Source organism: Pseudomonas sp. UBA6315, assembly GCF_002438125.1.
In the GTDB taxonomy this organism is placed as follows: domain Bacteria; phylum Pseudomonadota; class Gammaproteobacteria; order Pseudomonadales; family Pseudomonadaceae; genus Aquipseudomonas; species Aquipseudomonas faucium.
Genome location: NZ_DJTF01000051.1, coordinates 1 through 47861, shown reverse-complemented (window position 1 = coordinate 47861; position 47861 = coordinate 1). Strand labels below are relative to the sequence as shown.

Here is a 47861-nt window from a genome sequence, read left to right as displayed (position 1 = left end):
TCGAGGTTTTGACATGAAAGTTTTGATCATCGGCAGCGGCGGCCGTGAGCACGCCCTGGCCTGGAAAGTCGCCCAGGACCCACGCGTCGAGAAAGTCTTCGTTGCCCCGGGCAACGCCGGCACCGCCATCGAAGCCAAGTGCGAGAACGTCGCCATCGACGTCACCGCCCTCGAGCAACTGGCCGATTTCGCCGAGAAGAACGTCGACCTGACCATCGTCGGCCCAGAAGCGCCACTGGTCATCGGCGTCGTCGACCTGTTCCGCAGCCGCGGCCTGGACTGCTTCGGCCCGACCAAGGGCGCGGCCCAGCTGGAAGGTTCCAAGGCCTTTACCAAGGACTTCCTGGCACGCCACAAGATCCCGACCGCCGACTACCAGAACTTCACCGAGATCGAGCCAGCCCTGGCCTACCTGAAGGAAAAGGGCGCGCCGATCGTGATCAAGGCTGACGGCCTGGCCGCAGGCAAGGGCGTGATCGTCGCCATGACCCTGCAGGAAGCCGAAGACGCCGTGCGTGACATGCTCGCCGGCAACGCCTTCGGTGACGCAGGTTCGCGGGTGGTGATCGAAGAGTTCCTCGACGGCGAGGAAGCCAGCTTCATCGTCATGGTCGACGGCCACAACGTGCTGCCCATGGCCACCAGCCAGGACCACAAGCGCGTCGGCGACCAGGACACCGGCCCCAACACCGGCGGCATGGGTGCCTACTCCCCGGCGCCGGTGGTCACCGCCGACGTGCACCAGCGCGTGATGGACCAGGTGATCTGGCCGACCGTGCGCGGCATGGCCGAGGAAGGCAACGTGTACACCGGCTTCCTGTATGCCGGCCTGATGATCGACAAGGCGGGCAACCCCAAGGTCATCGAGTTCAACTGCCGCTTCGGCGACCCTGAAACCCAGCCGGTCATGCTGCGCCTGGAATCGAGCCTGGTGCTGCTGATCGAAGCCGCCTTCGCCAAGGCCCTGGACAAGGTCGAGGCCCAGTGGGACCCGCGCCCGAGCCTGGGCGTGGTGCTGGCCGCCGGTGGCTACCCGGGCGACTACGCCAAGGGCGAGGTGATCAACGGCCTGGATGCAGCCGCCAAGATCGAAGGCAAGGTGTTCCACGCCGGCACTTCGCTCAAGGATGGCCAAGTGGTCAGCAACGGCGGCCGCGTGCTCTGCGCCACCGCCATGGGCGCCAGCGTAGCCGACGCCCAGCAGCAGGCCTACCGCCTGGCCAAGGAAGTGTCCTGGAGCGGTAGCTTCTACCGCACCGACATCGGCTACCGGGCCATCGCCCGCGAGCGCGGTGAACACCAGCAGTAAGTTTTACCGAATGGCCGCTGCGCCTAGCGCATGCGGCATTCGGCTCGTCGACGAGGCCCCACTGGGGCCTTGCCTTCGACTTGGCGCGCCGCGCATAGTTAATACCCGGCACATCGGCTAGGAAGGGATCTCGTAGTGCGTCGGCTTCGGATTGCCACAGCTCTGATCGTCAGCTTGCTGACCTTGCTCTGCCTGCTCCCGGCTTCGGCCGAGCAAGGCGGTGGCTGGTCCGTTCTGCTCGACGAACAGGCCAACCTGCAATTGAGCGATGTGCGTTCCGATCGCTATCGCAGCCAGTTCAGCCCCACCACCCTCGGCGAACTCGATGCCGCCCCTGCCGAACAGGCACTGTGGCTGCATTACCGCCTGGAACCGGGTGACCAGGAGCAGCTGCTGCGGGTATTCGCCCCCGACCTTTCCCACCTGGACCTGTACGCCCTCGATGGCGACAAGTTGCTGCGCCAGCTGCGCCATGGCCGCCAGGCCGGCAACGCCAGCCCGACCCTGCGCGGCAGCGACCATGTACTGCCACTGCCCAACAGCACGCACCCGCTGGATATCTACCTGCGCCTGGTCTCCGAGCACCAGCTGCGCCCGGCCATCAGCCTCGAGCCTGCGGCCGTGGCCGCCTCCGACCATAGCCTGCCGTTGCTGTTCGGCATGCTCTTCGGCGGTTTGCTGATGCTGATCCTGCACAACCTGATCCGCTTCCTCTACACCCGCTCCAGCACCACCCTGATTCTTGCCCTGTACCACGGCCTGATGCTGCTCAGCGGCCTGATCCTGCTCAACCTCAGCGGCCCCTGGTGGCACCTGTGGCACAGCGCACAAACCCCTGCCGCCTACCTCACACTCGTGCTGGCGGGCCTGGCGGGGTTGTATTTCACCCAGCACTTCTTCGCCCCCTGCCGCTCGCCGCGGCTCGACCGCCTGCTGCAGGGCGAAATGCTGGTCACCGCGGTCAGCGGGCTGATCCTGCTGTTCGTCGACACCCTGCCGCTCAACCTGATGACCTATGCCCTGCTGGCCCTGGGCAGCCTGACCATGCTGCTGGTCAGCAGCTACCACTGGTACAAGGGCTACACGCCGGCACGGCTGTTCAGCCTGGCCATGCTGGTGTTCAACCTCGGTGGCCTGGTACTGCTGCCGGCCCTGCTGGGCCTCACCCGCACCTCCACGCCATGGCTGCTGTGCATCCTCATGGGCCTGACGGTGGTGTGCGGGCTGCTGCTCAACCTGGCCGTCAGCGAGCGCCTGCGGCGCATGAGCGAAGAGCGTTTCAGCGCCAGCCGAGCGCTGGCCGCCAGCGATGCCGAAATCAATGCCAAGGCCGAGTTCCTGGCCAAGATCAGCCACGAAATCCGCACCCCGATGAACGGCGTGCTGGGCATGACCGAGCTGCTGCTGGGCACGCCGCTGTCGGTCAAGCAGCGCGACTACGTGCAGACCATCCACAGCGCCGGCAACGAACTGCTCACGCTGATCAACGAGATTCTCGACATTTCCAAGCTCGAATCGCGGCAGATCGAACTGGACGACGTGCAGTTCGACCTCAACGCCCTGATCGAGGATTGCCTGAACATCTTCCGGGCCAAGGCCGAGCAGCAGAACATCGAGCTGATCAGCTTCACCCAGCCGCAGGTACCGCGGGTGATCAGCGGCGACCCGACGCGCCTGCGCCAGGCCCTGTCGAGCCTGCTGGAAAACGCCCTGAAGAACACCGACCAGGGCGAGATCCTGCTGGTGGTGGCGCTGGACCAGCGCGGCGAAGTGCCACGCCTGCGCATCGCCGTGCAGGACAGCGGCGAGCCGCTGCCGGCCGCCGAGCGCGAAGCCTTGCTGCAGGCCGAACTGCACAGCCACCACTTCCTTTCCAGCAACAAGCTCGGTGGCCACCTGGGCCTGGTGATCGCCAAGCAGCTCATCGGCCTGATGCAGGGCGAGTTCGGCATCAAGAGCAGCACCAGCATGGGCAACACCCTGTGGCTGACCCTGCCGCTCGACCCCTCGCGCCTGGAGCAGCCGCCGGCCGACCTCGACGGCCCGCTGCGCGACGCCCGGGTGCTGGTGGTGGACGACAACGACACCTGCCGCAAGGTGCTGGTGCAACAGTGCAGCGCCTGGGGCATGAATGTCAGCGCGGTGCCGTCCGGCAAGGAAGCGCTGGCCCTGCTGCGAACCAAGGCGCACCTGCGCGACTACTTCGACGCGGTGCTGCTCGACCAGAACATGCCTGGCATGACCGGCATGCAGCTGGCGGCCAAGATCAAGGAAGACCCGAGCCTGAACCACGACATCCTGGTGGTGATGCTCACCGGCATCAGCAACGCGCCGAGCAAGGTCATCGCCCGCAACGCCGGGGTCAAGCGCATCCTCGCCAAGCCGGTGGCCGGCTACACCCTGAAGACCACCCTGGCCGAAGAACTGGCCCAGCGCGGCCGCGAGCAGGCGGTGCCGAGCAGCGTGGCGAACACGCCATCGGCGCCGGAGCTTCCGGGGGACTTCCGCGTGCTGGTGGCCGAAGACAACAGCATCTCGACCAAGGTGATCCGCGGCATGCTGGGCAAGCTGAACCTGGAGCCTGACACCGCCAGCAACGGCGAAGAAGCCCTGCAGGCGATGAAGGCCCAGCGCTATGACCTGGTGTTGATGGACTGCGAAATGCCGATTCTCGATGGTTTCTCCGCGACCCAGCAGCTGCGCGACTGGGAGCTGGCCAACCAGCGCCGGCGCACGCCGGTCGTGGCCCTGACCGCGCACATCCTGGCCGAGCACAAGGAGCGCGCGCGCCTGGCCGGCATGGATGGGCACATGGCCAAGCCGGTGGAGCTTTCGCAGCTGCGCGAGCTGATCCAGTACTGGGCCAGGCAGCGCGAAGCCAAGGCTGACGATCCGCTGCATACCTCCTGAACTATAGTGGCTGCATCCCCCGCGTCACGGGTAAGCCCTGCCCTCGACGGCCCTGCCAGGAATCGCGCTCATGCTCCATGAGTTGTTCAGTGTCTACCTCAAGATGCTCGTGCTCTACAGCCCGTTCTTCGTGCTGTCGTGCTTCATCAGCCTGACCCGCGGCCACTCCAGCAAGGAGCGCAAGCAGCTGGCCTGGAAGGTGGCCTTTGCGGCGCTGGTTGCCAGCGTGCTGTTGTATCTGTTCGGCCGGGTGATCTTCGGTATCTTCGGCATCACCGCCGACGCCTTTCGCATCGGCGCCGGCAGCGTGCTGTTCATCTCGGCCCTGAGCATGGCCCAGGGCAAGCCGGCCGTTCAGGCCGACAACGTGCAGCAGGATGTGACCATCGTGCCGCTGACCATCCCGCTCACGGTAGGCCCCGGCACCATCGGTGCACTGCTGGTGATGGGCGTGGGGCAACCGCATTGGGACGACAAGCTGCTGGCAATCATCAGCATTGCCCTGGCCAGCTTCACCGTGGGCCTGGTGCTGTACCTCTCGCATGGCATCGAGCGCATTCTCGGCGACCAGGGCCTGCAGATCGTCAGCCGGCTGATGGGCTTGTTCGTCTGCGCGCTGGCGGCGCAGATCATCTTTACCGGGATCAAGGGCTACCTGCTGCCCTAGACCTGCATCTCATGGATGTCCTTGAGCGACATCACGTGCAGCCCTCGTTCGACCTTGCTGCGCCAAAGCAGGTCGAACTGCAGGGTATTGAAGCGCACCAGCTCGGCGTTGACCCGCATGTTGCGCCGCTCGCGGAACAGAAAGCCCGCCGTGAAAGCCGATCCCTCCCCCGCTTCGTGATACAGGACGATGTCAACGTAGTTGCTGCTCGAAGGCGCGCATGACAACAGCTGAAATTGCGCGCGCTGATGGCTTTGCGACTCGAAATGCAGCAATGGCTGGCCGTTTCTTTTCAGCGCTTCGAACGTCAGTGACATGTGGCTGGCGTGCGCTTGCCCGGCGACGGCACCGATCCTGGCCAGCACCTGCTCGACCTTTATCGCACGCTGTGGATCAGGCCAGTGGACCTGTTCTGCCGACTTCGCGTCCGTGCCCAGGTGCATCAGCTTTCTCAGGTAATAGCGGTACTGCGCTTCGGCCGATTCGTGCGGCACGTCACTCATGGTCGCATCCTCGGCCCACAACGACGCCAGCTTCACCGCCTCGCGCTGACGCGCGTTGGTGCCAGGGAGCAAGGACACCAGGCTGCCACCCACCACGGCGGCTTCATGTCGGTCCATGGCTAGCCTCCTGTTCGAGCAGGCCCAGCTGCCTGATGTGTTTGCCATGCTCGCTGGACTCGAGCACGGCGTGCAGCTTGCGGTGATCAGATTCAGACACGTAGTCGCTCAGTATCACAACGCTTTCGCGCAGGTCGATCCCTTTGGCCAAACCGTCGTGGGCCAGCCCGCAGAGATCGATCGATGGGCCCGGTAACAGAACGCCCAACTCATGGACGACGCCGCTTCTGGCAACGGTGAATGAACTCAGGCACTGCTGCGCCGGATTCTGGGTCAGCTGGGTAACGGCCGCTTGCAGATAGCCGGATAGGCCGGGGTGGCGTGCCTGCAACCTGTCCCTGAGCAAATTCAGCGGCAAGGCGACGGCACTCTCCTGGTAATCGCTGTGACTGCGGGTGAGAACCCAGCCACGCTCCTCCAGTGCCGTGCGGTAGCCGCTGTACCAAGGCGCATAGTTGGCAAAACGTGAGCCATTGAGTTTGTCTGAGCGCAGCTGGGCGTACAGCAGAGAGTCCAGCGCGTACTGCCTTTGTGGCAGCGCTGCTTGCGCGACCAGCAAGGCCGTGCCGCCAGCGAGCCACAGGGAATAGCTTTCCTTACTCATCGAAATACCTCGAGTTTCAAGCGCAGAAAAAGAAAACGGGGCCATGAGGCCCCGCTGCAGATCAGATCTCGAATTCGCTGACGGCCTGCACCGCCTTTTCGATGAGCTTGCCTTCGATCGACGCCCGCACCTCGTCGGTGTACACCACCTCGTTGAAGCTCAGCACGACCGAACCGCTGTACCGCTCCGTGCTCGAGCTCTTCCACTCGAACACCACGGTATCCAGGTCGTTTTCGCTCGGCGAAGCACTGAAGGCGTTCACCAGCATGAACAGTTCACCCTCGGGGGTTTCGATGCAAGCCGCCAGGCCCGTGGTCGAGACCGGGTGGCCCTTGATGTTCTGCTTGTAGATTTCCTGCGCTTCGGTGATACCGCCCAGCGCCTCCAGGCCCTTGCCGATCAACTGGGTGATGGCCTCGCCCAGCGGGCCGCCGAGCAAGGCCTGGCCGGCAGCACTGGCGACCTTGAAGGCCACCGGCCCCAGGGTCAGCGAGCGGCTTTGGTCGTAGTCACGCTCGTACGAGCGTTTGCCCACCACCCAGCCGCAGGTGCGCATCACTTCCAGGAACTTGTTGAACCAGGCCTCGGATTCGCCATCGCGATCATGCTGCTTGGAAGCCACGCGAGAGGCGAATTGAAAAGTGGTTTTGGCATCGCGGCGGTTTTGCGCGGAAATGCCAGCGCTCAGCGCCAGGAGGGATTGTTCGACGACGGCGATGCTATCGCCACTGACGGGGGTTTGATCGGTCATGTGCAGAGTACCTTGAAGGCCCCGACGGGGATCGTCGAGGGGCCTTCACCCTATGCTGCAAACGACGGGGGAGCAGGCATGACCCGTTTCCCTTGGTGCTCAGCCTGCGCTGGGGTACCAGCGCGGCGTGTACACCCACTGGGTGCCATCGGCCTTGGGGAACTGGCAGGTGGTGGAGGAGCCCAGCAGCACCATGGTGCGCATGTCGACCATCTCCGGCACCAGCTCGGCCAGCGACACCACCTTGAGCGTCTGCCCAGGCCTGCCGATGTCACGGCCAAGCACTACCGGTGTACTCCCCTCACGGTGCCGACGCACAACCTCCAGCGCCCGCCCAAGCTGGTGCGGCCTGGATTTGGAAATCGGGTTGTAGAAGGCCAGTACCAGGTCGGCCTGGGCCGCCAGGTCCAGGCGTTTTTCGATGATTGACCAGGGCTTGAGGTTATCCGACAGCGACATCACGCAGAAGTCATGCCCCAGCGGCGCGCCGGCCTGGGCAGCGGTGGCCAGCGACGCTGAAACCCCCGGCAGCATTTGCAGGTCGACACGGTGCCAGGCCGGGTCGTCGGATTCGTGCAGCGCTTCGAGCACTGCGGCAGCCATGGCGAACACGCCTGGGTCGCCCGACGACACCACCACCACCGAACGGCCTTGGGCGGCGAGCTCGAACGCATGCCTGGCGCGCTGCATTTCTTCACGGTTGTCGGTGCAGTGCAGCACCTGGTCGTCGCGGAACGGGTCAGCCATGCGCACATAGGTTTCATAGCCCAGCACGTCTTCGGCGCGCGCCAGCTCGGCCTTCACCGCAGGCACCATCAGTTCGGCGGCGCCCGGGCCAAGGCCGATCACTGCCAGGCGGCCACGGCGGCGACCGACCTGGGCCACATCGACAGGCGCCGGGGCGATGGCGATGACCATGTCTGCCTGCTCCACCAGCGTGGCGCCAGGTACTTCGTCGGCCAGCAGGTTGGCCAGGCTGGCGGAATGCGGCGCAAAGCGCAGGCCCACGCCAAGCGCCGCGGCCGCTTCATGCAGCGCGGGCTCGGCCATTAAGGTATCGACGGCCAGCAGGCAAGCCAGTGCCTGCTCCGCCAGGCCTGCCTCACGCAGAGCGTCGCGAATCCGCGCCAGCAAATCTGGCCCGGCTTCGGCAAGCGCCACCACCAGCGAGCGGCGGTGGATCAGCAACTCGTCACGGCTGGCCGGGCGTGCATCGCAGCCCACATGAATGGTGCGCTGGGCACTGTCGCTGGCCGGCAACTGTGCCTGCTGCAACCAGGGCGCGTCGCCTTCGACACGCACCGCTTCGCCTGCCAGCAGGTCGGAGACGAAACGCTTGCCCTGCTCGATATCCGCCAAGGCATAGCCTTCGGGCGGGTTCAGCAGGCAGGTGCCAAAGCGCAGCTCGCCACTGGTGGTGATGGCTGCCGCCACGCCCAGCGCGTCGCCCAGCTCGCGGGCCATGACGTTGACGCCACTCAGCCCGCCAAGCAGCGGCACCACGGCGCTGCCGTCCTCGGCCACTGCCAGCACCGGCGGCTCCTCGCCCTTCTCGCCAAGCAGGCTGGCAAGGCTGCGGATGACGATGCCTGCCGCGCACAAGGCGACGATCGGCGTGCCCTGCAGGTACAGCGCGCGCAGCGTGTCGCCGAACGCCTGGTAGTACGCATCGGCGCCTTCGACCCGGCCACTGAGGCCGTGAATCGTCGCCGCCGGATAACGCTGCTGGATCCGTTGCGCCGTGGCCAGGCTGCCCGGGCCGAGGACGAGGATTGCCGGGGCGCTGTGCATGCTCATCCCTGCCATTTTTCACCCGGCACGATGATCAGCGAGAAGTAAGGCGAGGATTGCGGGTCGACCTCGTCCAGCGGCACGATCTTCTGGTTGGCCATGGTGGCGCGCTCGACGTACAGCGCACGCCCGTCCAGGCCCAGTTCCACCAGCACCTCACGTACCTTGGGGAAATTGCGCCCAAGCTTCATGATCACCGCCGCATCGGCGTCGGCCAGGCGCCGCTTGAGCTCCTCGGCAGGCAGCACGCCCGACAGCACCGACAAGCTCTGGTTGCGATACACCAGCGGTGCGCCCAGCACCGAAGCGCCGCCGAGCATCGAGCAGACGCCCGGGATCACTTCGGCCTCGAAGCGCTGCGCCAGGCGGTCATGCAGGTACATGTAGGAGCCGTAGAAGAACGGGTCGCCCTCGCAGATCACCGCCACGTCGCGCCCGGCCTCCAGGTGTTCGGCCACCTGCACGCTGGCTTCATCGTAGAAGTCGCTGATCACCTGCTCGTAGGACAGCGGCGCCGGCAGCGCCTCGGTGGTCACCGGGTACACCAGCGGCAACAGGGCCTGTTCGCCTTGCAGGTGCGCCTCGATGATGCCGAAGGCATTGCCACGCTTGCCCTTGGCCACGAAGTAGGCGACCACCGGGGCCTCGCGCAACAGGCGCAGGGCTTTGACGGTGATCAGTTCAGGGTCGCCCGGGCCTACGCCCAGGCCCAGCAGACGTCCGCGCGGCGCCATCATTCCACCTCCGTGGCCAGGGCGTTGACTGCGGCGGCAGCCATCGCGCTGCCGCCCAGGCGGCCCTGCATGATCACGAACGGCACGCCGCGGCTGTCGGCGGCGAGCATCGCCTTGGACTCTGCCGCGCCGACGAAGCCGACCGGGAAGCCGAGGATCAACGCAGGCTTGGGTGCGCCGGCGTCGAGCATTTCCAGCAGGTAGAACAGCGCGGTCGGCGCGTTGCCGATCACCACCACGCTGCCTTCCAGGTGCGGCCGCCACAGCTCCAGCGCCACCGCCGAGCGGGTGTTGCCAGCGTCTTTGGCAAGGCCCGGGACGCTGGGGTCGCGCAGGGTGCAGATGACCTGGTTGTTGGCCGGCAGGCGCGCACGGGTGATGCCTTCGGCCACCATGTGCGCATCGCAGAGGATCGGCGCGCCGTTGGCCAGGGCTTCACGCCCGGCACGGCCGGCACCTTCGGAGAACTGCAGGCCGTCGATCGCCTCGACCATGCCGCAGGCGTGGATCACCCGCACGGCCAGCTTTTCCAGGTCGGCGGGAATCCGCTCGAGCCGGGCTTCCTCGCGGATGATCCGGAAGGAATTGCGATAGATCTCCTGACCATCGCGGATGTAGTCAATCATCAAGGTGCTCCGTCGGCAGGGCGAGCATGGCGCCTGCTTCATTCAAGGTGAGGTCGGTGGCGCGCAGGGCACCGAAGCCCGGTTGGCGCGCGTCACGCAAATAGAGGTCGTAGCGGCCCGGGGCACGGGCCAGCAGGGTGGCCGGGGCGACATGGGCCATGGCACAGGAGCGGGCGCAGCCCGACAGGTGCACGCTGGCCGGGGCACCTGCGGGCAGCAGCGCCGACAACGCCAGCGCGTCGGCCTTGGTCTGCCCGAGCGCCTTGGCGCAGCCGCTGGCACCGGTGCAGGCGACGATGCGCGCCAGGGGTTCGTGGGCGTGACACAGCAGGCCCAGGGCCGACAGCGTGCGCTGGGCCTGCGCCAGGCCGGCGGGGTCGATGTTGGTCAGCACCAGGCTCTGCCAAGGGCTCAGGCGCACGCTGGCGTCGCCTTGCTCGCGAGCGACCTGGGCGATGCCTCGCAGCATGGCGGGAGTGAACCTGCCCAGCGGTGGCGCCACGCCCAGGGCCAGGCCCTGCTGCTGGTCGATGGCGCCGAGCCATGGGCTTTGAGCCGCCTCACGGCGCCAGCCGAGCACGGCCGCATCGCGGCGCACCTGCAGGCCAAGGCCATCGACGAACTGTTCGGCCGGGCACGCCTGCAGCAGCTGGCGCATGCGCGCCTGCTCGGGGGTCGCCAGGTCGAGGAAGCGTTCGAGCACCGCCCGCACCAGCGCCAGGCCCTGCGCCAGCGGTACGGCGCCGAGCGCGCGACTGCTGGCCGGGCTGCCGGCAAGGCCGAATGCCAGCCAGGTCTGCTGTTCGAGGCGCAGGGCGCAGAGCCACAGGTCGTGGGGGTGTTCGAGCATGGCCAGGCCTTCGCCGCCGTCCAGCTGCACGGCAAACTTGGCCGACAGCTGGTGAAAGCGTGGCGTACCTTGCAGCAGGTCGAGAATCTGCCCGGCCAGCGGCCGCACATCCAGCAGCATCGCCGGGTCATGCCCGGCCAAGGGGCTGAGCATCAGGTTGCGCACATCATCGCTGGCCGCATCCCGTGGGCCGAGCCCGGCTGCCAGCAGGCTGTCGAGCAACCCTGCGTGGTCGTTGCCGATGCCGCGAATCTGCAGGTTGCCGCGGTTGGTCGCCTCGATCACCCCCGAGGCATAGCGCTCGGCCGCCCCCGCCACCGCCTCGGCCTGCTCGGCCAGCAGCAGGCCGCCGGGCAGCTTGATGCGGCAGATGCCGCCGTCACGGGCACTGACGATGCGCCACAACCCCGGGCAGGCCGAGGGACGGGGCGAAACGGTAGGGGTATGGACCTGCTTCAAAGGGGCGTCCGGCAATCGCTGAAAATGCGCTTGAGTGTAGAAGGCGCGGTATTATGCCTGCTTTGTCCGGCGGCATGAAAAGCCGGTGGTCGCGGATGATGGGCGGATTGGATCGAATGGCACCCTGGCTGACAGTAATAGGCATTGGCGAAGACGGTTTCAGCGGCCTGGGCAAGCAGGCCCGGCGCGCCCTGCTGGGCGCTTCGCGGATCATCGGCAGCCCTCGCCAGCTGGCCTTGCTGCCGCGCTGCATCAGTGGCGCGCGGCAGGACTGGCCAAGCCCGTTTTCCCTGGCCCCGGTGCTGGCACTGCGCGGCGAGCCGGTGTGCGTGCTGGCCAGCGGCGACCCGATGTTCTACGGCGTGGGCGCCAGCCTTGCGCGGCAGGTCGCGGCCGAAGAAATGCAGGTGCTGTCGATGCCCTCCTCCTGTGCCCTGGCCGCCGCGCGCCTTGGCTGGCCACTGCAGGAGGTGCAGGTGGTGTCGGTGGTGGCGCGCCCGCTGGCTGCGCTCAATGCCCACCTGTACAGCGGCATGCGCCTGCTGGTGCTGAGCAATGATGGCGATAGCCCCGCGGCCATCGCGGCGTTGCTGCGCGAGCGCGGCTTCGGGCCGAGCCGCCTGCAGGTATTCGAACACCTGGGTGGGCCGGCCGAGCGCGAGCTTTCGGGCAGTGCCGACGATTGGCCCTATCCGGCGGCGGCCGCGCTCAATCTGGTCGCCATCGAATGCCAGGCCACGGCGGATGCACCGCGCCTGTCGCGCCTGGCCGGCTTGCCAGACTCCGCGTTCCGCCACGACGGCCAGCTGACCAAGCGCGATGTGCGCGCAATCACCCTCGCCCGCCTGGCGCCACAGCCGGGCGAACTGCTGTGGGACGTGGGCGCCGGCTGCGGCTCGATCGGCATCGAATGGATGCGCGCCCATCCCGCCTGCCGGGCAGTGGCGATCGAGGCCGATGAAGGCCGCCAGGGTTTCATCGAACACAATCGCGACGCCCTGGGCGTGCCCGGGCTGCAACTGGTGCGGGGCAAGGCGCCGGATGCGCTGAGCGCGCTGGAGCGCCCGGATGCGACCTTCATCGGCGGCGGCGTCACCCGCGAAGGCGTACTGGCGCTGTGCTGGGAGCGACTGCGCCCGGGCGGGCGCCTGGTGGCCAATGCCGTGACCTTGCAAAGCGAACTGGCCCTGGCGCATTTTCGCGAACGGCACGGCGGCGAACTGACCCGCATCCATGTTGCCCAGGCCCAGCCCCTGGGCGCCTTCGATACCTGGCGCCAGGCCTTGCCGATCACCTTGCTCGAGGTGGTGAAACCCGTCGATGCGTGAAGAAACCCGCGAACAACCGGCCCCGCTGCGCAGTGGCCTGACCACCGGCAGTTGCGCCACCGCCACCAGCCTGGCGGCGGCGCGCCTGCTGCTCACCGGCCAGGTGGATGACGCCGTGAGCATCACCCTGCCCAAGGGCAAGGTGGTGCAGATGCGCCTGGAGTTCTGCCGCCGCGACGGCGAGCGTGCCGAAGCCGGCACACTCAAGGATGCCGGGGACGACCCGGATGTCACCCACGGCGCGCTGCTCTACAGCCAGGTGCGCCTGGTGGCTGAGCCGGGCGTGCGTTTCGTCGCCGGGCTTGGCGTTGGCACGGTCACGCGCCCAGGCCTGGTGCTGGCCGTGGGTGAGCCTGCGATCAACCCGGTGCCCCGGCGGATGATCGGCGAGCACCTGCAGCAGCTGGCCCAGGACTGCGCCTACCCGGGCGGTTTCGAAGTTACGGTAAACGTGCAAGACGGCGAAGCGCTGGCCCTCAAGACCATGAACCCGCGCCTGGGCATTCTCGGCGGGCTGTCGATCCTCGGCACCAGCGGCATCGTGCGGCCGTTCTCGTGCTCGGCGTACATCGCCTCGATCCACCAGGGCATCGACGTGGCCCACACCAATGGCTACCGCCACATCGCCGCCTGCACCGGCAACGCCAGCGAAGACACCATGCGCCGGGTCTACGGCCTGCCGGAAATCGCCCTGATCGAGATGGGCGACTTCGTCGGCGCGGTGCTCAAGCACCTGCGCAAGGTGCCGGTGCCACGCCTGAGCCTGTGCGGCGGCTTCGGCAAGATCAGCAAGCTGGCCGCCGGGCACATGGACCTGCACAGCCGCCATTCGAGCATCGACCTGCCGCAGCTGGCCGGCTGGGCAGCGGATGTGGGCGCCGATGCGCACTTGCAGGCGGCGATCATCGCCGCCAACACCAGCCAGCAGGCCCTGGCCCTGGCGCACGCGGCCGGAGTCGCCCTGGGCGATGCGGTGTGCGCCCACGCCCTGGCCTTCGCCCGCAGCGTGGTGCCGGCGCAGGTGCAGGTGGAAGTGTTCGCCATCGACCGCCAGGGCGGCATCGTCGGCAAGGCGGGTGTGCAATGAGCCGGCGCATCCTGTTGCTCGGTGGCGTCACCGAAGCTATGGCCATCGCCCGCCAGCTTGGGCCGGAACATGTCTACAGCCTGGCCGGAATCGGCCGGGTGCCGCAGGACCTCACCTGCCAGGTGCGGGTCGGCGGCTACGGCGGCGCCGAGGGCCTGGCCCACTACCTGCGCGAGGCGGGCATCACCTTGCTGATCGATGCCACCCACCCCTACGCCGCGCAGATCAGCCGCAATGCTGCCAGCGCCGCCCGCGCCGTCGGTATCCCCTGCTGGGCCTTGCGCCGCCCGGCCTGGCAGGCCCAGCCCGGTGATGACTGGCGTGAAGTGGCGGACTGGGCGGGGCTGATCGAAGCACTCAAGCCCTTCCACAGGCCGTTGTTCACCTTGGGGCGAGAGCCGTTGCAGCATCTCGACGAGATACCCCCGGAGCAGTTCTGGACCCTGCGGGCGCTGGAGGCCTGCCCCGGCAATGAACGCTGCGAGGTGATCGGCGCGCGGGGGCCGTTTCAGCTCGATGACGAGCGGGCCTTGTTTGCCCGCAGGGGGATCGATGTGCTGGTCAGCAAGAACAGCGGCAGCGTGGCGACCGAACCGAAGCTCGAGGTGGCGAGGGAGCTTGGCGTGCCTGTGTTGATACTGCAGCGCCCGACGCTGCCCGAAGTCGACTTGACGTTCGCCCGTGCTGATCTGCTGCTGGCCAGGCTCGAGCCCTGAACGCTCAGGCAGCTAGCACTCCCATATTTCCTACAGCTTATGTGACCGTTGCCCACCATTTACCCAGACAGATCTGAGTGGCCATTGGCTTCTGGACGGCATTAGACTCTAGCCCCCTCCCCGGAAGGCGTCACTCATATGGAAATGCAATGGTGGATCTGGCTGGTGTTCGGCATCGGCCTGATTCTGCTCGAACTGGTCCTGCCCACGTTCTTCATCATCTGGTTCGGCATCGGTGCCGTGCTGGTTTCCCTCATCGCCCTGGCCGCCCCCAGCCTGCAGCTGGATATGCAGGTGCTGCTGTGGGTGCTGTTCTCCTCGGCCACCACGTTGCTCTGGTTCAAGCTGTTCAAGCGCAAGCAGCCTGACGTGCGCTGGACCGCCGACAGCGTGATCGGCGAGGTCGGGTTGCTGACCAGTGCCGTTTCGCAATTCCAGAAGGGCCGGGTGCGCTTCCAGAAGCCGCTGCTGGGCAACGAGGAGTGGGTGTGCATCGCCGACAGCGACATCCCCGCCGGCGAGCGTGTGCGGCTCGTCGCCATCGAAGGTAATACCGCCCGGGTCATTCGGGCCTGATCTCGCAATTAAAAGGAAGTTTGCATAATGACCAGCCTCATCGTCGTAGCCGTCATAGCCCTGTTCGTCCTGGTCACCGTGTTCAAGGGGGTGCGCATCGTGCCCCAGGGCGAGGAGTGGATCGTCGAGCGCCTGGGCCGCTACCACAGCACCCTCAAGCCGGGCCTCAACATCGTCATCCCGTACATGGACGTGGTCGCCTACCGCCTGCCGACCAAGGACATCATCCTCGATGTGCAGGAGCAGGAAATCATCACCCGCGACAACGCCGTGATCGTCGCCAACGCCCTGTGCTTCGCCAAGGTGGTCGACCCGCAGAAAGCGTCCTATGGCGTGCAGAACTTCTCGTTCGCCGTCACCAGCCTGACCATGACCTCGCTGCGCGCCATCGTCGGCGCCATGGACCTGGACGAAGCGCTGTCGAGCCGCGAGCAGATCAAGGCGCGCCTGCGCGAGGCGATGTCCGAGCAGACCGAAGACTGGGGCGTGACCGTGCGCTCGGTGGAAATCCAGGACATCAAGCCGTCCGAGAACATGCAGCTGGCCATGGAGCGCCAGGCCGCCGCCGAGCGTGAGCGCAAGGCCGACGTGACCCGTGCCGAAGGCGCCAAGCAGGCCGCAATCCTCGAAGCCGAGGCACGCCTGCAGTCGGCCAAGCTCGATGCCGAAGCGCAGATCAACCTGGCCGAAGCCTCGGCGCGCGCGATCTCGCTGGTCAAGGAAGCGGTGGGCAACGAGACGGTGCCGGCCATGTACCTGCTGGGCGAGCGCTATGTGGGGGCCATGGAGAACTTGGCCAGCAGCAGCAATGCCAAGGTCGTGGTGCTGCCTGCGGACCTGCAGGAGACCGTGCGTGGCTTGATGGGGCGTAACAAGGCTTGATGGCTGTATCGGCCCTATCGCCGGCAAGCCGGCTCCCACATGGCACTCAAAGCCTGTGGAGCACCTGTGGGAGCCGGCGTGCCGGCGATCAGGGCTGCGCAGCAGCCCCACACACAGGCCAGCCTGCGTCACTTCACCGCACCCCGGCATTTTTACCTATACTCCGCCGTACAATAGCCACCACGATTCCTGACCGGATCTCTCCATGCCCCCACGTCGGCACATAGCCTGGATAGCCTGCCTCGCAGTGCTGTTCAACCTGCTGGCCATGCCGCTGTCTTCTGCCGCGCCCAAGGGCCCGGCCGAGCAGCTGCTGTGGGGGGCTTTCTGTTCCAGCGTGGCCGGCAAGGCCAAGGTCGACGTACAGGCCCTGGCCAAGATCGACCTCGGCTCGCAGAGCGACGACCATTCCAACATGCAGCACTGCTGGTGCTGCTCTGGCGCCGCACCGCTGCTGGCATTGCCAGGCTACCCGCCGCAATTGCACAACCCGCCCACGCTGCTGGCCGGGTTCACCCCGCCGCCCTCCCGCTATCAGCCCACGCCGCGCCAGTTATGGCCTGCGCTCAATCCCCGCGCCTCTCCACTGGCCTGAGTTCATCACGCTGTCTGCCTGAACCTGAACAGAACGGAGATCCACCCATGCTCAAGCAAGCTCTCGTAGTGGCCGCATTGCTGCTGCCCGGCGCCTTCGCCAATGCCCACGAATACACCGTTGGCGACCTGCACATCGCCCACCCCTGGTCGCTGGAACTGCCACCCAATGCGCCCAATGTCGCGGCGTACTTCATCGTGCACAACAACGGCAAGGCCGATGACCGCCTGCTGAGCGTCGACAGCCCCATCACCGCCGACGCGCAGTTGCACGAGCATGTCATGAGCAGCAACGGCGCCATGAAGATGCAGCAGGTCCAGAGCGTGGTGGTGCCCGCCGGCAAGGACCTGGTCTTCGCCCCCAGCGCCTACCACGTGATGCTCATGCAGCCCAAGGACCGCAGCCTGCTCAGCGACGGCAAGCGCTTCCCGCTGACCCTGCACTTCGAGAAGGCCGGCAACGTCACCGTCGATGTCGCCGTGCAGAAGCAGCCGCCGGCCGACCAGCCGCAAGGTCATGAACACGCACACTGACCGCTAGCTGACAGGCGCTCGCACCATGAGCCTGCCGCGCAACCGTCTCAGCCGTACCCCCCGCCCTGACCGCAGGCGCGTCGGGGGCGGCTGGCTGAGCCTGTTCGCCATGTGGATGATCTTCATCGGCCCGCTGGTTTCCCAGTCGATGCCAATGGGCCACCACGCCGGCATGAACATGCCGATGGAGATGCCCATGGCCGCTGGCCATGAGCATGCCAGCGACGCACATCATGGCCACGGCAACGATGGCCAGCTGCATGTGATGTGGGAAAAGTGCGGCTACTGCAGCCTGTTGTTCAACTGCCCGGCATTACCGCAAACCCTCAGCCCGCTCAGCGCGGCCAGCGTCACCCCGGCCACCCTCGGCCCCACCGCGACACACCAGGGCCACGCCCGGCAGGCCGTGTTCCCCGGTGCGCGCAGCCGCGCGCCACCCGCCTCGATCAACGTCTGAAAAACCCACATTTGCTGCACGGAGCCAGGAGGCTTCGCGCCTCCTCATGACTGATCGACGGAATTCCTATGTCCGGTTGTACCCCTGCTTTTGCCTATGCATTCAAAGGCACCCTCGCCGCCTTGTGCGGCTCGCTGCTCGCGCCCATGGCCCTGGCCGCCGACCCTGGCCACGAAGGCCATGAACATGACCTGGCCGAGCTGAGCCCGACAGTGATCACCGCCATCGCGCCCAGCTCGCCGCTGACCGTGGTCACCAACCCGAAGGACCCACGCCAGCCAGTGCCGGCCAGCGACGGCGCCGACTACCTCAAGACCATCCCCGGCTTCTCGGCGATCCGCGCCGGTGGCACCAACGGCGACCCGGTGTTGCGCGGCATGTTCGGCTCGCGCCTGAACATCCTCACCAACGGCGGGATGATGCTCGGTGCCTGCCCTAACCGCATGGACGCGCCAACGTCCTACATCTCGCCGGAAACCTACGACCGCCTCACCGTGATCAAAGGCCCGCAAAGCGTCATCTGGGGCCCAGGTGGCTCGGCCGGGACCATCCTCTTCGAACGTGAACCGGAGAAGTTCGGCGCCCTCGGCAGCCGCGTCAACGCCAGCCTCCTGGCCGGTTCCAACGGCCGCTTCGACAAGCTGATCGACGTCGCCGCCGGCAACAGCCAAGCCTACGCGCGCTTCGTCGGCAACCAGTCGCATTCCGATGACTACCAGGACGGCAGCGGCGATACCGTGCCCTCGCGCTGGGACAAGTGGAACGGCGACGTGACCCTGGGCTGGACCCCCGACCAGGACACCTTGCTGGAACTCACCGCCGGCAAGGGCGACGGCGAGGCGCGCTATGCCGGGCGTGGCATGGACGGTGCGCAGTTCAAGCGCGAAAGCCTGGGCCTGCGCTTCGAGAAGTCCAACCTCGGCGAAGTGCTCGACAAGATCGAGGCGCAGGTCTACTACAACTACGCCGACCACGTGATGGACAACTACACCCTGCGCACCCCATCGGGCATGGGCATGATGGCGGGGCCAATGGCCGCCGCCGTCGACCGCCGCACCCTGGGCGCACGCATCAAGGCCACCTGGCGCTGGGCCGATGTGCAACTGATCAGCGGCATCGACGCGCAGACCAACGAGCACCGCGGGCGCAGCGCCATGGGCGTTGACGCCTACAAGGACAAGCCCTGGGAAAAGGACGCCGACTTCCACAACTACGGCGCCTTCGGCGAGCTCACCTGGTACGCCACCGGCCAAGACCGCCTGATCACCGGCGCCCGCCTGGACCGCGCCTCGGCCCGGGATTTTCGCGATGACAGCGCCACCAACGGCAACACCCGCGCCGACACCCTGCCCAGCGGCTTCGTGCGCTACGAGCACGACCTGGCGGCAGTGCCTGCCACCACCTATATCGGCCTGGGCCATGCCCAGCGCTTCCCCGACTACTGGGAGCTGTTCTCCCCCGACCAGGGCCCTGCCGGCTCCACCAATGCCTTCGACAGCATCAAGCCGGAGAAGACCACCCAGCTCGACTTCGGCATCCAGTACCGCGACGAGCGCCTGGACGCCTGGGCCTCGGGCTATGTCGGGCAGGTGCGCGACTACATCCTGTTCGACTACCGCAGCGCCATGATGGGCATGAGCAGCACCCAGGCGCAGAACATCGACGCGCGCATCATGGGCGGCGAACTGGGCGCGGCCTACAAGCTGACCGAGAGCTGGAAGGCCGATGCCACCCTGGCCTACGCCTGGGGCAAGAACAGCAGCGACGGCAAGGCACTGCCGCAGATGCCGCCGCTGGAAAGCCGCCTGGGCCTGACCTACAGCCGCGACACCTGGAGCGCCGGCGCGCTCTGGCGACTGGTGGCGGCGCAGAACCGCATTGCCGAGAACCAGGGCAACGTGGTCGGCAAGGACTACGAGAAGAGCGCAGGTTTCGGCGTGTTCTCGCTCAACGGCGCCTACAAGGTGAACAACAACCTCAAGCTCAGCGCCGGCGTCGACAACCTGTTCGACAAGACCTACGCCGAACACCTGAACCTGGCCGGCAACGCCGGCTTCGGTTACCCGGCCATGGACCCACAACCTTTGAACGAGCCAGGCAGGACCTTCTGGACCAAGGTCGACCTGAGCTTCTGACGCTAACCAAAGGCGCGGCCCCGGGCCGCGCCCCTTGCGGGTAAAAACTGGAGGTTCCCATGAGAGGAACACGCGTGTCCTTCTACAACCTGGCCTGGCGCTGGCACTTCTATGCCGGGCTGTTCGTCGCCCCGTTCATGATCCTGCTGGCGATCACCGGGATCATCTACCTGTTCAAGCCGCAGCTCGACCCGCTGCTGTACCGCGACCTGATGGTGGTCGAAGCCGGCCATCACCGCCAGGGCGCCGACCTGATGCTGGGCGAAGTGCGCCAGGCCTACCCCAAGGGCCATGTCGGCCAGTACCTGCCAGCGATCGACGCCGAGCGCAGCGCGCAGTTCGTGGTGCATGACGCTGGCCGCGAGCTGAATGTGTTCGTCGACCCCTACAGCGGCAAGATCCTCGGCGAGCAGGATGCCAAGCAGAACCTGCAGGCCATCGCCCGCGCCCTGCACGGCGAGCTGATGGTCGGCACGGTCGGCGACCGCCTGGTGGAGCTGGCCGCCGGCTGGGGCATCGTGCTGGTGGTGTCCGGCCTGTACCTGTGGTGGCCACGTGGGCGCGGCAGCGCTGGCGTGCTGTGGCCGCGCCTGAGGGCCAAAGGCCGGGTGTTCTGGCGCGACCTGCATGCCGTGACCGGCTTCTGGGGTTCGGCGCTGCTGCTGTTGATGCTGCTCAGCGGCATGACCTGGACCGGGCTGTGGGGCAAGCAATATGCCGACCTGTGGAACCGCTTCCCGGCGGCCATGTGGAATGACGTGCCCAAGTCCGACCAGCAGGCCCGTGAACTCAACAGCGCCCACCGCCAGACCGTGCCGTGGGCCATGGAGAACACGCCGATGCCGCAGTCCGGTGCGCACGCCGAGCATGCCGGGCACCCTGGCATGTCGAACATGCCGGCAGCGCCGCAGGTGAGCTTGCAGCAGGTGGAAGACGTGGCCAATGCACGCCGTGTCGAGCCGGGTTACAGCATCACCCTGCCGACCACGGCAGAGGGCGTCTACACCGTGGCGGTGTTCGCCGACGACCCACGCAACGACGCCACGATGCATATCGATCAATACACCGGCAAGGTGCTGGCCGATGTGCGCTGGCAAGACTACAGCCCGGTGGCCCGGGCGACCGAGCTGGGTGTGATGCTGCATGAAGGCAAGATGTTCGGGGCGCTGAACCAGGTCGTCATCCTGCTGGTGTGCCTGATGATTCTGCTGGGCTCGGTGAGCGGGCTGGTGATGTGGTGGAAGCGCCGGCCTGAAGGTGGCCTGGGCGTACCGCCGCTGCGCCATGACCTGCCGCGCTGGAAGACCGCGGTGGGGGTGATGCTGGTGCTTGGGGTGATGTTCCCGCTGGTGGGGGTGTCGATGGTGGTGATGTGGGTGGTGGATTGTTGGGTCTTGCGTCGGCGTCGGGTGCTGGCTGGCGCTTGAGGGCCTTGGGGCTGCTTTGCAGCCCCCTGCGCCGTAAAAGTCGAGTCGATCTGTCGCGCCCCGATCTGGGACGCTCGTGTTAGCCTACTCGGCTTTCAGAAAAAGACTGACCCTCAATGGAATGCAGCCAATGACCCCAACCCCTCCTGCTGAAGACCAGCACCTGCAGCGCAACCTGACCAACCGCCACATCCAGCTGATCGCCATCGGCGGCGCCATCGGCACCGGCCTGTTCATGGGTTCGGGCAAGACCATCAGCCTGGCGGGGCCGTCGATCATCTTCGTCTACATGATCATCGGCTTCATGCTGTTCTTCGTCATGCGCGCCATGGGCGAACTGCTGCTGTCGAACCTCAACTACAAATCGTTCATCGACTTCTCCGCCGACCTGCTCGGCCCTTGGGCCGGCTATTTCACCGGCTGGACCTACTGGTTCTGCTGGGTGGTCACCGGCATCGCCGACGTGGTGGCGATCGCCGCCTACACGCAGTTCTGGTTCCCCGACCTGCCACAATGGATACCCGCGCTGACCTGCGTGGCGGTGCTGCTGTCGTTGAACCTGGTGACCGTGAAGATGTTCGGCGAGCTGGAGTTCTGGTTCGCCCTGATCAAGATCGTCGCCATCCTCGGCCTGGTCGCCACCGGCCTGTACATGGTCATCAGCGGCTTCGAATCGCCGAGCGGGCGCACCGCGCAGCTGGCCAACCTGTGGAATGACGGCGGCATGTTCCCCAATGGCCTGATGGGCTTTTTCGCCGGCTTCCAGATTGCCGTGTTCGCCTTCGTCGGCATCGAGCTGGTCGGCACCACCGCCGCCGAAGCGAAAAACCCCGAGCGCACCCTGCCGCGGGCGATCAACTCGATCCCGATCCGCATCATCGTCTTCTACGTGCTGGCGCTGATCGCGATCATGGCCGTGACCCCATGGCGCGACGTGGTGCCGGGCAAGAGCCCGTTCGTCGAGCTGTTCGTACTGGCCGGCCTGCCGGCGGCGGCGAGCATCATCAACTTCGTGGTGCTGACCTCGGCCGCCTCCTCGGCCAACAGCGGCGTGTTCTCCACCAGCCGCATGCTCTACGGCCTGGCCCAGGAAGGCGATGCACCGCGAGCGTTCGAGAAGCTGTCGCGCCGCGCGGTGCCGGCCAACGGCCTGTACTTCTCCTGCACCTGCCTGTTGCTGGGCGCAGTGCTGATCTACCTGGTGCCCAACGTGGTCGAGGCGTTCACCCTGGTGACCACGGTGTCGGCGGTGCTGTTCATGTTCGTCTGGACGCTGATCCTGCTGTCGTACCTGAAGTACCGCAAGCATCGCGCAGCGCTGCACCAGGCCTCGAACTACAAGATGCCGGGCGGGCGCTTCATGTGCTTCGTGTGCCTGGCGTTCTTCGCCTTCATCCTGGTGCTGCTGAGCCTTGAGGACGATACCCGCGCAGCGCTGCTGGTGACGCCGATCTGGTTCGTGCTGCTGGCGGTGACTTATCAGTTTGTGCGCAGCAAGCGGCATCCGCGCACGGCTGTGCGTAACGGCTGATTCTGCAAGGGGCTGCTTTGCAGCCCAATCGCCGGCAAGCCGGCTCCCACAGGTACAGCGTTGCTCTCAAGAACAATGCAATCCTTGTGGGAGCTGGCGTGCCAGCGATGGGCCGCGCAGCGGCCCCAATGCTGTGCACACAGATCCACCAGGCACCAAGCTGGATCCACTTCACGCCCTAATACCTCGCACAACCCCTCTACTGCGCACCTTCCGCCACTCGGCACACCCCTTGCAATGCCCTCCCCGCTTGGCCAACACCATAAAAAACTCAGCGGAGAGAGCACATGAAGCGTCGCAGTCTGATCAAGGCTTTTACCCTCAGCGCATCGATCGCGGCGATGGGCCTGAGCTGGAGCATTCAGGCCGCCGACACCATCAAGGTCGGCATCCTGCATTCGCTGTCGGGCACCATGGCGATCTCCGAGACGTCGCTCAAGGACATGGCGCTGATGACCATCGACGAGATCAACGCCAAGGGCGGGGTCAACGGCAAGCTGCTCGAGCCGGTGGTGGTGGACCCTGCGTCCAACTGGCCGCTGTTCGCCGAAAAGAGCCGCCAGCTGCTGAGCCAGGACAAGGTCGCGGTGGTGTTCGGCTGCTGGACCTCGGTGTCGCGCAAATCCGTGCTGCCGGTGTTCGAAGAGCTCAACGGCCTGCTGTTCTACCCGGTGCAGTACGAGGGTGAAGAGATGTCGCCCAACGTGTTCTACACCGGCGCGGCGCCCAACCAGCAAGCCATCCCGGCCGTGGAGTACCTGATGAGCGAGGACGGCGGCAGCGCCAGGCGCTTCTTCCTGCTGGGCACCGACTACGTCTACCCGCGCACCACCAACAAAATTCTGCGCGCCTTCCTGCACAGCAAGGGCGTGGCCGACAAGGACATCGAGGAGGTGTACACGCCGTTCGGCCACGCCGATTACCAGACCATCGTCGCCAACATCAAGAAGTTCTCCGCCGGCGGCAAGACGGCGGTGATCTCCACCGTCAACGGCGACTCCAACGTGCCGTTCTACAAGGAGCTGGCCAACCAGGGCCTGAAGGCCACCGAGGTGCCGGTGGTGGCGTTCTCGGTGGGCGAAGAGGAGCTGCGCGGCATCGACACCAAGCCGCTGGTGGGCCACCTGGCGGCGTGGAACTACTTCGAGTCGGTGGATAACCCGGTGAACCAGAAGTTCGTCGCCGACTGGAAGGCCTACGCCAAGGCCAAGGGCCTGCCGGGCGCCGACAAGGCCGTGACCAACGACCCGATGGAAGCCACCTACGTGGGTATCCACCTGTGGGCGCAAGCGGTGGAAAAGGCCAAGTCCACCGATGTCGACAAGGTACGCGAGGCGCTGGCCGGGCAGAGTTTCCAGGCGCCGTCGGGCTTTACCCTGACCATGGACAAGACCAACCACCACCTGCACAAGCCGGTGATGATCGGCGAGATCCAGGATGACGGGCAGTTCAGTGTGGTGTGGGAGACCGAGCAGCCGCTGCGGGCGCAGCCGTGGAGCCCGTTCATTCCGGGCAATGACAAGCGGCCTGATTACGCGGTGAAAGGTAACTGAGTGCACTGGGGCTGCTGTGCAGCCCAATCGCTGGCAAGCCAGCTCCTACAGGAGTTCCACAGCCCTTGAGGGCGATGGCGGCGCCTGTGGGAGCCGGCTTGCCGGCGATGAATCCACCGCCGATTCCCAGGATTGCCCGCATGCTCAAACTCCTGCTCATTGCCCTCCTCTCGCTGCCCCTGGCCACCCAGGCCAGCGAAGGCGAATTCTTCATCACCGCCAAGCCCACCGAGCAGGCCGCCCTGCTCGAAAGCTGGGCGGCGCAACCCGACCCCGCGCGCCTGGCACTGCTGGAAAACCTGCGCCAGGGCCGCATCGCCGCCGATGACACCCGCAAACTGCGCCTGAACAACCGCCTGCGCGGCCTGATCGATAACGCCTTGGCCAGCCACCAGTTGCTCAGCGACAAGGCTGACACCCGCCTAGCCGCCGCCCAGCAATTGCAAAAGAGCGCCCAACCCGCGCAGGTGGCCTTCCTCGACCGGCGCTTCGCCAGCGAGCCCGACGCCGCCGTGCATGCCGCCCTGGCCCTGGCCCTGGCCAACCTGCAACTGGGCGCCAGCGAAGCTGCGGTACGCCTGGCCGCCGTGCGCCTGCTCGGCGAAACCGGCGACCCGTTGGCCCGAACGCGCCTGGAGGCTTTGCTGCAACCGGGCGCGGAAGCCGACCCCGGCGTGCGCACCGCCGCAGAAACCAGCCTGGCCCAGGTCAAGCGCAAGCTGCTGGCCGGCGAACTGCTCGGCCAGGCCTTCAGCGGCCTGTCGCTGGGCTCGATCCTGCTGCTGGCGGCCCTGGGCCTGGCGATCACCTTCGGCCTGCTGGGGGTGATCAACATGGCCCATGGCGAGATGCTGATGCTCGGCGCCTACAGCACCTACATGGTCCAGGTGCTGCTGCAGCGCTACGCCCCCGGCGCCATCGAGTTCTACCCGCTGATCGCCCTGCCGGTGGCCTTCGCCGTCAGCGCCGGGGTCGGCATGGCGCTGGAGCGCACGGTCATCCGCCACCTCTACGGCCGCCCACTGGAAACCCTGCTGGCGACCTGGGGCATCAGCCTGATCCTGATCCAGGCCATCCGCCTGTTGTTCGGCGCGCAGAACGTCGAAGTCAGCAACCCGGCCTGGCTGTCCGGCGGCATCCAGCTGCTGCCCAACCTGGTGCTGCCCTACAACCGCCTGGTGATCATCGGCTTCGCCCTGGCCGTGGTGCTGCTCACCTGGCTGCTGCTCAACCGCACGCGGCTGGGCCTGAACGTGCGTGCGGTCACCCAGAACCGCAACATGGCGGCCTGCTGCGGGGTGCCGACCGGGCGCGTCGACATGCTCGCCTTTGGCCTGGGCTCCGGCATCGCCGGGCTCGGCGGCGTGGCCCTGAGCCAGGTCGGCAACGTCGGCCCGGACCTGGGCCAGGGCTACATCATCGACTCGTTCCTGGTGGTGGTGCTTGGCGGTGTCGGGCAACTGGCCGGCAGCCTCTGGGCAGCCTTCGGCCTTGGCATCGCCAACAAGCTGCTGGAGCCGCAGATCGGCGCCGTGCTGGGCAAGATCCTCATCCTTGCGCTGGTGATTCTGTTCATCCAGAAGCGCCCGCAAGGCCTGTTCGCCCTCAAGGGACGGGTAATCGACTGATGAACCAGCCACTGCTTGTCACCGCTTCACAAAAAGCCGGGCCGCGCCTGACGCTGGCCATCGGCGCCATCGTCGTGCTGCTGTTGCTGGCCATGCCGCTGCTCTCGTTGCTCCCGGCGGGGCATGCGCTGCAGGTTTCGGCCTACACCCTCACGCTGGTGGGCAAGATCCTCTGCTACGCCATCGTCGCCCTGGCCCTGGACCTGGTCTGGGGCTACGCCGGGCTGCTGTCGCTCGGCCATGGCCTGTTCTTCGCCCTGGGTGGCTACGCCATGGGCATGTACCTGATGCGCCAGGCCGCCGCTGACGGCCTGCCGGCATTCATGGCCTTCCTGTCGTGGAGCGAGCTGCCCTGGTACTGGGCCGGCACCCAGCATTTCGCCTGGGCCATGTGCCTGGTGGTGCTGGCGCCGGGCCTGCTGGCACTGGTGTTCGGCTTCTTCGCCTTCCGCTCGCGGATCAAGGGCGTGTACTTCTCGATCATGACCCAGGCCCTGACCTTCGCCGGCATGCTGCTGTTCTTTCGCAACGAAACCGGCTTTGGCGGCAACAATGGCTTCACCAACTTTCGCACCATCCTGGGCTTCGACATTGCCGCGCCAGGCACGCGGGCGATGCTGTTTCTGCTCACCGTCGGCCTGCTGCTGGCCAGCCTGTACCTGTGCTGGCGCCTGACCACCAGCAAGTTCGGGCGCTTGCTCACCGCCGTGCGCGATGGGGAAAACCGCCTGATGTTCTGCGGCTACGACCCCCGCGGCTTCAAGCTGCTGGTGTGGGTGCTCAGCGCCGTGCTGTGCGGCCTGGCCGGTGCGCTGTACGTGCCGCAGGTGGGCATCATCAACCCCAGCGAGATGTCGCCAACCAACTCCATCGAGGCTGCCGTGTGGGTCGCCCTGGGTGGCCGCGGCACGCTGATCGGCCCGCTGCTCGGCGCCGGCCTGGTCAATGGCATGAAGAGCTGGTTCACCGTGGCCTTCCCGGAGTACTGGCTGTTCTTCCTCGGCGCGCTGTTCATTCTCGTCACTTTGTACCTGCCCAAGGGCGTGGTCGGCCTGCTGAAGAAAAGGAGCCAGCCATGAGAGGCGTGCCCCCCGTTCACCCCGAGTTCATGCTCGAACCGGTTTTCGACAACCTTGGCGCCAGCCGCGACGCCATCGGCCTGGGCAACCGCCGCAGCGCCGGGCTCGACACACGCCACGGCACGGTGCTCAGCCTTGAGGGCATCAGCGTCAGCTTCGACGGGTTCAAGGCGCTCAACGCACTGAACCTGTACATCGGCGTGGGCGAGCTGCGCTGCATCATCGGCCCCAATGGCGCCGGCAAGACCACGATGATGGACGTGATCACCGGCAAGACCCGCCCCGACAGCGGCACTGCCTTTTTCGGCGACACCCTGGACCTTGCCCGCCTGAGCGAATACCAGATCGCCCAGGCCGGCATCGGCCGCAAGTTCCAGAAGCCCACGGTATTCGAGGCGCTGACGGTGTTCGAAAACCTGGAGCTGGCACTGAAGGCCGAAAAGTCGGTGTGGGCCAGCCTTGCCGCGCGCCTGGACGGCGAGCAACGCGCACGCATCGAGCAAGTGCTCGGCACCCTGCGCCTGCTGCCACTGGCCCAGCGCCAGGCCGGCCTGTTGTCGCACGGGCAGAAGCAGTTTCTGGAGATCGGCATGCTGCTGGTGCAGGAGCCGCAATTGCTGCTGCTCGACGAACCGGTGGCGGGCATGACCGATGCCGAGACCGAGTTCACCGCCGAGCTGTTCAAGGGTCTGGCAGGCAAGCACTCGCTGATGGTGGTGGAGCATGACATGGGGTTCGTCGGCAGCATTGCCGACCATGTCACCGTGCTGCACCAGGGCAGTGTGCTGGCAGAAGGGTCGCTTGAGCAGGTGCAGGCGGATGAGCGGGTGGTCGAGGTGTACCTGGGCCGATGATTCTCGTCGACTGTACTGGCCCCATCGCCGGCAAGCCGGCTCCCACAGGACCGAGAACTGCGCCGCACCTGTGGGAGCCGGCTTGCCGGCGATGGGGCCGGTGCAGGCACTGCAACAACATCAGGAATTCTCACATGCTCAAGATCGACACCCTGCACCAGTACTACGGCGGCAGCCACATCCTGCGCGGCCTGTCCTTCGAAGCCAAGGTCGGCGAAGTCACCTGCCTGCTCGGGCGCAACGGCGTGGGCAAGACCACCCTGCTGCGCTGCCTGATGGGCCTGACGCCCGCCCGCGAAGGCAGCGTCGAATGGGAAGGCAAACCCATCACCACGCTCAAGCCGCAGCAGCGGGTGCAGGCCGGCATCGCCTACGTGCCCCAGGGGCGCGAAATCTTCCCGCGCCTGAGCGTCGAGGAAAACCTGCTCATGGGCCTGTCGCGCTTTCCCGCCCGCGAGGCCCGCGAAGTGCCAGGCTTCATCTACGAACTGTTCCCGGTGCTGGAGCAGATGAAACAGCGCCGCGGCGGCGACCTGTCCGGCGGCCAGCAGCAACAGCTGGCCATCGGCCGCGCCCTGGCCAGCCGCCCGCGGCTGTTGATCCTCGACGAGCCCACCGAAGGCATCCAGCCCTCGGTGATCAAGGAAATCGGAGCAGTGATCCGCCGCCTGGCCGCGCGCGGCGACATGGCCATCCTGCTGGTCGAGCAGTTCTACGACTTTGCCGAGGCGCTGGCCGACCAATACCTGGTCATGGCCCGCGGCGAAATCATCCAGCGCGGGCGCGGGGAAAACATGCAGGCCGAAGGTGTGCGCGGGCTGGTAACCATTTAATCTGCAGCCATCGACCTTGCGAGACGCTGCAATGAGCCACGAAATCCGCGATGCCCTGGCCACCGACGTGCCGGGCATCCTCGAGATCTACAACGACGCGGTGCGCAACACCACGGCGATCTGGAACGAAACCCCGGTGGACCTTGCCAACCGCCAGGCCTGGTTCGAGGCGCGGGCGCAACAGGGCTATCCGATCCTGGTGGCGGCGGATGAAACGGGCGTGCTGGGGTATGCCTCGTTCGGCGACTGGCGGCCGTTCGAGGGGTTTCGCCATACAGTTGAGCATTCGGTGTATGTGCGCGATGACCAGCGTGGCAAAGGGTTGGGGCCGCAATTGATGGCGGCGCTGCTCGAGCGGGCGCGGGGGTGTGGCAAGCATGTGATGGTGGCGGCCATCGAGAGCGGCAATGTGGCCTCGGTGCGCCTGCATCAACGGTTGGGCTTCGTGGTGACCGGGCAGATGCCGCAGGTGGGGGTGAAGTTCGGCAGGTGGCTGGACCTGACCTTCATGCAGGTGGTGCTCGATCCTGGGGCTGAGCCGGGCTGATTCGCTGGCAGTGGCAAGCCGCCCCGCACACAGCCCCTTGTGGGAGCCGGCTTGCCGGCGATGAAGCCAACATCACATCTGGGTAAAACGCCCCAACCGCTGCCTCAACATACTGTTCTCGCTGCGCAACTGCTGCACCTCCTGCAGCAGTTCCAGCGCCAGCGCCACCCCTTCCCACTCCAGCTCCAGCTCCCGGTGCAGCTTCACCGCACGCTTGGCCACCAGCGGCGCCTGGTCGTCGAACAACCAATCCTCCGGCGTTCGCCCCGAAGGTTCAACGATGCCGTGTTCGACGATTTCGACCACGTAGTCGGCCGTGATGTCGGCCTCCTGGCAAAGGGTGCGCATGTCCAGTTGAACGATCAGGGTGCTGCTCATGATCACTTACTCCATTGTGTCCTCGGGTTGAACGCAGCTTTCTCGGAGAGCTGGGTCCACAGTTCACGGGCAGTAGCATCGGAGCTCGGCGGCATCACCACCTTGAGCTGGGCATACAGGTTGCCGCGCTCGCCTTGTTTGTTTGCCAGGCCCTTGCCCGGTACGCGCAGGCGCTGGCCGCTCTGGCTGTCGGGGCGGATGGTCAGGTTGATCTTGCCGTCCAGGGTCGGCACCGCCACCTTGGTGCCCAACGCGGCCTCCCACGGCGCCAGTGGCACGGTGATGATCAGGTCATGCCCTTCGACATCGAACAGCGGATGCGGCGCCATGCGGATGGTCAGGAACAGGTCGCCATTCGCCCCGCCGCCCACGCCCGGCGCGCCCTGGCCCTTGAGGCGGATGCGTTCGCCATCGCTGACCCCGGCCGGAATCTTCACGTTCAGGGTCTTGGTGGTGAAGCCGGTGCGCTGGCCGGCGGCGTTGGTCTGCGGCACCTGGAAGCTGATCTGCTTGGATTCCTTGCTCAGGGTTTCTTCAAGGAAGATCGCCAGTTCCAGTTCCACGTCCTGCCCTCGCCTGCCGGCACTGCGTTGTTGCCGGGCGCCACCGAAGGGGTTGGAGCCGCGGGCGCCGAAGATCGAGCTGAAGAAGTCGGAGAAGTCGCCGCCCTCGAAGCCGCCACCACCACCGCCTCGGCTTTCCCAGCCCGGTGGGGCCTGGAATGGCCGGCCGTGCTGGCCGCCATACTTGCGGATTTCGTCGAATTCGGCGCGCTTCTGGGCATCGCCCAGCACCTCGTAGGCCTCATTGGCCTCCTTGAATTTCTCCTCGGCGTCGCGCTCCTTGCTGACATCGGGGTGATACTTGCGCGCCAGCTTGCGGTACGCGGCCTTGATCGCCTTCTCGTCCGCCGTGGGCTCTACGCCGAGTATCTTGTAGTAGTCTTTGAAGTCCATCTATGGATCACCAATGTGAATTTGCGTGTTGCAACAGAAGATAGGGGTCAAGCATAGCCTTTCAAGGTGCGCTTGGCGTTGCTGCAAGGCAGACGGCCGGTCTTGATTCTCTGGCCAACTGGCATAAACTGCGCGGCCGTTTTGCCTCCGGAAGCCTTTTTCCCATGTCTGACGTATCCCCGGCCCGCGCCCTGGGCATCGATTTCGGCACCTCCAACTCCACGGTCGGCTGGCACCGCCCGGGCAGCGAGTCGCTGATCGCCCTGGAAGACGGCAAGATCACCCTGCCCTCGGTGGTCTTCTTCAATATCGAAGAGCGCCGCCCGGTGTATGGCCGCCTGGCACTGCACGAGTACCTGGAAGGCTACGAAGGCCGCCTGATGCGCTCGCTCAAGAGCCTGCTGGGCTCCAAGCTGATCAAGCACGACACCAGCGTGCTGGGCAGCGCCCTGCCGTTCAAGGACCTGCTGGGCATGTTCATCGGCGAGCTGAAAAAACGCGCCGAGGCCGCTGCCGGCCGCGAATTCGACCAGGTGGTGCTGGGCCGCCCGGTGTTCTTCGTCGACGAAGACCCGGCCGCCGACCAGGAGGCCGAGGACACCCTGGCCGAGGTAGCGCGCAAGCTCGGTTTCAAGGACGTGTCGTTCCAGTACGAGCCGATCGCCGCAGCCTTCGACTACGAGTCGGGGATCAGCCGCGAAGAGCTGGTGCTCATCGTCGATATCGGCGGCGGTACCTCGGACTTTACCCTGATCCGCCTGTCGCCTGAGCGCCACCAGGTGGCCGAGCGCCAGAGCGACATCCTCGCCACCGGCGGCGTGCACATCGGCGGTACCGACTTCGACAAGCAGCTGAGCCTGCAAGGCGTGATGCCGCTGTTCGGCTACGGCAGCCGGATGAAGAGCGGCGCGCTGATGCCCACCAGCTACCACCTCAACCTGGCCACCTGGCACACCATCAACGCCCTGTACTCGCAGAAATCGCAGCTGGCCCTGGGCAGCATGCGCTACGACATCGAGGACACCCTGGGCATCGACCGCCTGTTCAAGCTGATCGAACAGCGCGCCGGGCACTGGCTGGCGATGGAAGTGGAGGCCAGCAAGATCGAGCTGACCGAGCAGCAGAGCCGCCGTATCGACCTGGGCCGGGTCGAGCGCGAGCTGGGCGTGGATTTGACCCGTGCAGTGTTCGAAGGCGCCATCGAAGGGTTGCTGGAGCGGGTGCGCGGCAGCGTGACCGAGCTGCTGGGCAAGGCGGGGGTGAGCCAGGGGCAGGTGGACACGGTGTTCTTTACCGGTGGCTCCAGCGGTATCCCGGCGCTGCGCAACAGCGTGGCGGCGATGCTGCCCAATGCGCGGCATGTGGAAGGCAATATCTTTGGCAGCATCGGTAGCGGGTTGGCGATCGAGGCGCGCAAGCGTTACGGCGCGGCCTGACACTTTCCAGGGGCTGTACTGGCCTCATCGCCGGCAAGCCGGCTCCCACAGGGAGGGGTGGTGAACCTTTGTGGGAGCCGGCTTGCCGGCGATGAGGCCGGTACAGGCCAGCCCAGCTTCAAACCAGCTCCGCTCGCTTGAGCTCACTCTTCAGGTAGGCGTAATAGATCGGCCCCGCCACCACCCCCGGCAGCCCGAACGCCGCTTCGAACACCAGCATCGCCAGCAACAGCTCCCAGGCCTTGGCACTGATCTGCCCGCCCACGATCCGCGCGTTGAGGAAGTACTCGACCTTGTGGATGACGATCAGGTACCCCAGCGCCGCCGCCGCCACCCAAATCGACAGCGACAGGCCGACGATGGTGATCAGCGTGTTGGACATCAGGTTGCCGATCACCGGCAGCAGCCCCAGCAGGAAGGTCAGCACGATCAAGGTCTTGGTCAGCGGCAGGTGCACGCCGAACAGCGGCATCACCACGGCCAGGAAAATACCGGTGAACGCGGTATTGAGCAGGGAAATCTTGATCTGCGCGAAGACGATGTTGCGAAACGCCTGCACCAGCAGGTTCAAGCGCTCGAACAGGGCCGCCGCCAAGGGTTTGCGACGCGACAGGTCGGGGATGCGCTGCAGGGCGATGATGGCCCCGAGAATCATGCCGATCAGCAGGGTCACGAACATGTGCGCCATGCCCTTGCCCACCAGTTGCAGGTCGCTCAGGTGGCTTCTGATCCAGTCACCGATGGCCACCTTGAACTCGGCCGCACTGGCCGGCAGGTAGGCCTCGATGAATGGCGGCAGCTGGCCTCGGGCACGTTCGACCAGGCCCATGAACTTGTCCAGCGAAGCGCCCGGGTTTTCCGCCTCGTGCAGCAGGAAACTGAACGCACCGGCGATCAGCAGCGTCAGGGTGCTGACCACCAGCGTGCCCAGCAGCGCCACCGCCAGCCAGCGCGCGCGCTGCCCGGCAATCAGCGGTTGCAGGCGTGGCGTGAGCATGTTGACCAGCTCGAACACCAGCAGCCCGGCGAGCAGGCTGGGCAGCAACTTCAGGGGCAGGGCCAGGAGCAAGCCAGCCATCACGATGATCAGGCTGGCAAGGGTGATCTGGCGGGGGGTGAAGGTCATACAGCCTCGACGGCAGACAGCGGAAAGACCCGCAGTCTGCCAGCCTTGTGGCCACAGGCATAGGCGCAGGTCATTTCTTCTTCAGGCAGTCGCTCATGTATGCCTTGCGCTCGTCGCCCTTGAGCGCCTTGGTGCTGGCATCGGCGTTGCAGGTTTTCATTTTTTCCTGCTGGGTGGCCGGCGGGCTCTTCTTCAGGCACGTGCTCATGAACGCCTTGCGCTCATCGCCCTTGAGCGCCTTGGTGGAGGCCTCGGCGTTGCACGAGGTCATCTTTTCCTGTTGCGCGGTGGCGGCGAATCCTTGCGCGCTGAACAACACAGCCAATACCAGCAACGGCATTTGCAGCATTTTCATGGAGTGGTCTCCTTGTCTCCGCGCCCGATGCACGGTGGTGCTGAACAGTGTAGACAAGAATTTTTACAAACCTGCCCGTGCCTGCCGCCGGTACTGCTCCGGCGTGCACTGGGCCTGGCGCTGGAACATGGCGATGAAGGCCGAGGCGCTGCTGTAGCCCAGGTCGAAGGCAATGGCCTGGATCGGCTGGCCGGCTTCCAGCGCTTCGATGGCGCGCAAGAAGCGCAGGCGCAGGCGCCACTCGCCGAAGCTGATGCCCAGCTCGCGCAGAAACTGGCGCGCCAGGGTGCGCTCGCTGACATGCACCTGCGCCGCCCAGGCGGCCAGCGGGCGGCTGTCGCCGGGCTCGGCAGAGAGGGCGTCGAGCACCTGGCGCAGACCGTCGCTGCGGGCGAATGGCAGGTAGCAGGTCTGGGTCGGCGCCAGCAGCAGTTGGTCGAGCAGCACCTGGACCAGGCGCTGGTCGCGCTCATCCTGCGCCACCTTCAGGTCGCGCCGGGCGAAGTCGCCGAGGATGGCCTTGAGGATGTCGCTGATCACCAGGCTGCACGGCTGTTGCGGCAAGCCTTCGCACAGGCTGCGCTGCAGATAGACCGAGCGGTAGACGATGGCCTGGGGGTTGTAGCAGCCATGCTCGGTGCCCGGCGGCACCCACACCGCGTAGTGCGGGGGTGAAAGGAAGCGCTGCCCATCGACGTCCAGGTGCATGACGCCATGGGCGGTGTAGTTCAGCTGGCCCCAGGCGTGGCGATGGGGGGCGCTGTGGGTGTCGGCGCCGAACTCGTCGTGGCGGAAATACACCGGCGCCGGGAGCTGGTCGAACTGGGGGATGTCGAGGTATTTGCGGGCCATGGTGTCTGCTTGCAGGGGCAGGTTGTCTGGATACGAGTATAGGCTTGCGGACGGACAGCGGATAATAGGTGCTTATCGGGGCTCCCTGGGCGGCCCTTTCGCAACACCTCAGAGAATCACAGCGGCATGAATTACCTCTTCCCCCTCACCGCCATCCTCATCTGGGCTGGCAATACCGTGGTCACCAAGCTCTCCGCCGGTGCCATCCACCCTGCCGAAATCGGCTTCTACCGCTGGCTGCTGGCCGGCCTGCTGTTCACCCCGTTCCTGCTGCCCAAGGTGTGGCGCAACCGCGCGGCGATCCGCCCGCACCTGGGCAAGGTGTTCGTGCTCGGCGTCCTGGGCATGGCGCTGTACCAGAGCCTGGCGTACTTCGCCGCCGGCATCACCAGCGCCACCAACATGGGCATCATCCTCTCGCTGATGCCACTGATGTCGCTGGCCCTGTCGATCGCCTGGCTCGGCCAGCGCCTGACCTTCGGCGCCCTGTTCGGCGCGCTGGTGTCGTTTTATGGCGTGCTCGAAGTGGTGTCTGCCGGCCACCCAGGCGCGCTGCTCGAACAGGGCCTGAACAGCGGCGACCTGCTGATGCTGGTGGCCACCCTGGCCTATGCGCTGTACAGCTTCCTGCTGAAGAAATGGCAGCTGCGCCTGCCGCCTTTGCAGCTGCTGTACCTGCAGGTGCTGGTGGCGATCCTGGTGCTGCTGCCGCTGTTCCTGCTCTCGGAAAAGACCGGCCTGAATGCCCATAACGTCGGCCTGGTGCTGTATGCCTGCGTGCTGGCCTCGATGGTCGCACCGCTGGTGTGGATGCAGGCCGTGCACCGCCTGGGGCCGAGCCGCACGACGCTGTTCTTCAACCTGCTGCCGGTGGTGACCGCGCTGATCGCCGCCGGCGTGCTCGATGAACGCCTGGCCAGCTACCACCTGATCGGTGGCCTGCTGACCCTGGCCGGCGTGGTCCTCGCCGAACGCTGGACCACACCTGTACGCCGTGCGGCTACAGCCCCGCAGCCTTGAGCCGCGCGGCGTGCTCGGTGAACAGGCGCACAGGCTCGGCGCCCTTGCCGACGGCGCCCAGTGACTGGTTGACGATGTCCAGGTGATCGAGCGGGTAGTCGTCGCCGATCACCTGCCCCAGGTGTGAACTGAAGCGCCCGACCATGCCATCGCAGTGGCCCTTTTCCTTGACGAAACTGCGCGCGAACAGGCGGCAGAAGCGGTTGCTGCCGTCGAAGCGGTTGCGCCCCTGGTCGGTGAGCCCAGGCTGCAGGGTGCCGGACCAGGAGTAGTAGCGCACGCCATTCACCTCGCCCGGCCCTTCACCGCCCCAGGTGTCGGGCAAGCCCTGTGGATAAGCCTGGTTGAAGCGCGCCACGCCAGCGCTGGTCAGGGCCTGGTGCGAGGCGTGCACGTCGACCGGCAGCGGGTCGCGGCGCCAGCCGGTTTCCAGCCACACCAGCAACACCCCCAGGCCGTGCAGCACGGCCTTGAGCAGCCGGCCCTGGGGCGAGTCGCCCGGCGCCGTGCGCTCCAGGTGGTCTGCCAGTTCCGAGCCGTGGTTGGGCCCGGCCACGGAGGTGACCGAGGCGACCCGGCCTGGCCGCTTGGCGGCGGCGTAGCGGGCATTCAAGGCGCCCTGGCTATGGCCGATCAGGTTGACCTTGTCGGCGCCGGTGCGCTGGCAGATGTCCTCGATGATCGCCAGCAGTTGCTCGCCGCGCACCTCGTTTGAGTGCAATGGCGAAACCTGCACCGGGAACACCTGCGCGCCACCCTTGCGCAACGCCGGCACGATGCCGAACCAGTAGGGGTACAGCAGCACCCTGACGAAGCCGAGCATGCCCGGTACCAGCACCAGCGGGTAGCGCGTGGCCAATTCCTGCCCCATTGCCCAGCCCCCTCTCCATGGACGATCGGCCCACACTACAGCGGCCTTGATGACCATCGCAATCGAACTCCTGACGCGCGCTGCGGTTCCAACCCAGAACAGACCCTGTGCAAGGAGCGGGACCATGTACAAGCAGACCCTGGCAATCCTTCTGGCAAGCGCCACCCTGGCCGCCTGCGGCAGCCGCCCGGAAAACCCGGTGGACTACGTCACCTACCGTGACCAGCCGCTGGTCAAGCAAGTGGAAAACGGCATGACCATGCAGAAGGTCATTGCCATCGGCGGCAGCCCATCCAACGTGATCGATTTGCCGCACGGGGGCACCTGCAACGACTACATCCTCAACCAAGACGGCCGCCAGCAGCCCTACTACGTGCGTTTCGACGCCACCGGCCACGTCGATGCCAAGGGCTTCAAGACTTGCAAGCAACGAGAAGAGGACAGCGAAGCGGTACGAGACGCGAAAGCCTCCGTCACACCTTGACCCACCGTCCTGATCTGTTTGGAGACAACCATGAGCAACGTTGAACTGACCGATGTGCAAACCCTGCGCAAGCGCGCCCGCCAGCATGTGGAACAAGGCGCCGTGACCGAGGGCTACCAGGCTGACCGCAAGGAAATCCTGCGCCTGCTCAACGAGTCGCTGGCCACCGAGCTGGTCTGCGTGTTGCGCTACAAGCGCCATTACTTCATGGCCAGCGGCATCAAGGCGAGCGTCGCGGCCGAAGAGTTTCTCGAGCATGCCAACCAGGAAGCCGAGCACGCCGACAAACTGGCCGAGCGCATCGTGCAGCTGGGCGGGGAGCCGGATTTCAACCCGGATAACCTGACCAAGAATTCCCATGCCCAGTACGTGGCGGGTAATTCGCTGAAGGAGATGGTGCTGGAGGACTTGGTGGCCGAGCGCATCGCGATCGACAGCTACCGGGAGATCATCCAGTACATCGGCGATACCGACCCGACTACGCGGCGCATCTTCGAAGACATCCTGGCCCAGGAAGAAGAGCACGCGGACGACATGTCCGACTTGCTGCAAGGGTTGTAATCGCACGGGGCTGCTTTGCAGCCCAATCGCCGGCAAGCCGGCTCCCACAGGAACAGTGCTGAACCTGTGGGAGCCGGCTTGCCGGCGATTGCTATTGCTTGCCCTTCACCGCAGCCGGCGCCTTGCCGGCTTTCATCTGCTGCAGCAATGGCGTGCACTGGTTGGGCTGGTCGCCACTGCTCGGCGCCACCAGCGCCAGCAACCCCGCCGCAGGCCCTGCAACGACACCCAAGGCCACCATCCCCGCCCCGCGCAAGGCCAGCGGCACCGCCTGCACGCCCGCGCTCGGCTTGGCGAACGGCCCGCGCACATACAACGGCGAGCGCAGCGAGAACAGCCGCAGGCCCTTGGATTCCGGGCTGATCTTCAAATCCAGCTGCTCGCTGGCAAAGTTCGCCGTGCCATTGATGTAGATGATCGCGTTCTCGGTATCGAAGATGAACAGCCGCGTGGTCGCCAGGCCGTCCTTGATGCCGACATCGGCCGCCGCACAATTGATCTTCACGTCCTCGTCGCCAAACAGCTTGCCGACCACATAGTTGCCGACGTTGAGCCCGGCGATCTCCATCAGGCTGCGGCTGATCGCCCCATCGTTGATCAGCATGCGCAGGTCGCCATTGGCCGTGCCCAGCAGCGCCGCCACCGAGTTGCCGCGGCCGCTGATGTCGGCATCGCCATTGAGCTCGCCAAAGCTGGTCTGCATGGGCGCGAAACTTGGGAACAGCTGCTTGAGCTTGAAGCCGCGCGCGGTCAGCTGGGCGCGGCCCTGCAGGGGCACGCTGCGCCCATCCAGGCGAATGTTCGAGGCCAGGTTGCCGCCGGCCACGCCAAAGCGCAGCGGCTCCAGGCGCAGCAGGCCGTCTTCGAGGATCACGTGGGCAGACAGGTCATTGAACGGCAGCTGCTCGCTGTGGACGATGCGTTTGCCGGCGAAGGTGACGTCCGCATCCATGGCGCGCCAGCGTTCGGTGCGAAACTCCTCCACCGGCAGCACCTTGCCGGTGGGTTGTTTGCTGGCACCGCCGCGAGCCTTCTGCTCGGCGTTGGAGTCGGCGCCGATCAGCGGCGCCAGGTCCTTGAACAGCAGCTGGTTGGAAACCAGCTTGCCGGAGAGCTTGGGCCGTGGCTGGCTGGCGACGAAGGCCAGGTCGCCATGGATGTCGCTGTCGCCGATCTTGCCGTTGAAGCCCTGGTAATTGAAGGTTGCGCCCCCGGCGGCATGCAGGTTGGCCGTGAGGTGGCCGTCGGTTTCGTAGGCGGGGGTGTCGGGCAGGGTCACGCCGGTCAGGGGGTAGAGGTTGCCAAGGCTTGCACCCGACAGGCGCAGGCGCAGGTCGAGGGCGCCCAGGTTGCGCGGGTCGGTCAGGGTGCCGGCCAGCACCACGTGGGTGTCGGCGATGCGCACATCGGCCTGCAGCGGGAATGGCTGGTTGGCATCCTGCAGCGCCAGCAGGCCGCCGATCTTGCCGGTGCCGGACACCGGCTGGTCCTTGTAGCGCCCCTGGGCCTTGAAGCCGAAGGCGTAGTCCTGGGCACCCCCGGCCTTTTCGGCGCTGGCCTTGCCGACGATGTCGCTGAACGGGATCGGCTTGCCCAGCGGGTCGACCTGCACCTTCATGCTGGTTTTCAGGGTCTGGTCATCGAAACTGACGTTGCCCTGGTCGAAGCCGATGGCGCCGATGTCCAGCTGCCACTTGGAAGGCTCGGCGTTTTCGTCCTTGGGGCCGAAGTCGAAGGTCCAGTTGGCCCGGCCATCGGCCAGGCGGGTCAGGCTGGCGGTAGGTTTGACCAGGTCGATGCGCGGGATGACGATCTGCTGCAGCACCAGCGGCAGCGGCGCCAGGCGAAACTCGACACGCTCAAGGCCGACCATCTGCGGCGTCTTGAGCCACTCGGGGTTGCCCAGGGTCAGGTCCTCGGCGATGAAGTGCGGCCAGGGCACCCAGGCACGCCAGCCGCCTTCTTCGGGCTCGGTGCGCCAGTGCACGGCGAGGTTGCCGTTGATGGCGAAGGGCCGGTGCAAGGCCTCGGAGACCTTCTCGTTGAGCAGTGGCTTGACGCGATTCCAGTCGAAGGTGGCAATCAGCACCACCAGAATCGCCAGCAAGGTCAGCAGGGTGGTGAGGGTCCAGACGAGGATTCTGGCGGGACGCGTCATTGCGTGGTTCTCCTGACGGCATGGCACAAAGCGGGCACAGCGATGGCACTCAATATCTGGGACTGATGAAAACCCGTGGGGTTTTATCGGTGGCGTGCATGATAGCGAAGTTTTTCGCAGCTTCTGCCTCGGCCATTGGTCTTGGCGGGGTGCGCAGCAGCTACTGGCCAGTGGCCATATACGATCTTGAAAGCATTGGATTAGAGCCCCTGGAAAGGTCTATCAATCCGGTCGATTGTTACCATTACCCGTATGAACTTCTCTCTGGTGCTCCCGGGCGTAGCATTGGCTCCGTACCCACTTTCCAGCCCCGCCAAGGAGCACCGAGATCATGAAACGCGCCCTGCTTACCCTGACCCTGTCCATTCTGGCCGCCAACGCTTTCGCTGTGCCAGCTGCCGACCAGCACCTGACCGCCGAATCGCGCTCCAGCGCCGCCGAAATCGCCCAACCCCTGAAAACCGTAGCCGAAGGTGGCTCGGATCGCCTGATCGAACGCAGTGGCCGTGTTGCCGAAGGTGGCTCTGATCGCCTGATCGAACGCTCTGGCCGTGTTGCCGAAGGTGGCTCGGATCGCCTGATCGAACGCTCCGGCCGTGTTGCCGAAGGTGGCTCGGACCGCCTGATCGAACGCTCTGGCCGCGTTGCCGAAGGTGGCTCTGATCGCCTGATCGAACGCTCTGGCCGTGTTGCCGAAGGTGGCTCGGATCGCCTGGTTGAAATCAGCCATGTGAGCTGATCGCCATGGCCGAAAACAACAACCTGACGCACAGCGCTTGCTCCCCTCCCAGCCCGGTCCATTGACCGGGCTTCGTTTTTTTATCTAGAGTGCCCAGCCTTACCGTCTCAGAATTACCTGCCATGCTGCCGCGCGCCGAACAGAAGCTTCAGACCCGCCAGGCCCTGCTCGACGCTGCCTGCCAGCTCATGCAGAGCGGCCGCGGTTTCGGCAGCATCAGCCTGCGCGAAGTGGCCAAGGCGGCAGGTATCGTGCCCACCGGCTTTTACCGGCACTTCCCCGACATGGACGCCCTGGGCCTGGCGCTGGTGGCCGAAGTGGACGCCACCTTCCGCCATACCATCCGCCTGGTGCGGCAGAACGAGTTCGAGCTCGGCGGCATCACCGACGCGTCGGTACGCATCTTCCTCGACGTGGTGGCCGCCCACCGTGCGCAATTCCTGTTCCTGGCGCGCGAGCAGTACGGCGGCTCGCAAGCGGTGCGCCAGGCCATTGCCGGCCTGCGCCAGGGCATCAGCGACGACCTGGCCACCGACCTTGCGCGCATGAAGCGCTGGCGGCACCTGGACAAGGCCGCCCTGGCAGTGATGGCCGACCTGGTGGTGAAAACCGTGTTTGCCACCCTGCCCGAACTGATCGACAGCCCCGAACAGGGTTATCCACAGGCACTCACCGCGCAGGAAAAGATCACCCAGCAGTTGCGCTTCATCTTCGTCGGCGCGCGGCATTGGCAGGGCCTGGGCAATCCGGGCTGACCTGCTGGCCGTACTGGCCTCTTCGCGGGCAAGCCCGCTCCCACAAGTACCTCTGTGGGAGCGGGCTTGCCCCGCGAAGAGGCCGGCACAGACAACCGACAATCGCACTTCTGCTAACATGGCGCCCTGCCCGACAGCGACGAGCCCCACATGCCCAACCCCTGCCCCCTTCAGCCCGCACTGGCCCGCTTCAACCAGCACTTCGCCGAACGCATCGTGCCGCTGTGGCAGGGCCCGGGCTGGAACGCCGACATGGCCCTGCCCTACGAAGCCCTCGACGCCGGGCACCAGCCGCTGCCGGTGCAGCGCTACCGGGCCATGGCCTGTGCGCGTCAGCTCTACCTGTTCAGCAGCCGCATCGAGCAGCCGGGGGCTGCCGAACGCGCGGCTGCACTGTTCCGCTCGCTGCAGCGGCATTTTCATGATGCCGAGCACGGCGGCTGGTTCTACAGCATCGATGCCCAGGGCAAGCCGCTGGACCGGCGCAAGGACCTCTACACCCACGCCTTCATCGTCTTCGCCTGCGCCCACTACTGGGGCAAGGTGCGCGAAGGGCTGGTGGAATCCGCCCTCAATGCCGCCCTTGAGATCGTGGCCGAGCAGTTCGCTCGCGACGATGGCTTGTACGAAGCCAGCCTGGGCGAAGATTGGTCCGACCTGGGCAGCGGCCCCTTGCAGAACCCGCAGATGCACCTGGCCGAAGCCTTCCTGCAGGTGCTCGCCGTGCGTGAAGACGACGCGGTTCGCCACGATCTGCTGCAACTGTGCGAGGCGCTGCAGGCGCACTTCATCGAACCGAAGCACGGGCTGATGCTGGAGAAACCTCGGGGCGCTGTGGATAACTGGTTCGAACCGGGGCATCAGTTCGAATGGTTCTACCTGCTGCAGACTTCGCCGCTGCTGCGCGGCACAGCGCTGCACACCTCCATCGATCGCGCCTTTGGCTACGCCGAGCAGTGCGGGGTGAGGGAAGGAGCGGTGCTGGCCATGCTCGATGTAGACGGCAAGGTCATCGATGCCACCCAGCGCATCTGGGCGCAGGCGGAGTATCTGCGGGCGCTGGTGCTGCGTTCAGGTAATGAAGCGCAACTGGCTCTGCAGTTGCAGGCCATGGAGCAGCGGTTCCTGCATGCAGGTGGCTGGTATGAGTGCCGCGACGCTGAGGGTGCGGTGAGCCGGCATGACATGCCTTCGACGACGCCCTATCACCTGGCGACTTGCCTGGAAGGTTTGCAGCGCCTGAGCTGACGCATTCGCGGGGCAAGCCCGCTCCCACACATTCACCAGCACCTGTGGGAACGGGCTTGCCCCGCGTCTGAATCAGCCCTTGGCCGAGCGGTCGATCGAGAACCCCGCCCAGTCCTGGCTCACCGGCATCAGCTCGAGGCTGTTGATGTTGATGTGCGCCGGCTGGTTGAGGATCCAGAAGATGGTCTCGGCGATGTCCTGCGGCTGGATCGGCTCGGCGCCGGCGTAGGTGGCATCGTACTTGGCCTGGTCGCCGCCGAAGCGCACCAGCGAGAACTCGCTCTCGCACAGGCCCGGCTCGATGTTGCTGACGCGCACGCCCGTGCCGCGCAGGTCGCAGCGCAGGCTCAGCGAGAACTGGCCGACGAAGGCCTTGGTGCCGCCGTACACGTTGCTGCCCGGGTACGGGTAGTTGCCGGCCACGGAGCCGACGTTGAGGATCGATGCGCCGCGGCCATGGGCGATCAGCCGCGGCAGCAGCAGGCGGGTGGTGTACATCAAGCCCTTGATGTTGGTGTCGACCATGGTTTCCCAGTCGTCCAGGCTGCAGTTCTGCGCCGCATCCACTCCCAGTGCCAGGCCTGCGTTGTTGACCAGGCCGCGCAGCTTGTCGAAGCCGGCCGGCAGGCTGGCGAGCGCCTGCTCCATGGCTTTGCGGTCGCGCACGTCAAGCACCAGGCCGTGCACTTCGGTCTTGGCCGACAGCTCGGCGCACAGGGCATCCAGGCGGTCCTTGCGGCGCCCGGTGAGTACCAGCTTCCAGCCGGCATCGGCAAAACGGCGGGCGGTGGCCTCGCCAAAACCGGAAGTCGCGCCAGTGATGAATACGGTGGACGTCATGCTCTGTTCCTCGCGGTGGATAGGGTCTTCGGCAGGCCATCCAGCATGCCTTTGCTTGGCCTTGGCAGCAAGGCGTCAAAGCAGCTGTTCATTTTTTGTACATAGTCGCGAAAGCCCCGCTGCAGAGCGGCTGGCGCCAGGTATACGCATGTTATCCACAAGCCTTTCCCCACGGATTGGGGGCAACTTGGCTGCCCAGCGGAACCCTTTCAGCGAACTGTGGTCGGCGGGTGATGGCTCAACGCTTTCAAGCATGCCGCCTGCAGCGGTCTGTCCAAGGGTTTTTCACAGAGTTATCCACAGGCAATCGATGAATTCAGGGCGTATCAGATCTGTGGAAAAAAGCCTGTGCAATCATCCACAAAGCATCACTGATCAAAAAATGAACAGATGCTTGAAAGCCTTGCAATCAAAGGGATCGAGCGAGGTGCCACCATGTTTTCCACAGGCGGTTCCACATTATCCGTGGAAAACATAGCGCCTGTGGAAACAAGGGTTTGCGAAGGGCTTGTAGTGCGCTTCGAGAAACATATGCGACAAGTTGTCCACATGTGCCAGGCGCCGCTGTGCGGCCCAATCGCCGGCAAGCCGGCGCCCGCAACGGCAGTGGTGAACCTGTGGGAGCCGGCTTGCCGGCGATTGGGCTGCGCAGCAGCCCCCAACTGTCTTCAGTGCCCGCCCAGGTAGGCGTTGCGCACCTCTTCGTTGACCAACAGCTCTTGCCCGGTGCCGGTCATGCGGATCTCCCCGTTCACCATCACATACGCCCGGTCGGACAGCTTCAGCGCATGGTTGGCGTTCTGCTCCACCAGGAAGATGGTCATCCCGGTCTTGGCCAGTTCACGCAGGGTCGCGAAGATCTGCTTGACCACGATCGGCGCCAGCCCCAGCGAAGGCTCGTCGAGCAGCAACAGCTTGGGCCGGCTCATCAACGCCCGCGCGATGGCCAGCATCTGCTGCTCGCCGCCGGACATGGTCATGGCCCGCTGGTTGCGCCGCTCCTTCAAGCGCGGAAACAGCTCGAACATGCGCTGCATGTCTTCGCTGGCATGCTTGTCGCCAATGGGGATGGTGCCCATCATCAGGTTTTCCTCGACGGTCATGTCGGGGAACACCCGCCGCCCTTCCGGCGACTGGGCGATGCCGTTGGAGGCGATGTAGTGCGACGACTTGCGGGTGATGTCGGTGCCGCGATAGACGATGTGCCCGGCCGCCGCACGCGGCTGGCCGAAGATCGACATCAGCAAGGTCGACTTGCCGGCACCGTTGGCACCGATCAGGCTCACCGTCTCGCCTTCGTTGATGTGCATCGAGACTTTCTTCAGGGCCTGGATCGGCCCGTAGAACACGTCCAGTTCCTTCAGCTCGAGAATGGGTGCACTCATACCAGCTCCTCTTCGTCGGCACCCAGGTAGGCGGCGATCACCGTCGGGTTGTGGCGGATGTCCTGTGGCGCGCCTTCGGCGATCACGTTGCCGTGGTCGAGCACGACGATATGGTCGGAGATGCTCATGACCATGCCCATGTCGTGCTCGATGAGCACCACGGTGATGTCATGCTCGTCACGCAGCACGCGTATCATGCGGCTCAGCGCCTCGGTCTCCTGCGGGTTGAGGCCGGCAGCCGGCTCGTCCAGGCAGATGATCTTCGGCCGCGTGCACATGGCCCGGGCAATTTCCAGGCGGCGCTGCTGGCCGTAGGACAACTCGCCGGCCAGGCGGTTGGCGCAATCGACCAGGTCGACCACCTCCAGCCAGTAGAACGCATGGTCCAGGGCATCGCTCTCGGCCTTGCGGTAGGCCTTGGTGTTGAGCACCCCGGCCAGCAGGTTGCGGTTGACCCACATGTGCTGGGCCACCAGCAGGTTTTCCACCACCGACATTTCCTTGAACAGGCGGATGTTCTGGAAGGTGCGCGCCAGGCCCGCGCGGTTGACCAGGTGGGTGCCGCCGAACATCTTGTAGTACAGGCGGTTGGCAAACTTCGCCGGCGACACGAAGTCGGTCGCCTGGAAGCGCTCGCCGAGCAACTGGATGACATTGGTGTGGCTGCCACGCACGTTCAGCTCGATGCGCCCGCCGCTGGCCTTGTAGAAGCCGGTGAGGCAGTTGAACACGGTGGTCTTGCCGGCGCCGTTGGGGCCGATCAGGGCGAAGATCTGGTTGCGCCGGACCTTCAGGCTGACATCGCTGAGCGCCTTGATGCCACCGAACTGCATCATCAGGTTGTCGACCGAGAGAATGATTTCGTCGCTCATGGCGCCACTCCTTTACGCGGGACCACACCGGTGCGGCTGATGCGAATCAGCCCGCGCGGTCGCCAGATCATCATCAGCACCATCAGCACGCCAAACAGCAGCACGCGGTATTCGGAGAAGCTGCGCAGCAGCTCCGGCGCCACGGTCAGCACGAAGGCGGCGATCACCACACCGACGGTCGAGCCCATGCCGCCGAGCACGACGATGGCCAGGATCAGCGCCGACTCGAAGAAGGTGAACGACGAGGGGTTGACGAAGCCCTGGTAGGTGGCGAAGAACACCCCGGCAAGGCCCGCGGTGGAAGCGCCGAGGGTGAACGCCGAAAGCTTGACCAGCACGTGGTTCAGGCCCATCGAGCGGCAGGCGATTTCGTCTTCGCGCAGCGCTTCCCAGGCGCGGCCGACCGGCATGCGGGTCAGCCGGTGCTTGACGTACAACACCGCCAGCACCACCAGGAACAGCACCGCGTAGATGAACACGAACTTCAGGTTGGCGTTGTAATCGATGCCGAGAAACTCATGGATCGGCACCCCACCGTCCTTGGCCCGGCGGCCGAACTCCAGGCCAAAGAAGGTCGGCGACGGCGCCGGCATGCCGTTCGGGCCGCCGGTGAACGACAGCCAGTTGTTCAGCACCAGGCGGATGATCTCGCCAAAGCCCAGGGTCACGATGGCCAGGTAGTCACCGTGCATGCGCAACACCGGGAAGCCGAGTATGCACCCCGCCAGCGCCGCGGCGATGGCCGCCAGCGGCAGCACGCTCCAGAAGCCCAGGCCCAGGTACTGGTAGCCCAGCGCCAGGCCGTAGGCGCCAATGGCGTAGAAGGCCACGTAGCCCAGGTCGAGCAGGCCGGCCAGGCCCACCACGATGTTCAGGCCCAGGCCCAGCAGCACGTAGATCAGGCCGAGGATGACCACGGTCAGCAGGTACTTGTTGGCGAACACCGGGAAGATGATGGCGATCACGATCAGCGCCGGGATGATGTAGCGCAGCCGCGACTTGTAGCCCGGGGCGTTGACATGCACGCCCGAACCGCCGCTGTCGAAGCCCTCGAGCATGCGCCGCCCGGCGGCGGTCTGTACGTACAGGCTGAGCAGAAAGCGCCCCAGCATCACCCCGCCGACCAGCCAGGCCACCCGGCGCGGCTCGGCATTGAAGGTGTAGCCGTCGAGCACCACGCCGACGATCGGGCCGAACACGATGAGCGCCAGCAGGCCCGCGACGATGGTCTCGAGCACGCTGCGTTTGAGATCGAAACCCTTGGTTTCGGAGGCAGAAGCAATCTTGGCAATCGACATGTTCACACCTTAGCCACGAGCGGGCGACCCAACAGGCCTTGTGGGCGGAAGATAAGGATCATCACCAGCAGCGAGAAGCTGAATACGTCCTTGTAGTCGGAGTTGATCAGGCCGGAGAACAGCGATTCGGAGATCCCCAGTATGATCCCGCCCAGCATCGCCCCAGGCAGCGAGCCGATACCACCGAGCACGGCGGCGGTGAACGCCTTGATGCCGATGATGAAGCCTGCGTAGAAGTCGAAGGTGCCGTAGTTCATGGTGATCAGCACGCCGGCCAGGGCGGCCATCACGGCCCCGATGACGAAGACGTAGGAGATCACCCGGTCGGTGTTGATGCCCAGGATCGACGCCATCTTGCGGTCTTGCTGGGTGGCGCGGCACATGCGGCCGAGCTTGGTGTACTTGATCACGTAGGTGAGCAGGCCCATGCCGACGAAGGCGGCGACCAGGATGAAGATCTTGGTGTAGGTCAGTTGCACGAAGCCTGTGCCCACGTCGACGCGCCAGGCGCCTTCGAGCAGGGTTGGCACGCCTTGCTGGCGGGCGCCCTGGCTGATCTGCGCGTAGTTCTGCAGGATCAGCGAGATACCGATGGCGCTGATCAACGGTGCCAGGCGGGTGGAGTTACGCAGGGGTTTGTAGGCGATGCGTTCGATGGTGAAGCCATAGACGCCCGTGACGACGACGGTGAACAACAAGGTCCCCAGCATCAAAAGCGGGAACGATTCGACGCCGAAATAGGCCAGCAATGCCAGACTGATTGCCGCGAGGTACGCGGAAATCATATACACCTCGCCGTGCGCGAAGTTGATCATGCCGATGATGCCATAGACCATTGTGTAGCCGATGGCGATCAGGCCATAGACCGACCCGAGGGTCAGGCCGTTGACCAGTTGCTGCAGGAAAATACCATCCATAACGCAATCTCACCTGATTGAGATTGCACGAGCGCCGACCACGGCGGGCCCCGGATGCAGCGGCCCTCGCAGCGCAGAACTGTGCAGATCTTCGGATAAAGACAGGTACCGCGGGACACTGGCCCGGGCATCAGCGCCCGGGCCGTTGGCCATTGTTATTTTTGTTTTTCCAGCTGGTGGTACTTGCCTTGGGCATCCCACTGGTAGACCACGTAGTCGGAGACTTTCAGGTCGCCCTTGCTGTCCCATTCCTTCTTGCCCATCACGGTTTCGACGGGGTTGGCCTTGAGCCACTTGGCGGCGTCTTCGCCCTTGTTCGACTTGGCGCCGTTGAAGCCGGCGGCCAGCGCCTGGATCGAGGCGTAGGCGTACAGGGTGTAGCCTTCAGGCTCGGTACCGGCCTTGCGGAACTCCTCGACCACCGCCTTGCTTTCCGGCAGCAGGCGCGGGTCGGCGCCAAAGGTCATGTACACGCCGTCGACGAACTGCGCACCGCCGGCAGTGGCCACCAGTTCGTCGGTGACGATG

General features: G+C 65.7%; 47 protein-coding genes. 27 read left to right on the top strand and 20 right to left on the bottom strand.

From position 1 onward, the window contains the following. Positions 1 to 13 precede the first annotated feature (13 nt). The 3 genes from purD (at position 14) to B3E94_RS06290 (ending at position 4886) form a co-directional block, all read left to right on the top strand. Positions 14 to 1309 carry a phosphoribosylamine--glycine ligase gene (gene purD, locus B3E94_RS06300; protein WP_286912754.1) on the top strand — a complete coding sequence of 432 codons (1296 nt, stop codon included), beginning with the start codon at positions 14 to 16 and terminating at the stop codon, positions 1307 to 1309. Between the two features lie 135 nt (positions 1310 to 1444). Next, entirely contained in the window at positions 1445 to 4219 is a 2775-nt protein-coding gene (locus B3E94_RS06295; protein WP_236236665.1) for a hybrid sensor histidine kinase/response regulator, read from the top strand. A gap of 70 nt (positions 4220 to 4289) precedes the next feature. Beyond that, positions 4290 to 4886: a MarC family protein gene (locus tag B3E94_RS06290; protein WP_176513328.1), complete on the top strand. Its 597-nt coding sequence runs from the start codon at positions 4290 to 4292 to the stop codon at positions 4884 to 4886. Here the strand turns inward: B3E94_RS06290 and B3E94_RS06285 are convergent. The 7 genes from B3E94_RS06285 to cobG form a co-directional block, all read right to left on the bottom strand. Then, on the bottom strand, positions 4883 to 5506 hold the full coding sequence (locus B3E94_RS06285; protein ID WP_286912752.1) for a hypothetical protein: 624 nt from the start codon (positions 5504 to 5506) through the stop codon (positions 4883 to 4885). The two genes, B3E94_RS06290 and B3E94_RS06285, sit on opposite strands and share 4 nt — an antisense overlap. Beyond that, positions 5493 to 6110: a hypothetical protein gene (locus B3E94_RS06280; protein WP_286912751.1), complete on the bottom strand. Its 618-nt coding sequence runs from the start codon at positions 6108 to 6110 to the stop codon at positions 5493 to 5495. Before B3E94_RS06280 ends, B3E94_RS06285 begins: the two co-directional genes overlap by 14 nt. A gap of 61 nt (positions 6111 to 6171) precedes the next feature. Next, positions 6172 to 6861: a hypothetical protein gene (locus tag B3E94_RS06275; protein ID WP_286912750.1), complete on the bottom strand. Its 690-nt coding sequence runs from the start codon at positions 6859 to 6861 to the stop codon at positions 6172 to 6174. Positions 6862 to 6960: 99 nt separating this feature from the next. Next, positions 6961 to 8652, bottom strand: coding sequence for a precorrin-3B C(17)-methyltransferase (cobJ, locus tag B3E94_RS06270; RefSeq protein WP_286912755.1), 1692 nt, complete (start codon positions 8650 to 8652; stop codon positions 6961 to 6963). Positions 8653 to 8654: 2 nt separating this feature from the next. Further along, entirely contained in the window at positions 8655 to 9389 is a 735-nt protein-coding gene (locus B3E94_RS06265) for a precorrin-2 C(20)-methyltransferase (RefSeq protein ID WP_286912749.1), read from the bottom strand. Beyond that, positions 9386 to 10012, bottom strand: coding sequence for a precorrin-8X methylmutase (locus tag B3E94_RS06260; protein WP_236236670.1), 627 nt, complete (start codon positions 10010 to 10012; stop codon positions 9386 to 9388). Before B3E94_RS06260 ends, B3E94_RS06265 begins: the two co-directional genes overlap by 4 nt. Further along, complete coding sequence (gene cobG, locus B3E94_RS06255) at positions 10005 to 11336, bottom strand: precorrin-3B synthase (RefSeq protein ID WP_286912748.1); 1332 nt, start codon at positions 11334 to 11336, stop codon at positions 10005 to 10007. The genes B3E94_RS06260 and cobG overlap by 8 nt, the downstream gene beginning before the upstream one ends. Positions 11337 to 11437: 101 nt before the next feature. Between cobG and cbiE the strand changes: the two genes are divergently transcribed. The 17 genes from cbiE to B3E94_RS06170 all read left to right on the top strand — a co-directional run bounded on the left by cbiE (position 11438) and on the right by B3E94_RS06170 (position 29082). Continuing rightward, complete coding sequence (cbiE, locus tag B3E94_RS06250; protein ID WP_286912746.1) at positions 11438 to 12649, top strand: precorrin-6y C5,15-methyltransferase (decarboxylating) subunit CbiE; 1212 nt, start codon at positions 11438 to 11440, stop codon at positions 12647 to 12649. Beyond that, positions 12642 to 13736 carry a cobalt-precorrin-5B (C(1))-methyltransferase gene (locus B3E94_RS06245; RefSeq protein ID WP_176513310.1) on the top strand — a complete coding sequence of 365 codons (1095 nt, stop codon included), beginning with the start codon at positions 12642 to 12644 and terminating at the stop codon, positions 13734 to 13736. Before cbiE ends, B3E94_RS06245 begins: the two co-directional genes overlap by 8 nt. Continuing rightward, positions 13733 to 14452 carry a cobalt-precorrin-6A reductase gene (locus tag B3E94_RS06240; RefSeq protein ID WP_286912745.1) on the top strand — a complete coding sequence of 240 codons (720 nt, stop codon included), beginning with the start codon at positions 13733 to 13735 and terminating at the stop codon, positions 14450 to 14452. The genes B3E94_RS06245 and B3E94_RS06240 overlap by 4 nt, the downstream gene beginning before the upstream one ends. 138 nt (positions 14453 to 14590) lie before the next feature. After that, positions 14591 to 15028 (top strand): NfeD family protein, encoded by a 438-nt coding sequence (locus B3E94_RS06235; RefSeq protein WP_176513307.1) that lies wholly within the window; start codon positions 14591 to 14593, stop codon positions 15026 to 15028. A gap of 27 nt (positions 15029 to 15055) precedes the next feature. Continuing rightward, the gene (locus B3E94_RS06230) at positions 15056 to 15910 is read left to right on the top strand and encodes an SPFH domain-containing protein (RefSeq protein WP_176513305.1); all 855 of its coding nucleotides are present in this window, start codon (positions 15056 to 15058) and stop codon (positions 15908 to 15910) included. A 205-nt stretch (positions 15911 to 16115) separates the two neighbouring features. Then, the gene (locus tag B3E94_RS06225) at positions 16116 to 16505 is read left to right on the top strand and encodes a DUF2946 domain-containing protein (protein WP_176513303.1); all 390 of its coding nucleotides are present in this window, start codon (positions 16116 to 16118) and stop codon (positions 16503 to 16505) included. 47 nt (positions 16506 to 16552) lie between these two features. Then, positions 16553 to 17038: a copper chaperone PCu(A)C gene (locus B3E94_RS06220; RefSeq protein WP_286912744.1), complete on the top strand. Its 486-nt coding sequence runs from the start codon at positions 16553 to 16555 to the stop codon at positions 17036 to 17038. A gap of 25 nt (positions 17039 to 17063) precedes the next feature. Further along, positions 17064 to 17495 (top strand): DUF2946 domain-containing protein, encoded by a 432-nt coding sequence (locus tag B3E94_RS06215; RefSeq protein ID WP_286912743.1) that lies wholly within the window; start codon positions 17064 to 17066, stop codon positions 17493 to 17495. Positions 17496 to 17563: 68 nt separating this feature from the next. Beyond that, on the top strand, positions 17564 to 19630 hold the full coding sequence (locus B3E94_RS06210) for a TonB-dependent copper receptor (RefSeq protein WP_286912742.1): 2067 nt from the start codon (positions 17564 to 17566) through the stop codon (positions 19628 to 19630). Positions 19631 to 19689: 59 nt separating this feature from the next. Then, positions 19690 to 21057: a PepSY-associated TM helix domain-containing protein gene (locus B3E94_RS06205; RefSeq protein WP_286912740.1), complete on the top strand. Its 1368-nt coding sequence runs from the start codon at positions 19690 to 19692 to the stop codon at positions 21055 to 21057. Between the two features lie 130 nt (positions 21058 to 21187). Then, positions 21188 to 22588 carry a D-serine/D-alanine/glycine transporter gene (cycA, locus tag B3E94_RS06200; RefSeq protein WP_371871946.1) on the top strand — a complete coding sequence of 467 codons (1401 nt, stop codon included), beginning with the start codon at positions 21188 to 21190 and terminating at the stop codon, positions 22586 to 22588. A gap of 287 nt (positions 22589 to 22875) precedes the next feature. After that, positions 22876 to 24141 (top strand): urea ABC transporter substrate-binding protein, encoded by a 1266-nt coding sequence (gene urtA, locus B3E94_RS06195; RefSeq protein WP_176513291.1) that lies wholly within the window; start codon positions 22876 to 22878, stop codon positions 24139 to 24141. A gap of 107 nt (positions 24142 to 24248) precedes the next feature. Continuing rightward, positions 24249 to 25769, top strand: coding sequence for an urea ABC transporter permease subunit UrtB (urtB, locus tag B3E94_RS06190; RefSeq protein ID WP_409521252.1), 1521 nt, complete (start codon positions 24249 to 24251; stop codon positions 25767 to 25769). Next, positions 25769 to 26848 (top strand): urea ABC transporter permease subunit UrtC, encoded by a 1080-nt coding sequence (gene urtC / locus B3E94_RS06185; protein ID WP_236236682.1) that lies wholly within the window; start codon positions 25769 to 25771, stop codon positions 26846 to 26848. The genes urtB and urtC overlap by 1 nt, the downstream gene beginning before the upstream one ends. Further along, positions 26845 to 27702 carry an urea ABC transporter ATP-binding protein UrtD gene (urtD, locus tag B3E94_RS06180; RefSeq protein WP_176513285.1) on the top strand — a complete coding sequence of 286 codons (858 nt, stop codon included), beginning with the start codon at positions 26845 to 26847 and terminating at the stop codon, positions 27700 to 27702. Before urtC ends, urtD begins: the two co-directional genes overlap by 4 nt. Positions 27703 to 27836: 134 nt before the next feature. Continuing rightward, a complete protein-coding gene (gene urtE / locus B3E94_RS06175; RefSeq protein WP_286912738.1) occupies positions 27837 to 28535 on the top strand; it encodes an urea ABC transporter ATP-binding subunit UrtE in 699 nt (232 codons plus the stop codon). A 31-nt stretch (positions 28536 to 28566) separates the two neighbouring features. Next, positions 28567 to 29082 carry a GNAT family N-acetyltransferase gene (locus B3E94_RS06170; protein WP_286912737.1) on the top strand — a complete coding sequence of 172 codons (516 nt, stop codon included), beginning with the start codon at positions 28567 to 28569 and terminating at the stop codon, positions 29080 to 29082. Between the two features lie 72 nt (positions 29083 to 29154). Here the strand turns inward: B3E94_RS06170 and B3E94_RS06165 are convergent, their stop codons facing one another. Both B3E94_RS06165 and cbpA read right to left on the bottom strand, forming a co-directional pair. Continuing rightward, the gene (locus tag B3E94_RS06165; protein WP_176513279.1) at positions 29155 to 29460 is read right to left on the bottom strand and encodes a chaperone modulator CbpM; all 306 of its coding nucleotides are present in this window, start codon (positions 29458 to 29460) and stop codon (positions 29155 to 29157) included. Between the two features lie 2 nt (positions 29461 to 29462). After that, the gene (gene cbpA / locus B3E94_RS06160; RefSeq protein ID WP_286912736.1) at positions 29463 to 30416 is read right to left on the bottom strand and encodes a curved DNA-binding protein; all 954 of its coding nucleotides are present in this window, start codon (positions 30414 to 30416) and stop codon (positions 29463 to 29465) included. A gap of 164 nt (positions 30417 to 30580) precedes the next feature. On the opposite strand from cbpA, the gene B3E94_RS06155 reads away from it, so the two are divergent. Continuing rightward, positions 30581 to 31852, top strand: coding sequence for an Hsp70 family protein (locus B3E94_RS06155; protein ID WP_176513276.1), 1272 nt, complete (start codon positions 30581 to 30583; stop codon positions 31850 to 31852). 118 nt (positions 31853 to 31970) lie between these two features. Here B3E94_RS06155 and B3E94_RS06150 read toward each other — a convergent pair whose 3' ends face one another. The 3 genes from B3E94_RS06150 to B3E94_RS06140 all read right to left on the bottom strand — a co-directional run bounded on the left by B3E94_RS06150 (position 31971) and on the right by B3E94_RS06140 (position 34185). Beyond that, positions 31971 to 32978 carry an AI-2E family transporter gene (locus tag B3E94_RS06150; protein WP_176513274.1) on the bottom strand — a complete coding sequence of 336 codons (1008 nt, stop codon included), beginning with the start codon at positions 32976 to 32978 and terminating at the stop codon, positions 31971 to 31973. Positions 32979 to 33048: 70 nt separating this feature from the next. After that, a complete protein-coding gene (locus tag B3E94_RS06145; RefSeq protein WP_286912734.1) occupies positions 33049 to 33333 on the bottom strand; it encodes a PsiF family protein in 285 nt (94 codons plus the stop codon). A 63-nt stretch (positions 33334 to 33396) separates the two neighbouring features. After that, a complete protein-coding gene (locus B3E94_RS06140) occupies positions 33397 to 34185 on the bottom strand; it encodes an AraC family transcriptional regulator (protein WP_286912733.1) in 789 nt (262 codons plus the stop codon). 126 nt (positions 34186 to 34311) lie between these two features. Here B3E94_RS06140 and B3E94_RS06135 point away from each other — a divergent pair, with 126 nt between their 5' ends. Beyond that, positions 34312 to 35205, top strand: coding sequence for a DMT family transporter (locus tag B3E94_RS06135; RefSeq protein ID WP_286912732.1), 894 nt, complete (start codon positions 34312 to 34314; stop codon positions 35203 to 35205). Here the strand turns inward: B3E94_RS06135 and B3E94_RS06130 are convergent. Beyond that, positions 35186 to 36076 carry an esterase/lipase family protein gene (locus tag B3E94_RS06130; protein ID WP_286912731.1) on the bottom strand — a complete coding sequence of 297 codons (891 nt, stop codon included), beginning with the start codon at positions 36074 to 36076 and terminating at the stop codon, positions 35186 to 35188. The two genes, B3E94_RS06135 and B3E94_RS06130, sit on opposite strands and share 20 nt — an antisense overlap. 124 nt (positions 36077 to 36200) lie before the next feature. Here B3E94_RS06130 and osmE point away from each other — a divergent pair, with 124 nt between their 5' ends. Together osmE and B3E94_RS06120 are read left to right on the top strand one after the other, a co-directional pair. After that, the gene (gene osmE / locus B3E94_RS06125) at positions 36201 to 36560 is read left to right on the top strand and encodes an osmotically-inducible lipoprotein OsmE (protein ID WP_286912730.1); all 360 of its coding nucleotides are present in this window, start codon (positions 36201 to 36203) and stop codon (positions 36558 to 36560) included. Positions 36561 to 36590: 30 nt separating this feature from the next. Beyond that, positions 36591 to 37121, top strand: coding sequence for a ferritin-like domain-containing protein (locus B3E94_RS06120; RefSeq protein ID WP_176513261.1), 531 nt, complete (start codon positions 36591 to 36593; stop codon positions 37119 to 37121). Between the two features lie 91 nt (positions 37122 to 37212). On the opposite strand, the gene B3E94_RS06115 is transcribed toward B3E94_RS06120, so the two are convergent. After that, a complete protein-coding gene (locus tag B3E94_RS06115; RefSeq protein ID WP_286912729.1) occupies positions 37213 to 39279 on the bottom strand; it encodes an AsmA family protein in 2067 nt (688 codons plus the stop codon). Positions 39280 to 39610: 331 nt separating this feature from the next. Between B3E94_RS06115 and B3E94_RS06110 the strand changes: the two genes are divergently transcribed. The 3 genes from B3E94_RS06110 (at position 39611) to B3E94_RS06100 (ending at position 42021) form a co-directional block, all read left to right on the top strand. Next, a complete protein-coding gene (locus tag B3E94_RS06110; protein WP_176513257.1) occupies positions 39611 to 40018 on the top strand; it encodes a phage infection protein in 408 nt (135 codons plus the stop codon). 122 nt (positions 40019 to 40140) lie between these two features. After that, positions 40141 to 40773: a TetR family transcriptional regulator gene (locus tag B3E94_RS06105; protein WP_176513255.1), complete on the top strand. Its 633-nt coding sequence runs from the start codon at positions 40141 to 40143 to the stop codon at positions 40771 to 40773. Positions 40774 to 40923: 150 nt separating this feature from the next. Continuing rightward, positions 40924 to 42021 (top strand): AGE family epimerase/isomerase, encoded by a 1098-nt coding sequence (locus B3E94_RS06100; protein WP_286912727.1) that lies wholly within the window; start codon positions 40924 to 40926, stop codon positions 42019 to 42021. 72 nt (positions 42022 to 42093) lie between these two features. Here B3E94_RS06100 and B3E94_RS06095 read toward each other — a convergent pair whose 3' ends face one another. The 6 genes from B3E94_RS06095 to B3E94_RS06070 form a co-directional block, all read right to left on the bottom strand. Beyond that, positions 42094 to 42861, bottom strand: a complete 768-nt coding sequence (locus tag B3E94_RS06095) for an SDR family oxidoreductase (RefSeq protein ID WP_286912726.1) — start codon at positions 42859 to 42861, stop codon at positions 42094 to 42096. 668 nt (positions 42862 to 43529) lie between these two features. Next, a complete protein-coding gene (locus B3E94_RS06090) occupies positions 43530 to 44246 on the bottom strand; it encodes an ABC transporter ATP-binding protein (RefSeq protein WP_176513249.1) in 717 nt (238 codons plus the stop codon). Next, positions 44243 to 45118 (bottom strand): ATP-binding cassette domain-containing protein, encoded by an 876-nt coding sequence (locus B3E94_RS06085; RefSeq protein WP_176513247.1) that lies wholly within the window; start codon positions 45116 to 45118, stop codon positions 44243 to 44245. The genes B3E94_RS06090 and B3E94_RS06085 overlap by 4 nt, the downstream gene beginning before the upstream one ends. Then, positions 45115 to 46416, bottom strand: coding sequence for a high-affinity branched-chain amino acid ABC transporter permease LivM (gene livM / locus B3E94_RS06080; RefSeq protein WP_176513246.1), 1302 nt, complete (start codon positions 46414 to 46416; stop codon positions 45115 to 45117). The genes B3E94_RS06085 and livM overlap by 4 nt, the downstream gene beginning before the upstream one ends. 2 nt (positions 46417 to 46418) lie before the next feature. Further along, a complete protein-coding gene (locus B3E94_RS06075) occupies positions 46419 to 47333 on the bottom strand; it encodes an ABC transporter permease subunit (RefSeq protein ID WP_176513244.1) in 915 nt (304 codons plus the stop codon). 155 nt (positions 47334 to 47488) lie between these two features. After that, positions 47489 to 47861 (bottom strand): ABC transporter substrate-binding protein (locus tag B3E94_RS06070; RefSeq protein WP_286912723.1); only part of this gene is annotated, 373 nt, incomplete at its 5' end.

Excerpts from the sequence above, each read along its gene's own strand:
- purD (WP_286912754.1), top strand. The coding sequence starts at position 14 with ATGAAAGTTTTGATCATCGGCAGCGGCGGCCGTGAGCACGCCCTGGCC.
- B3E94_RS06290 (WP_176513328.1), top strand. The coding sequence starts at position 4,290 with ATGCTCCATGAGTTGTTCAGTGTCTACCTCAAGATGCTCGTGCTCTAC.
- B3E94_RS06285 (WP_286912752.1), bottom strand. The coding sequence starts at position 5,506 with ATGGACCGACATGAAGCCGCCGTGGTGGGTGGCAGCCTGGTGTCCTTG.
- B3E94_RS06280 (WP_286912751.1), bottom strand. The coding sequence starts at position 6,110 with ATGAGTAAGGAAAGCTATTCCCTGTGGCTCGCTGGCGGCACGGCCTTG.
- B3E94_RS06275 (WP_286912750.1), bottom strand. The coding sequence starts at position 6,861 with ATGACCGATCAAACCCCCGTCAGTGGCGATAGCATCGCCGTCGTCGAA.
- cobJ (WP_286912755.1), bottom strand. The coding sequence starts at position 8,652 with ATGCACAGCGCCCCGGCAATCCTCGTCCTCGGCCCGGGCAGCCTGGCC.
- B3E94_RS06265 (WP_286912749.1), bottom strand. The coding sequence starts at position 9,389 with ATGATGGCGCCGCGCGGACGTCTGCTGGGCCTGGGCGTAGGCCCGGGC.
- B3E94_RS06260 (WP_236236670.1), bottom strand. The coding sequence starts at position 10,012 with ATGATTGACTACATCCGCGATGGTCAGGAGATCTATCGCAATTCCTTC.
- cbiE (WP_286912746.1), top strand. The coding sequence starts at position 11,438 with ATGGCACCCTGGCTGACAGTAATAGGCATTGGCGAAGACGGTTTCAGC.
- B3E94_RS06245 (WP_176513310.1), top strand. The coding sequence starts at position 12,642 with ATGCGTGAAGAAACCCGCGAACAACCGGCCCCGCTGCGCAGTGGCCTG.
- B3E94_RS06240 (WP_286912745.1), top strand. The coding sequence starts at position 13,733 with ATGAGCCGGCGCATCCTGTTGCTCGGTGGCGTCACCGAAGCTATGGCC.
- B3E94_RS06235 (WP_176513307.1), top strand. The coding sequence starts at position 14,591 with ATGGAAATGCAATGGTGGATCTGGCTGGTGTTCGGCATCGGCCTGATT.
- B3E94_RS06230 (WP_176513305.1), top strand. The coding sequence starts at position 15,056 with ATGACCAGCCTCATCGTCGTAGCCGTCATAGCCCTGTTCGTCCTGGTC.
- B3E94_RS06225 (WP_176513303.1), top strand. The coding sequence starts at position 16,116 with ATGCCCCCACGTCGGCACATAGCCTGGATAGCCTGCCTCGCAGTGCTG.
- B3E94_RS06220 (WP_286912744.1), top strand. The coding sequence starts at position 16,553 with ATGCTCAAGCAAGCTCTCGTAGTGGCCGCATTGCTGCTGCCCGGCGCC.
- B3E94_RS06215 (WP_286912743.1), top strand. The coding sequence starts at position 17,064 with ATGAGCCTGCCGCGCAACCGTCTCAGCCGTACCCCCCGCCCTGACCGC.
- B3E94_RS06210 (WP_286912742.1), top strand. The coding sequence starts at position 17,564 with ATGTCCGGTTGTACCCCTGCTTTTGCCTATGCATTCAAAGGCACCCTC.
- B3E94_RS06205 (WP_286912740.1), top strand. The coding sequence starts at position 19,690 with ATGAGAGGAACACGCGTGTCCTTCTACAACCTGGCCTGGCGCTGGCAC.
- cycA (WP_371871946.1), top strand. The coding sequence starts at position 21,188 with ATGACCCCAACCCCTCCTGCTGAAGACCAGCACCTGCAGCGCAACCTG.
- urtA (WP_176513291.1), top strand. The coding sequence starts at position 22,876 with ATGAAGCGTCGCAGTCTGATCAAGGCTTTTACCCTCAGCGCATCGATC.
- urtB (WP_409521252.1), top strand. The coding sequence starts at position 24,249 with ATGAATCCACCGCCGATTCCCAGGATTGCCCGCATGCTCAAACTCCTG.
- urtC (WP_236236682.1), top strand. The coding sequence starts at position 25,769 with ATGAACCAGCCACTGCTTGTCACCGCTTCACAAAAAGCCGGGCCGCGC.
- urtD (WP_176513285.1), top strand. The coding sequence starts at position 26,845 with ATGAGAGGCGTGCCCCCCGTTCACCCCGAGTTCATGCTCGAACCGGTT.
- urtE (WP_286912738.1), top strand. The coding sequence starts at position 27,837 with ATGCTCAAGATCGACACCCTGCACCAGTACTACGGCGGCAGCCACATC.
- B3E94_RS06170 (WP_286912737.1), top strand. The coding sequence starts at position 28,567 with ATGAGCCACGAAATCCGCGATGCCCTGGCCACCGACGTGCCGGGCATC.
- B3E94_RS06165 (WP_176513279.1), bottom strand. The coding sequence starts at position 29,460 with ATGAGCAGCACCCTGATCGTTCAACTGGACATGCGCACCCTTTGCCAG.
- cbpA (WP_286912736.1), bottom strand. The coding sequence starts at position 30,416 with ATGGACTTCAAAGACTACTACAAGATACTCGGCGTAGAGCCCACGGCG.
- B3E94_RS06155 (WP_176513276.1), top strand. The coding sequence starts at position 30,581 with ATGTCTGACGTATCCCCGGCCCGCGCCCTGGGCATCGATTTCGGCACC.
- B3E94_RS06150 (WP_176513274.1), bottom strand. The coding sequence starts at position 32,978 with ATGACCTTCACCCCCCGCCAGATCACCCTTGCCAGCCTGATCATCGTG.
- B3E94_RS06145 (WP_286912734.1), bottom strand. The coding sequence starts at position 33,333 with ATGAAAATGCTGCAAATGCCGTTGCTGGTATTGGCTGTGTTGTTCAGC.
- B3E94_RS06140 (WP_286912733.1), bottom strand. The coding sequence starts at position 34,185 with ATGGCCCGCAAATACCTCGACATCCCCCAGTTCGACCAGCTCCCGGCG.
- B3E94_RS06135 (WP_286912732.1), top strand. The coding sequence starts at position 34,312 with ATGAATTACCTCTTCCCCCTCACCGCCATCCTCATCTGGGCTGGCAAT.
- B3E94_RS06130 (WP_286912731.1), bottom strand. The coding sequence starts at position 36,076 with ATGGGGCAGGAATTGGCCACGCGCTACCCGCTGGTGCTGGTACCGGGC.
- osmE (WP_286912730.1), top strand. The coding sequence starts at position 36,201 with ATGTACAAGCAGACCCTGGCAATCCTTCTGGCAAGCGCCACCCTGGCC.
- B3E94_RS06120 (WP_176513261.1), top strand. The coding sequence starts at position 36,591 with ATGAGCAACGTTGAACTGACCGATGTGCAAACCCTGCGCAAGCGCGCC.
- B3E94_RS06115 (WP_286912729.1), bottom strand. The coding sequence starts at position 39,279 with ATGACGCGTCCCGCCAGAATCCTCGTCTGGACCCTCACCACCCTGCTG.
- B3E94_RS06110 (WP_176513257.1), top strand. The coding sequence starts at position 39,611 with ATGAAACGCGCCCTGCTTACCCTGACCCTGTCCATTCTGGCCGCCAAC.
- B3E94_RS06105 (WP_176513255.1), top strand. The coding sequence starts at position 40,141 with ATGCTGCCGCGCGCCGAACAGAAGCTTCAGACCCGCCAGGCCCTGCTC.
- B3E94_RS06100 (WP_286912727.1), top strand. The coding sequence starts at position 40,924 with ATGCCCAACCCCTGCCCCCTTCAGCCCGCACTGGCCCGCTTCAACCAG.
- B3E94_RS06095 (WP_286912726.1), bottom strand. The coding sequence starts at position 42,861 with ATGACGTCCACCGTATTCATCACTGGCGCGACTTCCGGTTTTGGCGAG.
- B3E94_RS06090 (WP_176513249.1), bottom strand. The coding sequence starts at position 44,246 with ATGAGTGCACCCATTCTCGAGCTGAAGGAACTGGACGTGTTCTACGGG.
- B3E94_RS06085 (WP_176513247.1), bottom strand. The coding sequence starts at position 45,118 with ATGAGCGACGAAATCATTCTCTCGGTCGACAACCTGATGATGCAGTTC.
- livM (WP_176513246.1), bottom strand. The coding sequence starts at position 46,416 with ATGTCGATTGCCAAGATTGCTTCTGCCTCCGAAACCAAGGGTTTCGAT.
- B3E94_RS06075 (WP_176513244.1), bottom strand. The coding sequence starts at position 47,333 with ATGGATGGTATTTTCCTGCAGCAACTGGTCAACGGCCTGACCCTCGGG.